43 protein-coding genes (1 of these 43 running past the window's edge) are annotated in these 48,742 nt (G+C 59.9%); 26 read left to right on the top strand and 17 right to left on the bottom strand.

Annotated elements, in window-relative coordinates; genetic code table 11:
• The first annotated feature begins 170 nt into the window (after positions 1 to 170).
• Positions 171 to 1,136: a GlxA family transcriptional regulator gene (locus tag PMI22_RS16105; RefSeq protein WP_007945584.1), complete on the top strand. Its 966-nt coding sequence runs from the start codon at positions 171 to 173 to the stop codon at positions 1,134 to 1,136.
• A 112-nt stretch (positions 1,137 to 1,248) separates the two neighbouring features.
• Here PMI22_RS16105 and PMI22_RS16110 read toward each other — a convergent pair whose 3' ends face one another.
• On the bottom strand, positions 1,249 to 3,660 hold the full coding sequence (locus PMI22_RS16110; protein WP_007945582.1) for a penicillin acylase family protein: 2,412 nt from the start codon (positions 3,658 to 3,660) through the stop codon (positions 1,249 to 1,251).
• A 103-nt stretch (positions 3,661 to 3,763) separates the two neighbouring features.
• Positions 3,764 to 4,342: a DUF6436 domain-containing protein gene (locus PMI22_RS16115; RefSeq protein ID WP_007945581.1), complete on the bottom strand. Its 579-nt coding sequence runs from the start codon at positions 4,340 to 4,342 to the stop codon at positions 3,764 to 3,766.
• Between the two features lie 97 nt (positions 4,343 to 4,439).
• Here PMI22_RS16115 and PMI22_RS16120 point away from each other — a divergent pair, with 97 nt between their 5' ends.
• Positions 4,440 to 5,387 (top strand): alpha/beta hydrolase, encoded by a 948-nt coding sequence (locus PMI22_RS16120; RefSeq protein WP_007945580.1) that lies wholly within the window; start codon positions 4,440 to 4,442, stop codon positions 5,385 to 5,387.
• 104 nt (positions 5,388 to 5,491) lie between these two features.
• Here the strand turns inward: PMI22_RS16120 and PMI22_RS16125 are convergent, their stop codons facing one another.
• Positions 5,492 to 6,244 carry a DUF2059 domain-containing protein gene (locus tag PMI22_RS16125; protein WP_007945579.1) on the bottom strand — a complete coding sequence of 251 codons (753 nt, stop codon included), beginning with the start codon at positions 6,242 to 6,244 and terminating at the stop codon, positions 5,492 to 5,494.
• 108 nt (positions 6,245 to 6,352) lie between these two features.
• Here PMI22_RS16125 and PMI22_RS16130 point away from each other — a divergent pair, with 108 nt between their 5' ends.
• Positions 6,353 to 6,985 carry a 2OG-Fe(II) oxygenase gene (locus PMI22_RS16130; protein ID WP_007945578.1) on the top strand — a complete coding sequence of 211 codons (633 nt, stop codon included), beginning with the start codon at positions 6,353 to 6,355 and terminating at the stop codon, positions 6,983 to 6,985.
• Positions 6,986 to 6,987: 2 nt separating this feature from the next.
• The gene (locus tag PMI22_RS16135; protein ID WP_007945577.1) at positions 6,988 to 7,473 is read left to right on the top strand and encodes a DUF523 domain-containing protein; all 486 of its coding nucleotides are present in this window, start codon (positions 6,988 to 6,990) and stop codon (positions 7,471 to 7,473) included.
• 123 nt (positions 7,474 to 7,596) lie between these two features.
• On the opposite strand, the gene PMI22_RS16140 is transcribed toward PMI22_RS16135, so the two are convergent.
• Positions 7,597 to 8,181 carry a transporter substrate-binding domain-containing protein gene (locus PMI22_RS16140; RefSeq protein ID WP_007945576.1) on the bottom strand — a complete coding sequence of 195 codons (585 nt, stop codon included), beginning with the start codon at positions 8,179 to 8,181 and terminating at the stop codon, positions 7,597 to 7,599.
• Positions 8,182 to 8,316: 135 nt separating this feature from the next.
• Here PMI22_RS16140 and PMI22_RS16145 point away from each other — a divergent pair, with 135 nt between their 5' ends.
• The gene (locus PMI22_RS16145; protein WP_007945575.1) at positions 8,317 to 8,742 is read left to right on the top strand and encodes a DUF4399 domain-containing protein; all 426 of its coding nucleotides are present in this window, start codon (positions 8,317 to 8,319) and stop codon (positions 8,740 to 8,742) included.
• Positions 8,743 to 8,858: 116 nt separating this feature from the next.
• On the opposite strand, the gene serA is transcribed toward PMI22_RS16145, so the two are convergent.
• Positions 8,859 to 10,088, bottom strand: coding sequence for a phosphoglycerate dehydrogenase (gene serA / locus PMI22_RS16150; RefSeq protein ID WP_007945573.1), 1,230 nt, complete (start codon positions 10,086 to 10,088; stop codon positions 8,859 to 8,861).
• A gap of 204 nt (positions 10,089 to 10,292) precedes the next feature.
• Between serA and PMI22_RS16155 the strand changes: the two genes are divergently transcribed.
• The 4 genes from PMI22_RS16155 to PMI22_RS16170 all read left to right on the top strand — a co-directional run bounded on the left by PMI22_RS16155 (position 10,293) and on the right by PMI22_RS16170 (position 14,594).
• Positions 10,293 to 11,687 carry an FAD-binding oxidoreductase gene (locus PMI22_RS16155; RefSeq protein ID WP_033049202.1) on the top strand — a complete coding sequence of 465 codons (1,395 nt, stop codon included), beginning with the start codon at positions 10,293 to 10,295 and terminating at the stop codon, positions 11,685 to 11,687.
• A 36-nt stretch (positions 11,688 to 11,723) separates the two neighbouring features.
• Positions 11,724 to 12,389 (top strand): fumarylacetoacetate hydrolase family protein, encoded by a 666-nt coding sequence (locus PMI22_RS16160; RefSeq protein ID WP_007945571.1) that lies wholly within the window; start codon positions 11,724 to 11,726, stop codon positions 12,387 to 12,389.
• A 252-nt stretch (positions 12,390 to 12,641) separates the two neighbouring features.
• A complete protein-coding gene (locus PMI22_RS16165) occupies positions 12,642 to 13,571 on the top strand; it encodes an SdiA-regulated domain-containing protein (RefSeq protein ID WP_007945570.1) in 930 nt (309 codons plus the stop codon).
• Positions 13,572 to 13,676: 105 nt separating this feature from the next.
• Complete coding sequence (locus PMI22_RS16170) at positions 13,677 to 14,594, top strand: SdiA-regulated domain-containing protein (RefSeq protein WP_007945569.1); 918 nt, start codon at positions 13,677 to 13,679, stop codon at positions 14,592 to 14,594.
• Between the two features lie 157 nt (positions 14,595 to 14,751).
• On the opposite strand, the gene rpiA is transcribed toward PMI22_RS16170, so the two are convergent.
• Positions 14,752 to 15,426 carry a ribose-5-phosphate isomerase RpiA gene (gene rpiA / locus PMI22_RS16175; protein ID WP_007945567.1) on the bottom strand — a complete coding sequence of 225 codons (675 nt, stop codon included), beginning with the start codon at positions 15,424 to 15,426 and terminating at the stop codon, positions 14,752 to 14,754.
• Positions 15,427 to 15,571: 145 nt separating this feature from the next.
• On the opposite strand from rpiA, the gene ilvA reads away from it, so the two are divergent.
• A complete protein-coding gene (gene ilvA / locus PMI22_RS16180; RefSeq protein WP_007945566.1) occupies positions 15,572 to 17,086 on the top strand; it encodes a threonine ammonia-lyase, biosynthetic in 1,515 nt (504 codons plus the stop codon).
• 39 nt (positions 17,087 to 17,125) lie between these two features.
• On the top strand, positions 17,126 to 17,551 hold the full coding sequence (locus PMI22_RS16185; protein WP_007945564.1) for a DUF2269 family protein: 426 nt from the start codon (positions 17,126 to 17,128) through the stop codon (positions 17,549 to 17,551).
• A gap of 117 nt (positions 17,552 to 17,668) precedes the next feature.
• Here PMI22_RS16185 and PMI22_RS16190 read toward each other — a convergent pair whose 3' ends face one another.
• Complete coding sequence (locus tag PMI22_RS16190; RefSeq protein ID WP_007945563.1) at positions 17,669 to 18,325, bottom strand: HAD family hydrolase; 657 nt, start codon at positions 18,323 to 18,325, stop codon at positions 17,669 to 17,671.
• Between the two features lie 143 nt (positions 18,326 to 18,468).
• On the opposite strand from PMI22_RS16190, the gene PMI22_RS16195 reads away from it, so the two are divergent.
• The gene (locus PMI22_RS16195; RefSeq protein ID WP_007945562.1) at positions 18,469 to 18,948 is read left to right on the top strand and encodes an RNA pyrophosphohydrolase; all 480 of its coding nucleotides are present in this window, start codon (positions 18,469 to 18,471) and stop codon (positions 18,946 to 18,948) included.
• 22 nt (positions 18,949 to 18,970) lie between these two features.
• Complete coding sequence (ptsP, locus tag PMI22_RS16200) at positions 18,971 to 21,250, top strand: phosphoenolpyruvate--protein phosphotransferase (protein WP_007945561.1); 2,280 nt, start codon at positions 18,971 to 18,973, stop codon at positions 21,248 to 21,250.
• A gap of 114 nt (positions 21,251 to 21,364) precedes the next feature.
• On the opposite strand, the gene PMI22_RS16205 is transcribed toward ptsP, so the two are convergent.
• A complete protein-coding gene (locus PMI22_RS16205) occupies positions 21,365 to 22,111 on the bottom strand; it encodes an NRDE family protein (protein ID WP_007945560.1) in 747 nt (248 codons plus the stop codon).
• Positions 22,112 to 22,244: 133 nt separating this feature from the next.
• On the opposite strand from PMI22_RS16205, the gene PMI22_RS16210 reads away from it, so the two are divergent.
• From PMI22_RS16210 to PMI22_RS16220, 3 genes are all read left to right on the top strand, one after another.
• Positions 22,245 to 23,027 (top strand): sulfite exporter TauE/SafE family protein, encoded by a 783-nt coding sequence (locus tag PMI22_RS16210; RefSeq protein WP_007945559.1) that lies wholly within the window; start codon positions 22,245 to 22,247, stop codon positions 23,025 to 23,027.
• A gap of 80 nt (positions 23,028 to 23,107) precedes the next feature.
• Positions 23,108 to 23,914 carry a prolipoprotein diacylglyceryl transferase gene (gene lgt, locus PMI22_RS16215; RefSeq protein WP_007945558.1) on the top strand — a complete coding sequence of 269 codons (807 nt, stop codon included), beginning with the start codon at positions 23,108 to 23,110 and terminating at the stop codon, positions 23,912 to 23,914.
• Positions 23,915 to 23,961: 47 nt separating this feature from the next.
• Positions 23,962 to 24,933, top strand: a complete 972-nt coding sequence (locus tag PMI22_RS16220; protein ID WP_007945556.1) for a thymidylate synthase — start codon at positions 23,962 to 23,964, stop codon at positions 24,931 to 24,933.
• A gap of 126 nt (positions 24,934 to 25,059) precedes the next feature.
• Here the strand turns inward: PMI22_RS16220 and cadR are convergent, their stop codons facing one another.
• Positions 25,060 to 25,509, bottom strand: a complete 450-nt coding sequence (gene cadR / locus PMI22_RS16225) for a Cd(II)/Pb(II)-responsive transcriptional regulator (RefSeq protein WP_007945555.1) — start codon at positions 25,507 to 25,509, stop codon at positions 25,060 to 25,062.
• An 85-nt stretch (positions 25,510 to 25,594) separates the two neighbouring features.
• Between cadR and PMI22_RS16230 the strand changes: the two genes are divergently transcribed.
• The 8 genes from PMI22_RS16230 to PMI22_RS16265 all read left to right on the top strand — a co-directional run bounded on the left by PMI22_RS16230 (position 25,595) and on the right by PMI22_RS16265 (position 35,172).
• Positions 25,595 to 27,856 carry a heavy metal translocating P-type ATPase gene (locus PMI22_RS16230; RefSeq protein ID WP_007945554.1) on the top strand — a complete coding sequence of 754 codons (2,262 nt, stop codon included), beginning with the start codon at positions 25,595 to 25,597 and terminating at the stop codon, positions 27,854 to 27,856.
• 16 nt (positions 27,857 to 27,872) lie between these two features.
• On the top strand, positions 27,873 to 28,736 hold the full coding sequence (locus PMI22_RS16235; RefSeq protein ID WP_007945553.1) for a LysR family transcriptional regulator: 864 nt from the start codon (positions 27,873 to 27,875) through the stop codon (positions 28,734 to 28,736).
• A 221-nt stretch (positions 28,737 to 28,957) separates the two neighbouring features.
• Positions 28,958 to 30,034 carry a putative 2-aminoethylphosphonate ABC transporter ATP-binding protein gene (locus PMI22_RS16240; RefSeq protein ID WP_007945552.1) on the top strand — a complete coding sequence of 359 codons (1,077 nt, stop codon included), beginning with the start codon at positions 28,958 to 28,960 and terminating at the stop codon, positions 30,032 to 30,034.
• Positions 30,034 to 31,758, top strand: coding sequence for a putative 2-aminoethylphosphonate ABC transporter permease subunit (locus tag PMI22_RS16245; RefSeq protein ID WP_007945551.1), 1,725 nt, complete (start codon positions 30,034 to 30,036; stop codon positions 31,756 to 31,758). The genes PMI22_RS16240 and PMI22_RS16245 overlap by 1 nt, the downstream gene beginning before the upstream one ends.
• A 51-nt stretch (positions 31,759 to 31,809) precedes the next feature.
• Positions 31,810 to 32,835 carry a putative 2-aminoethylphosphonate ABC transporter substrate-binding protein gene (locus PMI22_RS16250; RefSeq protein ID WP_007945550.1) on the top strand — a complete coding sequence of 342 codons (1,026 nt, stop codon included), beginning with the start codon at positions 31,810 to 31,812 and terminating at the stop codon, positions 32,833 to 32,835.
• 126 nt (positions 32,836 to 32,961) lie between these two features.
• Positions 32,962 to 34,095 (top strand): TIGR03364 family FAD-dependent oxidoreductase, encoded by a 1,134-nt coding sequence (locus PMI22_RS16255; RefSeq protein ID WP_033049201.1) that lies wholly within the window; start codon positions 32,962 to 32,964, stop codon positions 34,093 to 34,095.
• Positions 34,095 to 34,661, top strand: coding sequence for a phosphonate degradation HD-domain oxygenase (locus PMI22_RS16260; RefSeq protein ID WP_007945548.1), 567 nt, complete (start codon positions 34,095 to 34,097; stop codon positions 34,659 to 34,661). Before PMI22_RS16255 ends, PMI22_RS16260 begins: the two co-directional genes overlap by 1 nt.
• A gap of 85 nt (positions 34,662 to 34,746) precedes the next feature.
• A complete protein-coding gene (locus PMI22_RS16265; protein ID WP_007945547.1) occupies positions 34,747 to 35,172 on the top strand; it encodes a hypothetical protein in 426 nt (141 codons plus the stop codon).
• Between the two features lie 341 nt (positions 35,173 to 35,513).
• Here the strand turns inward: PMI22_RS16265 and PMI22_RS16270 are convergent, their stop codons facing one another.
• The gene (locus PMI22_RS16270) at positions 35,514 to 36,890 is read right to left on the bottom strand and encodes a GTPase/DUF3482 domain-containing protein (protein WP_007945546.1); all 1,377 of its coding nucleotides are present in this window, start codon (positions 36,888 to 36,890) and stop codon (positions 35,514 to 35,516) included.
• On the bottom strand, positions 36,883 to 38,262 hold the full coding sequence (locus PMI22_RS16275; protein ID WP_007945545.1) for a DUF2868 domain-containing protein: 1,380 nt from the start codon (positions 38,260 to 38,262) through the stop codon (positions 36,883 to 36,885). Before PMI22_RS16275 ends, PMI22_RS16270 begins: the two co-directional genes overlap by 8 nt.
• A gap of 85 nt (positions 38,263 to 38,347) precedes the next feature.
• On the opposite strand from PMI22_RS16275, the gene PMI22_RS16280 reads away from it, so the two are divergent.
• Positions 38,348 to 38,860 (top strand): dihydrofolate reductase, encoded by a 513-nt coding sequence (locus PMI22_RS16280; RefSeq protein ID WP_007945544.1) that lies wholly within the window; start codon positions 38,348 to 38,350, stop codon positions 38,858 to 38,860.
• Positions 38,861 to 38,982: 122 nt separating this feature from the next.
• Here PMI22_RS16280 and PMI22_RS16285 read toward each other — a convergent pair whose 3' ends face one another.
• Positions 38,983 to 40,374 carry an L-cystine transporter gene (locus tag PMI22_RS16285; protein ID WP_007945543.1) on the bottom strand — a complete coding sequence of 464 codons (1,392 nt, stop codon included), beginning with the start codon at positions 40,372 to 40,374 and terminating at the stop codon, positions 38,983 to 38,985.
• 257 nt (positions 40,375 to 40,631) lie between these two features.
• Here PMI22_RS16285 and PMI22_RS16290 point away from each other — a divergent pair, with 257 nt between their 5' ends.
• The gene (locus tag PMI22_RS16290; RefSeq protein ID WP_007945542.1) at positions 40,632 to 41,687 is read left to right on the top strand and encodes a hypothetical protein; all 1,056 of its coding nucleotides are present in this window, start codon (positions 40,632 to 40,634) and stop codon (positions 41,685 to 41,687) included.
• A gap of 157 nt (positions 41,688 to 41,844) precedes the next feature.
• Here the strand turns inward: PMI22_RS16290 and ilvD are convergent, their stop codons facing one another.
• The 5 genes from ilvD to PMI22_RS16315 form a co-directional block, all read right to left on the bottom strand.
• Positions 41,845 to 43,686, bottom strand: a complete 1,842-nt coding sequence (gene ilvD, locus PMI22_RS16295) for a dihydroxy-acid dehydratase (RefSeq protein WP_007945541.1) — start codon at positions 43,684 to 43,686, stop codon at positions 41,845 to 41,847.
• Positions 43,687 to 43,944: 258 nt separating this feature from the next.
• Positions 43,945 to 45,156, bottom strand: coding sequence for a multidrug effflux MFS transporter (locus PMI22_RS16300; RefSeq protein ID WP_007945539.1), 1,212 nt, complete (start codon positions 45,154 to 45,156; stop codon positions 43,945 to 43,947).
• Positions 45,149 to 46,126 (bottom strand): diiron oxygenase, encoded by a 978-nt coding sequence (locus PMI22_RS16305; protein ID WP_007945537.1) that lies wholly within the window; start codon positions 46,124 to 46,126, stop codon positions 45,149 to 45,151. The genes PMI22_RS16300 and PMI22_RS16305 overlap by 8 nt, the downstream gene beginning before the upstream one ends.
• On the bottom strand, positions 46,123 to 47,202 hold the full coding sequence (locus tag PMI22_RS16310; RefSeq protein WP_007945536.1) for a SagB family peptide dehydrogenase: 1,080 nt from the start codon (positions 47,200 to 47,202) through the stop codon (positions 46,123 to 46,125). The genes PMI22_RS16305 and PMI22_RS16310 overlap by 4 nt, the downstream gene beginning before the upstream one ends.
• A gap of 424 nt (positions 47,203 to 47,626) precedes the next feature.
• Positions 47,627 to 48,742: the 3' portion of a class I SAM-dependent rRNA methyltransferase gene (locus PMI22_RS16315; RefSeq protein ID WP_007945535.1), read on the bottom strand. 81 nt of this gene lie beyond the right edge of the window; 1,116 of the gene's 1,197 nt are visible here — the last part of the coding sequence; its start codon lies beyond the right edge, outside the window — the gene reads right to left on this strand; it ends in the stop codon at positions 47,627 to 47,629.

The raw sequence follows: 48,742 nt of genomic DNA, 5'->3' as shown, positions 1-48,742 counted from the left end.
GCCTGCGAGGCTGCGTTCGGCTGCGCAGCAGTCGTAAACCCTGAACACGCGGTTTACCTGCAAGACCGAGGCGCCTGATTTCACGACTGCTGCGCAGCCGGACGCAGCCTCGCAGGCTCGGCAGCTGCTACAGGTCGTGTATTGGCTAACAACTGAGGGCGTTTCTCGCAATGAGTAAAACCATCGCCATCGTGATCTTCTCCGGCGTTCAGTCCCTCGACGTCACCGGTCCCATGGATGTGTTTTCTGAAGCCAATCGCTTCCTCGAACCGCAAGACCACTATCGGTTGGAGGTGATCGGCGTCGGGCACGGGGTGATGTCGTGTTCCAACGGTTTGTCGCTCAATGCTCACGCGCATTTCAGTGAAGCGCTGGAGGCGTATGACTTGCTGCTGGTGGCCGGTGGGCCGCAGTTGCCGTTCATGGATTTTGGCGGCGCGTTCGATGCCTGGCTGCGGGGTGCCTGCGCCCGGGCGCAACGCTTCGGCTCAATCTGCAACGGCGCGTTCATACTCGCCCGGGCCGGACTGCTGGATGGACGAACCGTGACGACCCACTGGGGCGACGCTGCCGCGCTGACACACATGTGTCCGTCGACCCGGGTCGAGGCGGATCGCTTGTACGTGCAGGACGGCGAGCTCTATACCTCGGCCGGTGTCACCGCGGGGATCGACTTGTCGTTGTATTTACTGGCCAGGGACCACGGGCCGGACGTTGCGCTAAACGTGGCCAAGCGTCTGGTGGTGTTCACTCAGCGTTCGGGCGGGCAATCTCAGTTCAGCCCGTTTCTCATGCCCCACGCCGAACCCACTTCTGTGGTGGCGATGGTTCAGCTCTATGTGTTGGCCAACCTCACCGGCGACCTGACCCTCGCTGACCTGGCGTATGCGGCCAACATGAGCACGCGCAACTTTTCCCGGGTGTTTGCCAAGGAAGCAAAAATCACCCCGGCGGAGTTCGTCGAGCGGGCGAGGGTGGACGCGGCGCGAGTGCTGCTGGAGAGCACGCATTCGCCGCTCAAGACCGTCGCTTATCAATGTGGGTTTCGTGATGCCCAGCATATGCGCAGTGTTTTCAATCGCAGGCTGGGGGTGACGCCGTGGCAGTTCAGGCGGAATTTTTCCGCAATGGTTTGAAGGCCCGTTCGCGAGCAGGCTCGCTCCCACAGATGACCGAGTTGCTCAGACAGACTCGATCCAATGTGGGAGCGAGCCTGCTCGCGAAAGCGGTCGTCCAGTCGCCGAAGATCTAGGGCGCAGCCCGCGCCGGCAAAAACTTCAACGTGCTGTGGGTATTGGCCGTGACTTCTTCGTCGTTGAAATGCGCCTCAAAGTAAACCCCTTCGACATACGCCTCGGCCTGGTCATCGTAGTGACTGTCGAACGGTACGCCGCTCTGACCGACCGGGTTGATGGTGAGGCTGTGAGCCGGGTCGGCAAAGTCGACCAGACGCCGCGTCGACGGGCCGTAGGTCACTGGCCAGGGCGCCGGACCGATTTTGGCCGAGAGGTTGTTCGGCACTTCATGCGTACCGGGTGCGGCGAACGGCCCGACGTTGAAGACCCGATCCAGCGGTTTTTGCATGCCCAGTGGATGGCCATGGGTCAGGGTATGCGCCTTTCCCCATTGCCACTGCGCCGAATCCGTACCCAGGGTGGTCTTGAGGTGGGCCATGCTTGCCTGCCAGGCCACCTTGACCGTATCGCCCCGGGTTTCCTTGTCGAGGGTGTTGCGATTGTCCCACCACGGTGAATCAGGCGTGGCAGCCAACCGTGGCAGTGCGGCGTCGATCACCCGGGTCGAGAGCAAGGTCTCGAAGAAATCATTCCCCAGCTCATCGTGCATCGTTGCGTCAGCCAGGTTGAACAGGAACTGGTTGAACAGCGTGGCGCTGGTGGAGTCGAGCGGGTAGTCGCCTTTCCATTGCGCCAATTGTTCCACCTGTTTGAGTTCGGCGGGATCGCTCACGACTTCACGCAGCACCGGCAACAATGGCGCCAACAGACGGGGACCGTAGGCAGTGGTGGTGCCCAGTTGCAGCTTCTTGCTGGCGTCGATGTCCCATTTCACATTTTTGTCGCTGAGCTGGTGATTGAGCTGCTGACCGCGATCGGCGAGGTTGTAGTAGCCGGGAATTTCCATGCCGGTCGGCGACAGGGGCTGGAAGTTGGCCGAGACGATGTAGCCGCGTGCCGGGTTTTCTTCCTGCGGGTTGGCGCTGAACGGGTGGAAGCCTTCCTTGTCCGCCTGATTGGTGCTGCCGTCGAGGATGAAACCGGGCTTCGACCCGGGCGCGCGTTTAGGCAGCAGCGCCGAAGCCCACCAGCCGATGTCGCCCTTGGCGTTGGCGTAGACAATGTTCAACCCCGGCGCCTGGACCTTGGCGGCCGCGGTGCGAGCCTTGGCCAGCGTGTCGGCGCGGTTGAGCTGGTAGAAGCCTTCGAGAATCGGGTTCGGTGTTTCAAGGAACGCCCACCACATGGCCACCGGCGTCTTGCCGGCCGCCGTGCCGAGTGCGTCGTTGATGATCGGGCCGTGGGGCGATTGACGCAGCGTCAGCTTGACCGCTTCCTGACCCTTCACGGCGATCTGCTGCTCGGTGTTGACCATGTCCACCCAGTTACCGTGATACCAGACCTGATTGGGGTTGTCCGGGTTGGTCTTCTCGGCGATCAGGTCCAGATCGTCATTCTGGAACATGGTCAGGCTCCAGCCGAAATCCTGGTTGTGGCCCAAAAATGCAAACGGCACCAACGCCTGATGGTGGCCGTAGAGCTCAAAGCCCGGCGCCGAGAGTTGCGCCTCGTACCAGACTGCCGGCGCGGCAAAGCGAATATGCGGATCGCCTGCCAGCAGTGGCTTGGCGCTTTTCGTGCGGTTGCCGGCAATCACCCAGGCGTTGCTGCCCTCGAACTGTGGCAGGCCATTGTCGGCCAGCGCCTGTTCGCTCAGGCGGGCGAGGGCGTTCAGGTCCTTCCAGTCAGCGGCGGACAGCGCCGATGCCGATTTGGAGGGCCCCTTGGCCAGCACGCCTTTGGGCTGCCAGTCGAGCTCGAAGATGTTCAGGTAGTCGGCGCCCAATCGGTCGCGCACAAACGTCAGCAAGGGTTCGGTGCGAAACGCTGCGGCAAAGCTGTACGCCATGTAACCGGCGACGCTGATGCTGTCTTCGGCCGTGAACGGGCGCTTGTGGATGCCCAGCACGTCGAACTCGGCGGGCGCCGCATGCGTGTCCTGATATTGATTGATGCCGTCCAGATAGGCTTCCAGGCCCTTCCATGCCGGCGATTGCCGATCCAGCGCGGCCACGTAGCTCGCGGCACGTTCGCGGATGCGCAGGCTGCGGAACAGTTTGTCGGTGTCGATCAGTTTCGGGCCGAGGATTTCCGCCAGTTCACCACGGGCCAGACGCCGCATGGCCTCCATCTGGAACAGGCGGTCCTGGGCCTGTACATAGCCGAGGGTGCGGTAGAGGTCCGCTTCGTTTTCCGCGCGGATATGCGGTACGCCGCGCTCGTCATAGCGCACCGTCACCGAACCTTGCAGGCGCTGCAACTCCACCTGGCCCTGGCGCGTCGGCTGCTTGCTGTATACGTAGCCGCCGACCCCGATGGCGAGCACGACGACCAGCGAGGCAAGTACGGTCAGGACGCGTTTCATGGTGACTCCTTGTTCTTGTTGGATTGCCGCCCGTGTGGGCTGCAAACATGTAACACAGACCTTCTGTGTCGGGCGTCGCGGTCCTGCAAAAGTCTGGAATGCCTTACTTCACGTCCACCGGCCAAGGGCAGTAACAGCCGATGGCCAGTGTATGGGTTGCGCTCACCGCGCGCCCTTCGCTCAGCGCTTGCAGAATGGGTTCGATGAAGCTGTTGTTCGAATTGCAGGTCAGGCCTTCGCTATACGGACCGAAATAGGCCAGGTTGCCGCTGCGGTCCCAGATTGCCACGGCCGGGCTGGCCGGAATCTGTTCGGCGCCCGGCAGCACATTGATGGTTTTCAGGCGGCTCAGCGTGGCGGGAAGCTGGCCATGACTGCCGGGTTTTTGCACGGCGTAAAACTCGATGCCCTGGGGCACATAGCGCTCAACCAGTTCGCTCAAGTGTTGTTGATTGCCGACGTTGCATGGGCAGGCCGGATCCCAGAAGTGCACCAGGCGGATGGCACCGGGGCCGGCGAGTTCTGCGGGCAGACGCAAAGGGTCGCCGGAAAACACCGCAGTGTGTTCGCTGAACGCGCGCAAGTAACGCCCTTGAAACCAGTCATACGCGGCCCACAAAGCGCTGGCACACACGAGGGCGAGCAGGCTGGCAAGCAGTGGGGTGCGGTAGGCCGGACGCATGGGTTTGAATCCTCGAAGGTCGGCTAGCTTGCCATGCTTGCTGCGACAGATGAATATCGCAGGCCTATAAAGTCTGTTTAACGCTCTGGAATCCTTCATGTCAGCCACTTTTGCCCCCGATCATTTGCGCGCCAGCCTGCGGCCATTGGCCGAACGGCAAGCGCTGTCGACCGAGGCCATGGCGTATCAACGCTTTTACGGCCTGGATTTTCCGGGTCGTACGCTGCGCGCAGGCCTGGGGCGTTTCGAGATCGATGGCTATGAATTGGTCAGTCAGTTCTGGTGGCCGGAGCGGGCGAAGGCGACGTTGTTTATGTTCCACGGGTTCTACGATCACACCGGGCTCTATCGCCATGTGATCGAGTGGGCGCTGGATCAGGGTTTTGCCGTGATTGCCTGTGACCTGCCGGGGCATGGGCTGTCCAGCGGCGAGCGCGCGAGCATCAAGGAGTTCGCCGAGTATCAGGACACGTTGGAAGGCTTGTTCGCCGAGGCGTTGTCCATCGATCTGCCGCAACCGTGGCACCTGTGCGGGCAGAGCACGGGCGGGGCGATCGTGATCGATCATGTACTCAATCAAGGTGCGAACAGCCCCGCGCAAGGCCAGGTCATCCTGCTGTCGCCCTTGGTCAGGCCGCGTGCCTGGGGTTGGTCAAAGCTCAGTTATTACCTGCTCAAACCGTTCGTCAAAGCCATCGCCCGGCGCTTTAGCGAAAACTCCAACGACCCTGATTTCTTGCCGTTCCTGCAAGCTGATCCTTTGCAGCCGCAGCGTCTGCCAACGGCGTGGGTCGGGGCGTTGGCGCGCTGGATCAAGCAAATTGAGGCCGCCCCCAACAGCCCGCGCCGGCCGCTGATCGTGCAGGGACAGGCAGACATGACGGTGGATTGGGAGCATAACCTTGGGGTATTGAAGGCCAAGTTCGATCGGCCTCAGGTGTTGATGTTGCCGCAGGCGCGGCATCATCTGGCGAATGAGACGCTGGTGATGCGCGAGGAGTATTTCGGGTTTTTGACCAAGCGGATCAAAGGCCGGAATGTTTAGTGGCTTTGATGGCCTCATCGCGGGCAGGCTCACTCCCACAGAGGAATGCATTTCAACTGTGGGAGCGAGCCTGCTCGCGAAGGGGTATTCACATGCGCCGAAAATTATTGGCTGAGGTTCGAAGTGCTTTGCCCTACCGCCAACCCCGCCCGAATCGCCGCCAGCGCCGCCTGGTAATAAGCCTGGCCCTCGGTGGATTCGGCAAACGTGGCGAACTCTTCCAGTTCGTCATCCGAGAGGTCGCGATAGACATAGAGCAACGTGTTGTTCAGGTCGCTGCCGATCTGGTCCATCAGGCGCTGACGCTGGCCGTTCAACATCCCTTGCGCCTGACCGCCACCCAGCAGGCCGGGGATCATTGAGCTCAGGCTGTCGGCCGCGACGCCGGCAATTGCCAGGCTGACTTCAGCCCCCGCCTCGCGAGCGGGCAGGGCCTGGGCCAGGTGGCCGATGATCAGTTGACGGCTGTCACTGGCCTGCATCTTCGGCAGGCCCTTGGCGTTTTTCGCCAATTGGTCGCGCCGGGTTGCCAACAGTTCGGCAGCCACGACTTTTTTGCCCAGGGGCGATTGGAAGAAGGTCAGTGCAGGTTTTGGGTCGGCCAGGCTCTTGCGCAATTGTGCTTCGGCGCGCTGATCGACGGACTGGGCAGCGAAACGCTGATTGCTGTTGGTGACCAACGCTTGAAACACCGCAGGTGGCAGGCTGCTCTCGTAGCGTTGTTGTGCGGCCGTGAGCGCGTCGTTGAAATGCGCGCGTTGCTCTGGCCAGCCGGCGACTTTATACAACTGGTCGTGGCCGTCTGCCCAAGCGGGCAAAACGCAGAACATCAACAGTGAAAAAAGCAACCGGCGCATAGGGACTCCTGTCAGCAGCCGACTATTCTCCGTGCGGCATCCGCACTTGTCGAGAATTCGTATCAACCCGCTGCGTGGCTCTGTCGGATTTTCAGGCACAGGAATACTATGCGCGGCATGCAAATACCCTCGGATCACCCGCTGCTGTTACGTATCGTTGACGACCTGGTTGCACGCGGCTGGTCGCATCAGAATATTTTCCTTCCTCAGGATCTGACCCGAGCGCTGGCGGCTGAGTGCCGTAAACGTGCAGCCGAGGGTGAACTGGCCCCAGCCGCCGTGGGTCGAGGCCCTTCGTCGGAGGTTCGCGAGGGGATTCGTGGCGACCATATCCAGTGGATTGATCCCGGTCAGGCCGAAGCATGCGACAGCTACCTGGCATTGATGGACAGCCTGCGCGAAGCGATGAACCGCAGTTTGTTTCTGGGCCTGGAAGATTTCGAAAGCCATTTCGCGCTGTACCCGCCTGGCGCGTTCTACCTCAAGCACGTCGACCGTTTCCGCGATGACGACCGGCGCATGGTGTCGGCGGTGGTGTACCTCAATGACGCCTGGCTGCCCGAGCACGGCGGTCAGTTGCGCATGTATCTGGATGAAGGCGTTCAATACGATGTCGTGCCCACCGGCGGATGCCTGGTGGTGTTTCTGTCGGGCGAAGTGCCCCACGAAGTCCTGCCCGCCACCCGGGATCGCCTGTCCTTGACCGGCTGGTTCCGGCGTCGGGGTAACGAGCCGTTCTGATCATGCAAAAGATTCTGGTAAGCCGATGCTTGCTGGGCCACCGCGTCCGTTACGACGGCGGGGCCAGCGGGCCTTTCGATCAGCTTCAGCAGTGGCTGGATGAAGGCCGGGTCGTGCCGTTGTGCCCTGAGGTGGCCGGCGGCTTGCCGACGCCCAGGGCCGCGGCGGAAATTCCCGGCGGGCAGGGTGGTGAAGTGCTGGATGGTCACGCCCGTGTGATCACCACCGAAGGCGAGGATGTCAGTGCCGAGTTTCTGTCGGGGGCTGGTCAGGCACTGGAGTTGGTGCAAGAGCACGGCATTCGCATCGCCGTGCTCAAGGCCAACAGCCCGTCCTGCGGGAATTTGCTGACGTATGACGGAAGCTTCAGTGGCGTGAAGGTCAGTGGCGAAGGTGTGACGGCGGCGTTGCTCAAGCGCCATGGCGTGCAGGTGTTCAGCGAACAGGAGTTGGCCGAAGCGGCGGCAGCACTGGGTTCTTTCGACTGACACTGAACCCCTGTGGGAGCGAGCCTGCTCGCGATAGCGGACTAACATTCAACCTCTTTGTTGACTGGCCTACCGCTATCGCGAGCAGGCTCGCTCCCACAGGGTTGTTCATTCAGCCTGAAATTATGGCTTCGGCGCCACGCTCGCATCCGCCGCAAACCACTTCTTCTCCAGCGCTGCCATCCGGCCATCGTCCTTGATCCGCTGCAGCGCGTTTTCCAGGCTGGCATGAAACGCCGGGTTACCTTTCTGAAACGGAATCGCCAGGCTCACGGGTGAGGCGGCGTTTGGCTTCTCGGCTGTCAAAGACTGCACCAGAAGCATTGAGCGCGGTTCATCTTTCTGCGCGAGCAATTGCGTATTGGTTTGAATGTAAGGCTCGCTGAAATCGAAACGATCTTTCAGATCCGGGGTCATTGCTATGTGATTGATGGCGACGTCGTACTTGCCGCTTTCTACGCCAGTCAATAGATCGCCCGAATCGGTGACGACGAAGTCGGCCCGGACATCGAGTTCGCTGGCCAGCAGTTGACCCAGCTCGACTTCGAACCCGGTGAGTTTGCCTTCATCCTTGAAATTGAAGGGCGGTGTATTGGCCTCCAGCGCAATACGCAGTTCGCCGCGGTCGTTTATGTCATCAATCAGTTCGGCATGAGCCAAAGGGCTCAGAAGGGGTAGCAAGCAGATCAGCCCAGGCAGAAAACGCATGGTCACTCCTTTGAATTCATTATCGCGATGCTCTGATTCAGGATCGCTTTGCTATGGTTGTCGAGAGCCTTCGACAACGATTGACCATGAAGTTGTCATGGTCACGCGGATTTTACGGAAAAACTGGAGAAGAGAATGAAAACGTTTATGTCTCGTGCTGCTTTGGCTGGCCTGCTAATGGGTGTTTCGGTACTGGCCAGTGCTGCTACGCCGGCCCCAGCCGGTGCTGAAGTATCCATCGTTTCTCCCAAGGACGATGCTACGGTTCCGCAAACCGTCGTCGTCAAGTTCGCCGTCGAGAACATTGCGCTGGCGCCCGCGGGCGACCCCACCAAGAACACCGGCCATCACCACTTGCTGATCGACGTCGATGAACTGCCGGCCGCCGGTTCGCCGATCCCCAGCGATGCCAACCACCTGCACTTTGGCAAAGCGCAGACCCAGGCTGAGGTAAAACTGACCCCTGGCAAACACACCTTGCAGCTGGAGCTGGGCGACAGCAACCACATGCCGTTTGATCCACCGATCGTGTCGGAGAAGATCACCGTCAATGTTAAATAAAAAAGGGAGCCCCTCGGGGCTCCCTTTTTTACAGCTACAAGCTTCAAGCTATAAGCCTCAAGTTAAAGCAAAAGCGAACTCACTTGCCGCTTGAAGCTTGCCGCTTATAGCTGCTTTTAGAACAACACTCGGCAACGAATGGTGCCGTTGATGTGCTGCAGTTTCTCTTGGGCGATTTCCGAGTAGTCGGCGTCGACGTCGATAACGACGTAGCCGACTTTCTCGTTGGTCTGCAGGAACTGACCGGAGATGTTGATACCGTTTTCGGCGAAGACCTTGTTGATCTCGCTCATCACACCCGGAATGTTCTCGTGGATGTGCAGCAGGCGGTGCTTGCCAGGGTGAGCCGGCAGGGCCACTTCCGGGAAGTTCACCGACGATACGGAGGTACCGTTGTCGCTGTACTTGACCAGTTTTTCTGCCACTTCCAGACCGATGTTGGCTTGCGCTTCAGCGGTGGAACCACCGATGTGCGGGGTCAGGATCACATTGTCCAGGCCACGCAGCGGGCTTTCGAACTCTTCTTCGTTGGAGCGAGGCTCCACCGGGAATACGTCGATGGCCGCGCCGATCAGGTGCTTGTCCTTGATCGCATCCGCCAGGGATTGCAGTTCGACCACGGTGCCGCGAGCGGCGTTGATCAGGATGCCGCCCTTCTTGATGGCGCGGATTTCCTTCTCGCCGATCATCCACTGGGTCGCAGCGGTTTCCGGAACGTGCAGGGTGACGATGTCGGACATGCCCAGCAGCTCGTGCAGGTTGCCGACCTGGGTGGCGTTACCCAGTGGCAGCTTGGTCACGGTGTCGTAGAAGTACACCTGCATGCCCAGGCCTTCAGCCAGGACCGACAGTTGAGTACCGATCGAGCCGTAACCGACGATGCCCAGCTTCTTGCCACGGATCTCGAAGGAGTTGGCCGCGCTCTTGATCCAGCCGCCACGGTGGCAGGAAGCGTTCTTCTCAGGGATGCCGCGCAGCAACAGGATCGCTTCGGCCAGTACCAGCTCGGCAACGGAGCGGGTGTTGGAGTACGGGGCGTTGAACACCGCGATGCCGCGTTCGCGAGCAGCGTTCAGGTCAACCTGGTTGGTGCCGATGCAGAAACAGCCGACAGCGACCAGCTTCTTCGCATGATCGAAAATCTCTTCGGTCAGTTGAGTGCGGGAGCGAATGCCGATGAAGTGCGCATCAGCGATCTTTTCCTTCAGCTGGGCTTCCGGCAGAGAACCGGTGAGGTACTCGATGCTGGTGTAGCCCGCCGACTTGAGAACGTCGACAGCCGATTGGTGGACGCCTTCGAGAAGAAGGAACTTGATCTTGCTCTTATCGAGAGAAGTCTTGCTCATCTGCGTAAACCTGTATCCCGGAGAAAAATGGCAGGAAATAGCCAGCAGACGCTGACCCGGACGGCAAAAAGGCCGTCACCGCAGATTGGCCGTTGGGCACTATGCTGCGGGGTCGTTATGCTAGCATATGCACCCCGCTAAACACTCATTCCTGCGACGTGAAGCGTTCTCAGGATGACCATGAATTGTTCGAGAGTTCTGTCGATGACCAATCCCGCCTTGATTGAAGAGCTGAAGACCCTGGTTGAGCCTGGCAAGGTGCTGACCGATGCCGACTCCCTGAATGCTTACGGTAAGGATTGGACCAAGCATTTCGCCCCGGCCCCGACCGCCATCGTGTTCCCGAAGACCACCGAGCAGGTCCAGGCTATTGTCCGTTGGGCCAATGAACACAAGGTGGCGCTGGTGCCATCCGGCGGTCGTACCGGGCTTTCCGCCGCTGCGGTGGCCGCCAATGGCGAAGTGGTCGTGTCGTTTGACTACATGAACCAGATTCTCGACGTGAACCTCACTGACCGCACCGCCGTTTGTCAGCCGGGCGTGGTCACCGAGCATTTGCAAAACGTCGCCGAAGAAAAAGGCCTGTACTACCCGGTGGACTTCGCTTCGGCAGGTTCCAGCCAGATTGGCGGCAATATCGGCACCAATGCCGGCGGGATCAAGGTCATTCGCTACGGTATGACCCGTAACTGGGTCGCTGGCATGAAAGTCGTGACCGGCAAGGGCGACTTGCTGGAACTGAACCGCGACCTGATCAAGAACGCCACCGGCTACGACATGCGCCAGCTGTTCATCGGCGCTGAAGGCACCCTCGGTTTCGTGGTTGAAGCGACCATGCGTCTGGACCGTGCGCCGAAAAACCTCACCGCCATGGTCCTCGGTACCACCGATTTCGACTCGATCATGCCGGTATTGCACGCGTTCCAGAGCAAGCTCGACCTGACTGCCTTCGAATTCTTCTCCGATAAAGCCTTGGCCAAAGTCATGGCGCGCGGAGATGTCCCGGCCCCCTTCGAAACCGATTGCCCGTTCTACGCGCTTCTGGAATTCGAAGCGACCACCGAAGAAGTGGCCAACCACGCCCTGGAAACCTTCGAGCACTGCGTCGAGCAGGGCTGGGTACTGGACGGCGTGATGAGCCAGAGCGAAACCCAGTTGCAGAACCTCTGGAAGCTGCGCGAGTACATCTCCGAAACCATTTCCCACTGGACGCCGTACAAAAACGACATTTCGGTCACCGTGTCGAAAGTCCCGGCATTTCTCAAGGAAATCGACGCGATCGTCGGCGAACATTACCCGGACTTCGAAATCGTCTGGTTCGGCCACATTGGTGACGGCAACCTGCACTTGAACATCCTCAAGCCGGATAACCTGAGCAAGGACGAGTTCTTCGCCAAGTGCGCGACCGTCAACAAGTGGGTGTTCGAAACCGTCGAGAAGTACAACGGTTCGATTTCCGCCGAACACGGCGTGGGCATGACCAAGCGTGATTATTTGACCTACAGCCGTTCCCCGGTTGAGATCGAGTACATGAAAGCAGTCAAAGCGGTGTTCGACCCGAACGGCATCATGAATCCGGGCAAGATCTTTGCTGTTTGATTTTCGAATGTTAAGAGCACGAACCAGGAGTCGGTAATGAGCTATCAGCACCAGTATGTCGACGGTACGCGTATTCATTTCCCGTTGGGGAAAGTGGTGTGCATCGGCCGCAACTACGCCGAACACGCCAAGGAACTGGACAACCCGGTGCCTACCGAACCGCTGCTGTTTATCAAGCCGGGCAGTTGCGTGGTGCCGCTGGAAGGTGGTTTTGCCATTCCAACCGAGCGCGGCTCGGTGCATTACGAAGCGGAAATCGCGGTGTTGATCGGCAAGCCGTTGTCGACCAAGCCAAGCCGCGAAGAAGTGCTGGATGCGATCTCCGGTTTCGCCCCGGCGCTGGACCTGACGCTGCGTGACAAGCAGGCCGAGCTGAAATCCAAAGGCTTGCCATGGGAAATCGCCAAGTCTTTCGACGGCGCGGCGGTGATCGCCCCGTTCGTGTCCGGCAGCACCTTTGCTGACCTGACCGACATCGGCATCCGCCTGACCATCAACGGTGAAGTGCGTCAGGATGGCAACAGCAGCGCGATGCTCAACCCGATCGTGCCGATGATCCAGCACATGGCCGGTTGCTTCTCGCTGCAGGCCGGCGACGTAATCCTGACCGGCACGCCGGTGGGTGTTGGTCCGTTGAATGTCGGTGATGAGCTGGTGATCGAACTGCCAGGCGCAAGCCGCTTCACCAGCAGCGTGCGCTGATTTACCCAGGTGATCGTTCCCACGCTCTGCGTGGGAATGCCGCCATGGACGCTCTGCGTCCATTTTTGGATGTGACGCGGAGCGTCACGGGATGCATTCCCACGCAGAGCGTGGGAACGATCATGGTTCAGGTAGTCCCGCCATTTCCCGTTTTTTTCACATTTTCTCTGGATAATTCCGGCGCTTGCGGCGTCTGAGCCGGTCCCAATTATGCTATTACCCCTAGCCTGAATTTCTGGAACGCATCCCTTAATGGCCACCCCACCGCTGCCTGCTTTCAAAACTGCCCGCCGTTCGCGCTTCGCCTTGCGTTGGTATTCCTGGCTGTTACTGGTTGCTGCCATTGCCTACGGCGTTGCCTTTGCGATGCATTGGGATGACCGCGGCCTGCTCTGGTTACATGAGCGTTTCGAAAGCCAGGCCGAGCGTCAGGCCAGCGTCTGGTTGCCGGATTACCGGGCAGTGATCGATGCCAAGCTGCTGCCGGGCATGGAAAAGGACGAAGCCTCGGACCTGTCTTACGATCCGCAAACCAAAACCCTGTTTTCGGTGATGGGTAAAAATCCGTTCCTGGTCGAGTTGTCGTTGCAGGGCGAGGTGTTGCGCAAGATGCCACTGGTGGGCTGGAGCAACCCCGAAGGCGTGACCGTGCTGGGCAATGGCCTGCTGGCCATTGTTGATGAGCGTGAGCACATCCTGTCCATCGTCAAGGTCGATGCCGACACTCGCGAGCTGAACATCGCCGACTTTCCGAAATACGACCTCGGCCCTTCGAAGGACCAGAACAAGGCCTTCGAAGCGATTGTCTATGACCCGCGCAATCAGCAGATCCTGCTCGGCGAGGAGCGCCCGCCAGCGTTGTTCAGCTGGAAAAGCGACGGTAGCCCGATGTTAAAGGGCGACAAGCAGAAACTGCTCAGTGACAAACTGGACATGCGTAATCTGTCGGCCCTGGCCATCGATCCGCGTACCGGCCACACCCTGGCGCTGTCTGCCGACTCCCACTTGTTGTTGGAGCTGAACGAGAAGGGCGAGCAGGTCAGCTTCATGACCTTGCTCAGCGGCTTTAATGGCCTGAAGAAAACCATTCCACGGGCCGAAGGCGTGACCATGGACGAAGCGGGCAACTTGTACATGGTCAGTGAGCCGAATCTGTTCTATCGCTTCGAAAAGCAGAATTAGGCCGCAACAATCGCGCAGTTGTCGTCGAAAGCCACTGGCCATTAAGCTTGAATTCATACAGGCGTGATATTTCATCCGCCTGTTTTTGTTTTCGAGCTTGCCTGAATGCGCCGACTTGCCCGTCCCAAACCCCTCGTTTTGATTCTGTCGGTGATTGCGCTGATCGTGCTGGTAGCCGTCGCCCAATACATGCGCCTGTTCGAACGGGCCTGGTTCAATCTCTATACCCTTTGGCAACCGCAGAGCAGTGTATCCATCGGCCTGGATCAATATCGGGTGGACATCGAAGCACGGGTGATCGACGGGCTGGACGATAACGTCTCGGCGCTGACGTTCGATCCGGTGCGCAAAAGCCTGTTCACCGTCACCAACAAAAACTCCGAGCTGATCGAGCTGTCCCTGGAGGGCAAGATCTTGCGGCGTGTGGCGTTGATTGGCTTCGGCGACCCGGAGGCGGTGGAATTTATCAGTCCCGACACCTACGTCATCACGGATGAGAGCGAGCAGCGACTGATCAAGATTCATCTGGAGCAGGACACCACCTTCCTCGATGGGGCGGACGCCGAGCAGATGACCCTTGGCGTACACGTGGCCCGTAACAAAGGATTTGAAGGGTTGGCTTACGATTCGGTGGGCAAGCGCTTGTTCGTTGCCAAGGAGCGCGATCCGATGCTGATCTACGAAGTGAAGGGCTTCCCCCATTACAACCCGGAGAAGTCCTACACCGTACACGTGGTGAACAACCCCAGGCGCGACGCCGGGATGTTCGTGCGAGACCTGTCGAGTCTGCAATACGACGAGCGCAGCGGCCATTTGCTGGCGCTGTCTGACGAGTCGCGGTTGATTCTGGAGCTGGATGTGGATGGGCGCCCGTTGAGCACAATGTCACTAAGAAAAGGGCGCCAGGGCCTGCAAAAGACCGTGCCGCAGGCGGAAGGCATCGCCATGGATGACGATGGCACGATGTACCTCGTCAGCGAGCCGAACCTGTTCTACGTCTTCAAAAAACCCACACAACCTTGACCCATGATCGGTGCCATACGCAGATAGTGGGTTCACCGCAAAACCACTGTGGGAGCGAGCCTGCTCGCGATAGCGGTCTGCCATTCAACATCTCTGTCGACTGACACGACCCCATCGCGAGCAGGCTCGCTCCCACAGGTTTTGTGTTGTATATGGTTTATTTGGCGCGCAGGGTTTTTACGCCTTCGCCGGTGCCCAACAACAGTAGATCCGCCGGGCGTGCCGCGAACAGACCGTTGGTGACCACGCCAACAATCGCGTTGATCTGGCTTTCCAGTTCGACCGGGTTGGTGATCTGCATGTTGAACACGTCGAGGATGATGTTGCCGTTGTCGGTCAGCACGCCTTCGCGATAAACCGGGTCGCCGCCCAGCTTCACCAGCTCGCGGGCTACGTGGCTGCGGGCCATCGGGATCACTTCGACCGGCAGCGGAAACTCGCCGAGCACCGGCACCAGTTTGCTGGCATCGGCGATGCAGATGAAAGTCTTGGCCACGGCGGCGACAATCTTCTCGCGGGTCAGGGCTGCGCCGCCGCCCTTGATCAGGTTCAGGTGTTCGTCGCTTTCATCGGCACCGTCGACGTAGAACTCCAGGTCGCTGACGGTGTTCAGCTCATACACCGGAATGCCGTGGCCCTTGAGGCGAGCGGCAGTGGCTTCGGAGCTGGCGACCGCGCCGTCGAACGCGCCTTTGTGCTTGGCCAGGGCGTCAATGAAGCAGTTGGCAGTGGAACCGGTGCCGACCCCGACGATGCTCTTGTCGTCGAGTTTCGGGAGGATGAAGTCGACGGCGGCCTGAGCCACTGCCTGTTTGAGTTGATCCTGGTTCATGCGGGCTCCGAGATGCCGGGGAGGGAACGAAAGGCCGGCATTATAGCCCTAAGCGGGGCTAAAACCGCTGTATTCGTGTGGTCGTACAGCTGAAAGCCGGGTTAGACTCCTTGGCCCTGCCCAACCCGCTCAGTGATGCTTTCCGATGCTCGAACAGTACGTCAAAAAGATCCTCACCTCGCGCGTTTATGACGTTGCCGTAGAAACCCCATTGCAGACTGCCCGCCAGCTCTCCGAGCGGCTGGGCAACAGTATCTGGCTCAAGCGCGAAGACTTGCAGCCCGTGTTCTCGTTCAAGATTCGCGGCGCTTACAACAAGCTGACTCAGTTGAGCGATGAAGAACGCGCTCGCGGCGTTGTAACGGCTTCGGCTGGCAATCATGCGCAAGGCTTGGCCCTGGCGGCGAAAGTATTGGGCGTGAAAGCGACCATCGTCATGCCCAAGACCACCCCGGAAATCAAAGTCGAAGGCGTGCGCTCACGCGGCGGCAAAGTGGTGCTGCACGGGGATTCGTTCCCGGAGGCTTTGGCCTACTCGCTGAAACTGGTCGACGAAAAAGGCTACGTCTACATTCACCCTTACGACGATCCCCACACCATTGCCGGGCAGGGCACGGTGGCGATGGAGATTCTGCGCCAGCACCCGGGGCGTCTGGATGCGATTTTCGTTCCGGTGGGCGGCGGCGGGCTGATCGCCGGCATCGCGGCCTATGTGAAATACCTGCGCCCGGAAATCAAGATCATCGGCGTCGAGCCGGACGATTCCAACTGCCTGCAAGCCGCCATGGCGGCAGGCGAGCGCGTGGTTTTACCGACCGTGGGCCTCTTCGCTGACGGCGTTGCGGTGGCGCAGATCGGCCAGCACACTTTCGACATCTGCAAAGAATATGTGGATGAAGTGATCACTGTCAGCACTGACGAGATCTGTGCGGCAATCAAGGATATCTACGACGATACCCGCTCGATCACTGAACCGGCCGGCGCGCTGGGTGTGGCCGGGATCAAGAAATACGTCGAACAACACGGCGTCACCGGTCACACCTTTGTGGCCATCGACTCCGGCGCCAATGTCAACTTCGACCGATTGCGCCACGTCGCCGAACGCGCCGAGCTGGGTGAGGGGCGCGAGGCAATCATCGCCGTGACCATTCCCGAGAAGCCGGGCAGCTTCAAGGCGTTCTGCGAGGCCATCGGCAAGCGCCAGATCACTGAATTCAACTACCGCTACAACACCGGCAGCGAAGCGCACATCTTCGTGGGCGTGCAGACGCACCCCGAAACCGATCCGCGCAGTGCGCTACTGGCGAGCCTGACCGAACAAGGCTTCCCGGTGCTGGACCTGACCGACAACGAACTGGCCAAACTGCACATCCGCCACATGGTCGGCGGTCGTGCGGCCCACGTGGTCGATGAAGTGATCCTGCGCTTCGAATTCCCGGAGCGTCCGGGTGCGCTGTTCAACTTCCTCAATAAGTTGGGCGGGCGCTGGAACATCTCAATGTTCCACTACCGCAACCATGGCGCTGCGGATGGTCGAGTCGTCGCGGGCCTGCAAGTGCCACATGACGAACGTCATCTGGTGCCGGCAGCGCTGGAAGAAATCGGTTACCCATACTGGGACGAAAGCGACAATCCGGCCTATCAGCTGTTTCTTGGCTGAGTGGCTACGCTGATGGGCAGGTCATAAGGAAATCGGACAATGGAAACGTTAACGGCCCTGAAAGCGGCGCACATGCTTGCAACGGTGGTGTTGCTGATCGGCGCGCTGGGCCTGGGGATCTGGGTCTGGCGCACGCGGCGCAATGGCGACGCGACGGCGACGAGCCGTACCTTGCAGCGACCGCGAGTGTTTATCTGGCTGTTGATGGGCCTGGCGCTGCTGAGCCTGCCGTTCACGGGTTGGTGGATGGTGCATCTGGTGGGCTGGTCTTTGGGGCAGACGTGGTTGCTGGCTTCGAGTGTGCTTTATACGGTGGCGGCGCTGGCGTGGTTCTGGCTGTTGGTGCGCCTGAATAAGCTGCGCAAGGCACCGGCGGGCGTGGGTAAATTTACCTTCGCCTTGGCGTTGTTCAGTTTTGTCTGCTTTATCGCTATTGCTGGGTTGATGGGTGCCAAGCCTGTTTAGCGCGGAATCTGTAGCAGCTGCCGAGGTACGAGGCTGCGATGGGGTGCGAAGCGGCCCCATGGGCGGTTCTGCTGACCGCAACGCAGCCTCGTGCCTCGGCAGCTGCTACAGGCGATATCAGTCGCGCAGACTAATCACCGGCCAGCCACGTTTCTCGGCTTCAGCGCGCAGATTTTGATCAGGATCGACCGCTACCGCATGTGTAACCTGCTCCAACAACGGCAGATCATTCATCGAGTCGCTATAGAAATAGCTGTCCTCCAGCGAGTACCCCGTCTCTTCCAGCCAACGATTCAATCGCGTCACCTTGCCTTCCCGGAAGCACGGAACATCGGTACTGCGCCCGGTATATCGACCATCGACCATTTCGCACTCGGTGGCAATCAAGGTCTCAACACCCAGGCGCTGGGCAATCGGTCCGGTCACAAAGCGGTTGGTCGCGGTGATGATCACCAGTTTGTCGCCGGCTTCGCGGTGTTTGGCCAGTAATTCGATGGCTTGCGGCAACACAATCGGCTCGATGCAATCACGCATGTAATCGAGGTGCCATTGATCCAGCACGGCCATCTCGGTACGGCCGAGGACTTCCAGGCAGAAGTTCAGGTAAGCGTCGTTATCCAGCTTGCCAGCCAGGTAGTCCTGATAAAACTCGTCGTTGCGTGCCTTGTAGGCAACGGCGTCGAGAAAGCCGCGCTCACACAGGTAATCGCCCCAGGCGTGGTCACTGTCGCCGCCCAGAAGAGTGTTGTCCAAGTCGAATAAAGCCAGGCGCATTGCAGTTACTCGCTGAAAAGTCTGTAGAAAGGCGCCCAGAATACGGACTTTTCACAAGAGTGCACATAAGGTCGGTCGGCGCGTTGCTGCTTTCACAACCTTTGTGGAACAATGCGGCGACATGCGTTTGCGAGGTTGTTGCCGTGATCGACCCCGATGGTTTCCGCCCCAATGTCGGGATCATTCTCACGAATGATGCCGGACAGGTGCTATGGGCTCGCCGTATCAATCAAGACGCGTGGCAGTTTCCTCAGGGTGGGATCAACCCCCAGGAGACGCCGGAAGACGCCTTGTACCGCGAGTTGAATGAAGAAGTGGGTCTTGAGCGCGAAGATGTTGAAATTCTCGCCTGCACCCGGGGCTGGTTGCGCTATCGTTTGCCGCAACGTCTGGTCCGTACCCACAGCCAACCGCTGTGCATCGGCCAGAAACAGAAATGGTTTCTCCTGCGCCTGATCTCCAACGAGCAGCGGGTGCGGATGGATTTGACCGGTAAACCGGAATTCGATGGCTGGCGCTGGGTCAGCTATTGGTATCCGTTGGGCCAGGTGGTGACATTCAAGCGCGAGGTGTATCGACGCGCTCTCAAAGAGCTTGCCCCGCGCCTTTTAACGCGCGACTGACGACGGAGTTCGACCCCGAGCCATGCTCAATACGCTGCGCAAGATCGTCCAGGAAGTTAACTCCGCCAAGGATCTCAAGGCGGCGTTGGGGATTATTGTGTTGCGCGTCAAAGAGGCCATGGGCAGCCAGGTCTGCTCGGTCTACCTGCTGGACCCTGAGACCAACCGCTTCGTGCTGATGGCCACCGAGGGCTTGAACAAGCGCTCGATCGGCAAAGTCAGCATGGCACCCAATGAAGGTCTCGTCGGCCTGGTCGGCACGCGTGAAGAACCCCTGAACCTCGAAAACGCCGCGGATCACCCGCGCTACCGTTACTTTGCCGAGACCGGTGAAGAGCGCTACGCCTCCTTCCTCGGGGCGCCAATCATTCACCACCGTCGCGTCGTCGGCGTGTTGGTCATTCAGCAAAAAGAACGCCGCCAGTTCGATGAAGGCGAAGAAGCCTTCCTCGTGACCATGAGCGCGCAGCTCGCCGGCGTAATCGCCCACGCCGAAGCCACCGGTTCGATCCGGGGCCTGGGTCGTCAGGGCAAGGGCATTCAGGAAGCCAAGTTCGTCGGCGTCCCGGGTTCGCCGGGTGCGGCGGTCGGTACGGCAGTGGTCATGCTGCCTCCCGCCGATCTGGACGTGGTGCCGGACAAGACCATCGTCGACATCGAAGCTGAGCTCGGGCTGTTCAAGACCGCCATCGAGGGCGTGCGCGCCGACATGCGCGCGTTGTCGACCAAGCTCGCTACGCAGTTGCGCCCGGAAGAGCGCGCCTTGTTCGACGTCTACCTGATGATGCTCGACGATGCCGCGCTGGGCAACGAAGTCACCACCGTGATCAAGACCGGTCAGTGGGCCCAGGGCGCATTGCGTCAGGTGGTCACCGATCACGTCAACCGTTTCGAATTGATGGACGACGCCTACCTGCGTGAGCGCGCCTCGGACGTCAAAGACCTCGGTCGCCGCTTGCTCGCCTATTTGCAGGAAGAGCGTCAGCAAACCCTGGTATATCCCGACAACACCATTCTGGTCAGCGAAGAACTGACGCCGGCGATGCTCGGCGAGGTTCCCGAAGGCAAGCTGGTTGGCCTGGTATCGGTACTCGGTTCCGGCAACTCCCATGTGGCCATCCTGGCGCGCGCCATGGGTATCCCGACGGTGATGGGCCTGGTCGACTTGCCGTATTCGAAAGTCGACGGCATCCAGATGATCGTCGACGGCTACCACGGCGAGGTCTACACCAACCCGAGCGAAGTGCTGCGCAAGCAGTTCGCCGAAGTGGTCGAGGAAGAAAAACAACTGGCCCTCGGGCTGGATGCACTGCGCGATTTGCCGTGCGTGACCCTTGATGGCCACCGCATGCCGTTGTGGGTCAACACCGGCCTGCTGGCAGACGTGGCGCGGGCGCAGAAGCGCGGCGCTGAAGGGGTGGGTCTGTACCGCACCGAAGTGCCGTTCATGATCAACCAGAGGTTTCCGAGCGAAAAGGAGCAGTTGGCGATCTACCGCGAGCAGCTCGCCGCGTTCCACCCGCAGCCGGTCACCATGCGCAGCCTGGACATCGGCGGCGACAAGGCGTTGTCTTACTTCCCGATCAAGGAAGACAACCCGTTCCTCGGCTGGCGCGGGATTCGCGTCACCCTCGACCACCCGGAAATTTTCCTGGTCCAGACCCGCGCCATGCTCAAGGCCAGCGAAGGCTTGAACAACCTGCGGATTCTGCTGCCGATGATCTCCGGCACCCACGAACTCGAAGAAGCCCTGCACCTGATCCACCGGGCCTGGGGCGAAGTCCGCGACGAAGGCACCGACGTGCCGATGCCGCCGATTGGCGTGATGATCGAGATTCCGGCGGCGGTGTATCAGACCAAGGAGCTGGCGCGGCAAGTGGACTTCCTGTCGGTCGGCTCCAACGACCTGACCCAGTACCTGCTGGCCGTGGACCGTAACAACCCACGGGTGGCCGACCTTTACGACTACCTGCACCCGGCGGTGCTTCAGGCGTTGCAGAACGTGGTGCGTGACGCCCATGCCGAAGGCAAGCCTGTAAGCATCTGCGGTGAAATGGCCGGTGACCCGGCAGCGGCGGTGTTGTTGATGGCGATGGGTTTTGACAGCCTGTCGATGAACGCCACCAACCTGCCAAAAGTGAAGTGGATGCTGCGTCAGATCAACCTGAGCAAGGCCAAGGATTTGCTCGCGGAACTGATGACCATCGACAACCCGCAAGTTATCCACAGCTCGCTGCAACTGGCGCTGAAGAATCTTGGGTTGGCGCGGATGATCAACCCGGCTTCGGTCAAAACCCTCTAAACCAGCACTGGCCTCATCGCGAGCAGGCTCGCTCCCACAGGGGATATGTGTCGATCACAAATCCAATGTGGGAGCGAGCCTGCTCGCGATGGGGCCAGTCCAGACAACACAAAACTAAACCCTGATCTCCACTTCCCCTAAATGCCCGCCATACGGCCCGAAACTCCTTTCGACCATATGCCGCGTCCCGTCCGCCTGAACAATCAACGCCGTACTCGCCCGTGTCCCATAACTCTGGCTGGCGATAAACACACTCGACAACAACGTCTCGGTGGCCAGCCCAACCCCGGTGTCTGGCAGTTCGGCAAACGGCGCCGCCTGAGAGTCCGCCAGTAACGCCAGCAAAGCCTGAGGCTGTGGATCCCCCAGCACTTCTTCCAGCGCCGCCCGCGCCTTGAGCAATTTGGGCCACGGTGTATTCAGCCCTGCATTCGACAGCCCATAAACCCCGGGTGCCAGCATCACTGCCTCGGACTCCCGCGCATTGAAATGCCACAGCTCGTTGGCATTGCCGATCAACAAATTAAACCCGGCATATTCCAGCGAACGTGCGACAACGTCGTTCAAATAGTCATCAATCGGTTGGTCGCCCAACAAATATCCAGCCACCAGCTCCCCCCGCGATTTGCGCGACGGCGGTTGATGCGGGTCACGGATGTTGGTCAATGCGGCGAAGCGCCCGTTGGCACCGATGCCGAGCCAGGTGCCGCCGGCTTCCTGGTCGCGGCCGGCATACACCTGTGGCGCTTCGGGCCATTGCGCCAGCGGCAGGCTCGGGCGGGCATAGAATTCGTCGCGGTTGGCGGCCACGATCAGGGGCTGGGCGTTGCCGGGCCGCCAGGCGAAGACAATCAGGCACATAAGGTGGTCCTTGTGTGTTTTTTGCCCACTCTACGCAGACATCGCGCGGGTATCCATCGCCATCCAGTGGAGCCCGAGGCCATGCATCCGTTACCATGCCGCTCCGGTTTTGGGTGAAGAGTAGGATGCAGGCATGGAATTTCTGCTCTATCTGGCGCTGGGCGCCTGCGCAGGCGTGTTGGCCGGGCTGTTCGGGGTGGGTGGCGGGATCATCATCGTCCCCGTGTTGGTATTCAGTTTCACTTTGCAGGGCTTTGACACGTCGATCCTGACCCACTTGGCGGTCGGCACGTCCCTGGCGACGATTATCTTTACGTCGATCAACGCTGTCCGCGAACACCAACGTCGTGGTGCGGTGCGTTGGCCGATTTTCGTCTGGATGACCGTTGGTATTCTGATCGGCGCCGGTTTCGGCGCGCTGACGGCCGAAGCGATCTCCGGCCCGAACTTGCAAAAGATCATTGGCGTATTCGCCCTGGTCATCGCCGCGCAACTGGCGCTGGATGTCAAACCTAAAGCCAGCCGAACGGTACCGGGCAAACTCGGTCTGACCGTGGCCGGCAGCGTGATTGGCTGGGCCTCGGCGATTTTCGGGATTGGCGGTGGCTCATTGACCGTGCCGTTTCTGACCTGGCGCAGTGTGCCGATGCAGCAAGCGGTGGCCACCTCATCGGCCTGCGGTCTGCCCATCGCATTGGCCAGTGCATTAAGTTTCATGATTCTGGGCTGGCACGATCCATTGTTGCCGGCCCATAGTCTCGGTTTTGTTTATTTGCCGGCGCTGTTGGGCATTGCCCTGACCAGCATGGTCTTCGCCCGCTTCGGTGCGCGACTGGCTCACAGGCTGTCGCCGAAGTTGCTGAAAAGACTGTTTGCCGCTTTGCTGTTCTGCGTTGGCCTGAATTTCTTGTTCTGACGCACAGCGCAATCCTGGCTTAATCCTGAGGTGGCAGCGTCGCCCGGGAATTTTGGTTTCAACTCTAACGAGGAGTCGCAATGCTGCCTTACCCGCAGATCGATCCGGTGGCCCTGGCCATCGGTCCGCTGAAAATCCACTGGTACGGTTTGATGTACCTGATCGGCATTGGCGGCGCCTGGCTGCTGGCGTCCCGCCGGTTGAACCGGTTCGACCCGACCTGGACCAAAGAGAAACTCTCCGACATGGTCTTCTGGATGTCGATGGGCGTCATTGTCGGCGGCCGTCTGGGTTATGTGCTGTTCTACGATCTGCACGCCTACCTGGCGAGCCCGGCGCTGATTTTCGAAGTGTGGAAGGGCGGTATGTCGTTCCACGGCGGCTTCATCGGCGTAATGCTGGCGGCGCTGTGGTTTGGTAAAAAGAACAACAAGTCGTTCTTCCAGCTGATGGACTTCGTCGCGCCCATGGTGCCGATTGGCCTGGGTGCCGGACGCATTGGTAACTTCATCAACGCCGAGTTGTGGGGCAAGGCCACTGACGTGCCATGGGCGATGGTCTTCCCGACCGATCCGGCACAGCTGGCGCGTCATCCGTCGCAGCTGTATCAGTTCGCGCTCGAAGGCGTGGCGCTGTTCGCCATTCTCTGGCTATTTTCGCGCAAGCCGCGGCCAACCATGGCGGTGTCCGGGATGTTTGCGCTGTTCTATGGCATCTTCCGCTTCATCGTCGAATTCGTTCGCGTACCGGATGCGCAACTGGGCTATCTGGCCTGGAACTGGCTGACCATGGGCCAAGTGCTCTGCGTACCGATGATCGTCGGCGGGCTGTTCCTGATCTGGCTGGCGTATCACCGCGCCCCGGCGGCACCCGCGACGGCAGTATAAATTCGATCCCGGGGCTTGGGCCCCGGGTTCAAGGACACAGGTAACTCATGAAGCAATATCTCGAACTGGTCGCCCACGTCATCAAGAACGGCACCAAGCAAGCCAACCGCACTGGCGTGAACACCATCAGCTTTCCCGGCGCGATGCTGCGGTATGACCTGAAGGAAGGGTTCCCGGCGATCACCACCCGCAAGATGGCCTTTAAATCGGCCATCGGAGAGATGTGTGGTTTTCTGCGTGGGGTAAACAACGCCGCCGAATTCCGTGCGCTGGGCTGCAAGGTCTGGGATCAGAACGCCAACGAAAATGCCCAATGGCTGGCCAACCCGTTCCGCCAGGGCGAAGACGACCTCGGCGAGATCTACGGCGTGCAATGGCGCAAGTGGCCGGCGTACAAGCAGATCCCGGTCAGCAACCAGGCCGCCATCGAGCAGACGCTGAGCCAGGGCTACCGCCAGATCGCGGAAGGCGAAGAAGATGGTCAGGCTTATGTGGTGCTGTACAAGGCGATTGACCAGATCCGTCAGTGCGTCGACACCATCATCAAGGACCCGGGCAGCCGCCGCATCCTGTTCCACGGCTGGAACGTCGCCCAGCTCGATGAAATGGCTTTGCCACCGTGCCACCTGCTGTACCAGTTCCACCCGAATGTCGAGACCAAGGAAATTTCCCTGACCCTTTACATCCGCTCCAACGACCTGGGCCTGGGCACGCCGTTCAACCTCACCGAAGGCGCCGCACTGCTGAGCCTGATCGGTCGCCTGACCGGTTATACGCCGCGCTGGTTCACCTATTTCATCGGTGACGCGCACGTCTACGAAAACCACTTGGACATGCTCAATGAACAGCTCAAGCGCGAGCCGTTCCCGATGCCGAAACTGGTGATCAGTGATCGTGTTCCTGAGTTTGCCAAGACGGGTGTGTATCAGCCGGAGTGGCTGGAGTTGATCGAGCCGGGCGACTTCTCGCTTGAGGGTTATCAGCACCATGCGCCAATGACCGCGCCGATGGCGGTCTAAAAAAACACCGCAAACCTAATGTGGGAGCGAGCCTGCTCGCGAAAGCGGTGGGTCAGTCGACATCAACGTTGATTGACTGACCGCATTCGCGAGCAGGCTCGCTCCCACAGTGGTTATGGGGTGTGCTCAGTGGCCGTGACTGCGGCCGACATGCGAATGCTCAACCTCCGTCGCCACAACCCCGCCACTCACTTCCAGCCGCTGCAAAATCCCGCACTGATCAATCTCCGGCCCTTCGCCACAGCGTTGGCGCAGGTCGAGCAGTTGTGTCTGCAATGCCAGTAACCCATCGATCCGCGCCTTGACATGGTGGATGTGTTCGTCGATCAGCGCATTCACGCTTTCGCACTGATCCTGCGGACTGTCGCGCAAGGCCAACAGGCTGCGGATTTCTTCCAGCGTCATGTCGAGGGTGCGGCAGTTGCGGATGAAGGTCAGGCGTTCGGCGTGGGCCTGGGTGTAGACGCGGTAGTTGCCGTCGCTGCGGGCCGGTTCTGGCAGCAGGTTTTCGCGCTCGTAATAACGGATGGTTTCCACGGCGCAGTCGGTGAGTCGGGCCAGTTCTCCGATCTTCATGACGACAATCTCCCAATAGGTGCTTGACCCTATAGTGGCTACAGGGTCTTTACTTGGCAACAGGCACCTTTATGGACGCGACCTGATGAGCGACTCCCAACACACCCACATCCCTAAGGCTGAGCACGATCACAGCCACAAGCTGCAGCCTGTGCAGAAGCATGAGCATGGCGGCCACGGTGATTCCTGCTGTTCTGCCAAAGTGGCGGCACCGTCGCTGATCAAGTTGAGTGAAACGCCAACGGCCGGTGCACGGCTGAGCAGTTTCCGCATCGACGCGATGGACTGCCCGACCGAGCAGACGCTGATCCAGAACAAACTCGGCAAGCTCGCGGGTGTGCAGCAGCTGGAATTCAACCTGATCAACCGAGTGCTGGGCGTTACCCATGACCTGCCGAGTACTGCGCCGATCATCGAGGCGATCAAGTCGCTGGGCATGGTTGCCGAGCCGCTGGAGCAAGGCGTTGAAGCGCCCGCTCCAGCGCCGGAGAAAAAACCGTGGTGGCCACTGGCGCTGTCCGGCGTGGGGGCGCTGGCTGCCGAAGTGATCCACTTCACTAATGCCGCGCCCAATTGGGTGGTGGCGATCATTGCGCTGGTTTCGATTCTCAGCGGCGGGCTGAGCACGTACAAAAAGGGCTGGATTGCCCTTAAAAACCTCAGCCTGAACATCAACGCGCTGATGAGCATCGCGGTGACCGGCGCGATCCTGATCGGGCAGTGGCCGGAAGCGGCGATGGTGATGTTCCTGTTCACTGTGGCCGAGTTGATCGAGGCCAAATCCCTGGACCGTGCGCGCAATGCTATCAGCGGCTTGATGCAGATGACCCCGGAACAGGCCACGGTGCAGCAAGCCGATGGCCGCTGGGTCGAGCAGGACGTCAACACCATCGAGCTCGGTGCACGGGTGCGGGTACGTCCCGGTGAGCGGATTGGTCTGGACGGTGAAGTCGTGTCCGGTAGCTCAACCATCGATCAGGCGCCGATCACTGGCGAAAGCCTGCCGGTGGAAAAAACGCTCGGAGACAAAGTGTTCGCCGGAACCATCAATCAGGCTGGGTCTCTGGAATTTGCCGTGACCGCCGCGGCCAACAACTCGACGCTGGCGCGGATCATCCATGCCGTCGAACAGGCGCAAGGCGCGCGGGCGCCAACTCAGCGTTTCGTCGACAGCTTCTCGAAAATCTACACGCCAGCAGTGTTCATCCTGGCCCTAGCCGTGGCTGTGATTCCGCCGTTGTTCATGGGCGCCGCCTGGTTCGACTGGATCTACCGTGCGTTGGTGTTACTGGTGGTCGCTTGCCCGTGTGCGCTGGTGATTTCCATTCCGGTAACCATCGTCAGCGGTCTCGCGGCGGCAGCGCGTAAAGGGATTCTGGTGAAGGGCGGCGTCTATCTGGAGGGCGGTTACAAGCTCGATTACCTGGCCCTGGACAAGACCGGGACGATCACTCACGGCAAACCGGTGCAGACCGATTACCTGTCGCTTGATCCAACGGCTGACGAATTGGCCCCGGCGATTGCGGCGGCGCTGGCCGGTCGTTCGGATCACCCGGTGTCGCTCGCCATCGCCAATGCTGCTGTGGATAAACAATCCGCGCCACTCGTTGTGGATAACTTCGAAGCGCTGGCCGGTCGCGGGGTGCGTGGCGACATTAATGGCCAGACTTACCACTTGGGCAATCATCGGCTGGTTGAAGAACTAAGACTCTGCTCGCCGGCACTGGAAGAGAAGCTGTTCGCGCTGGAAAAACAGGGCAAATCTGTGGTGTTGTTGCTCGACAAATCAGGCCCGTTGGCGTTGTTCGCCGTGGCGGACACGGTCAAGGACTCCAGCCGCGAGGCGATCCAGCAATTGCACGAACTGGGCATCAAGACCCTGATGCTTACCGGCGACAACGTCCACACCGCGCAGGCGATTGCCGCGCAAGTCGGCATCGACGAGGCCAAGGGCGACCTGCTGCCAACCGACAAACTGCAAGCCATCGAGGCCCTTTATGCACAGGGCCATCACGTGGGCATGGTGGGCGATGGCATCAACGACGCACCGGCACTGGCCCGGGCCGAAATCGGTTTTGCCATGGCCGCCGCCGGCACCGATACCGCCATCGAAACCGCCGATGTCGCGCTGATGGACGACGATTTGCGCAAGATTCCGGCGTTCATCCGCTTGTCGCGGCAGACCTCCAGCATCCTGAAACAGAACATCGCCCTCGCTTTGGTCATCAAGGCGATCTTTCTTGGGGTAACCTTTGCCGGGATCGCCACCATGTGGATGGCGGTGTTTGCCGACATGGGCGTGAGCCTGTTGGTGGTGTTCAACGGTTTGCGCCTGTTGCGTAAATAAGCGATGAGGAACGGGTGTGCTGAGTGCCGAGTTGAAGGCGTTTTACATGGTGGCCCGCCTGGGCAGCATTACCCTGGCGGCGAAAAAGCTCGGCCTGAGCCAGCCCACGGTGACGACGCAAATCCGCAACCTGGAAAGCCAGTACTCGGTTGAACTGTTCTACCGGGGCGGCCGCCGCCTCAGCCTCAGCGATGAAGGCGCGCGGCTGCTGCCGATGGTCAAGGCGTTGTTACAACAGGAATCCGACATAGAGTTTTTCCTGCGCAACAGTGGTCAGGTCCAGGGCACGTTGCGCATCGCGGCCACGGCGCCGTATTACATCCTTGATCTGGTGAAGACCTTCCGCGAGCGCTTGCCGCAAGTGGAAGTGTCGGTAGAAATCGGCAACTCCCAGCAAGTGCTCGAAGCGCTGGAGGATTATCGGGTCGATGTCGCGGCATCGTCGCAATTGCTCGACGATGCGCGACTGATTCGCCGGGTGCTCGGCAGCGATCCGCTGGTGCTGGCCGTGCATCGCAATCATCCGTTGGCGGTTCATGACCATGTGCCGCTCAGTGCGCTGGCCGGGCATACGTTGTTGATGCGGGAGTCGGGTTCGACCACTCGCCGATTGACCGAAGAGTTGTTGGATAGCGCCGGGGTGAGTTTCGGGCCGTTACTGGAGATTGGCAGCCGTGAATCGATCCGGGAGGCGGTGCTGCGCAACATCGGCATCAGCATCATTGCCCGGCAGGAAGTACCGCACGATCCGCAACTGCGGGTGCTGACCATCGAAAATGCGCCGCAGATTCCTGAGTACCTGTATTGCCTCAAGGAGCGCAAAGGGGCGCGGCTGCCGGCGGCGTTTCTCGGGTTGGCGCAGGAAATGGCCCCGGCCTGATGATCGTTCCCACGCTTTGCGTGGGAATGCAGCCCGGGACGCTCTGCGTCCCAAGAGCCGAACGCGGAGAGTCAGAAGAGGCATTCCCACGCAGAGCGTGGGAACGATCAGCGGTGAACCAAAATCCTCGAATACCACTATCAGCCATTTTTGCCTCACTGCCACATGACGGACTCATTACATCCCTAGGATGGCCTTCATCTGCTTGATGAGGCCTGTCCATGAACCATTCGATCGCAACTGCCCTGACCAACCCCGGTGCCCCGATGAAGGTGCGCGGCGTGCAGAAACGCTTTGGCGCCTTTACCGCGCTGGATAACGTTTCCCTCGACGTGGCGGCGGGGGAGCTGGTGTGCCTGCTGGGCCCGTCGGGTTGTGGCAAAACCACCTTGCTGCGCTGCATTGCCGGTCTGGAAAAGCAGGACAGCGGTGAGTTGTACCTGGGGGATCGTGACGTTTCCCATCTGGCCCCTCAGGCGCGGGACTACGGCATTCTCTTCCAGTCCTACGCGCTGTTCCCCAATCTCACCGTCGAAGCGAACATTGCCTACGGCCTCGCGGGCAGCGGTCGTGACGAAGTGCGCAAGCGTGTCGGTCAGATGCTGGAACTGGTCGGCCTGCTCGGCAGTGAGAAAAAGTACCCCGGCCAACTGTCTGGTGGCCAACAGCAACGCGTCGCCCTGGCGCGGGCCCTGGCACCAGCGCCTTCGTTACTGCTGCTGGACGAACCGATGTCGGCGCTCGACGCCCGGGTTCGCGAGCATCTGTGCACCGAGTTGCGCCAATTGCAGCGCAACCTCGGCATCACCACCCTGATGGTCACGCACAATCAGGACGAGGCCATGCTGATGGCCGACCGCATCGCCGTGATGAACAACGGCAAGGTCGAGCAGTACGCCACACCGCAGGAAATCTACGACCGCCCGGCAACCCCCTTTGTGGCGGAGTTCGTCGGCCAGGGCAACTGGCTGCCGTTCCAGCGCAGCAGCGACAGCCACGCCCAGGTCGGCGGGCTGAACATGCGTCTGGCCGATGGCAGCGCGAAAACTGCGTCGGGCCGTTTGTTCTGCCGCCCGGAAGCGATCAACGTCAACCCGCTGGTGCATGAAGAAAACCTGTTTGCGGCCAAGGTTCGCGAAATCACTTTCCTCGGCAACCGTTGCCGCATGAGTTTCGAACTCGACCAATTGCCGGGTCACCCGTTGTTGGCTGAACTGGCGCCGGAAGCCATGCCGCGCCTCGGCGCCCAGCAGATCATGGTCGCCTTGCCGCCGCGCAGCCTGCAGGTGTTTGCCTGATGAGCGCGAACCTCGCGCTGCCGATACTGCACAAGCAGGTCCGGCAGACCTCCCGCGCTGAAATCGGCGACCGGGTGTTCGTGGTCGGCGGCAAAGTCCTGTTGCTGGTGTTGCTCGGCGTCGCCGTCTTGATGCCATTGCTGGCGATCTTCTGGCGAGGGTTCAGTTCGGAGGCCGGGCAGGGTGGTGGTCTGGTGGCCGCGCGGGAGTTGGTGACCAGCGAGAATTTCCACTGGTTGCTGGGTAACAGCCTCAAGGTTTCCCTCAGTGTCGCGGCGATTGTCGTACCGCTGGCCTATCTGTTTGCCTACGCCCTGCAACGCACATTGATTCCCGGCAAGGGCATCTGGCGCGGGATTTCGCTGCTGCCATTGATGGCGCCGTCGATGCTGCCGGGTATTGCGCTGGTTTACCTGTTCGGCAATCAGGGCCTATTGCGCGGTCTGCTCTCGGACAACATTTACGGCTTCTGGGGCATTGTGCTCGGTGAGGTGATCTACACCTTCCCACATGCCTTGATGATTGTTCTGTCGGCGCTGTCCCTGGCGGATGCGCGACTGTTCGATGCCGCCTCCAGCATGGGCGCCAGCCCTGCCAAAGCCTTCCGCAGCATCACCTGGCCGGCGACCCGTCAAGCTGTGTTCGCCGCGTTCTGCCTGGTGTTCACCCTGACCATCACCGACTTCGGTGTGCCCGTGGTGGTCGGTGGTGACTATCAAGTGCTGGCGCTGGAAGCCTACAAGGCCGTAGTCGGTCAGCAGCAGTTCGGTCGCGGCGCGTTGATCGGCATGGTCCTGTTGTTGCCGGCGCTGTTCAGCTTCGGCGTCGATGCGTGGTTGCGCCGACGTCATGGCGACTCCATGAGCGGCCGTGCCCAAGTGTTCAAACCAGCGGCCTCGAAACTGCGCGACGGCTGCTACCTGGCTATCGTGTTGCTGATCTGCGCGGCGTTGCTGCTGGTGTTTGGCATGGCGGTGTTCTCTTCGCTGGTCAAATTCTGGCCCTACAACCTTTCGTTGTCGCTCAACCATTACCAGTTCAACGACACGGCGGGTGGCGGCTGGCTGGCCTACGGCAACAGCGTGAAGATGGCCCTGTGCACAGCGTTGATCGGCAGCGTGCTGATCTTCACCGGCGCTTACCTGATGGAAAAAACCAAAGCTCAGCGCGGACTGAATCTGAGCTTGCGCATGCTCAGTTTCGTACCGATGGCGGTGCCGGGTCTGGTGCTGGGCCTGGGTTATGTCTTCTTTTTCAACCTCAGCGGCAACCCGTTGCATGTGCTCTACGGGACCATGACCCTGCTGGTGGTCTGCACCATTGCTCACTATTTGACCACCGCGCAGATGACCGCGACCACCGCGTTGCGTCAGCTCGACGCTGAGTTCGAAGCCGCCGCGCTGTCGCTCAAGGCGCCGCTGTATCGGCACTACCTGCGGGTCACCGTGCCGATCTGCCTGCCGGCGTTGCTGGACATCGTGCGCTACCTGTTCGTCTCGGCCATGACCACCGTCTCGGCAGCGATCTTCCTCTACAGCCCCGACACCATCCTCGCGGCGGTGGCGGTGCTGAACATGGATGACGCCGGCAATGTCGGCGGTGCGGCAGCGATGTCGACCCTGATTCTGATCACCTCGGCGGGCGTCTCCCTGCTGCTGGCCTGGGCTTCGCGCGGTTTGTTGCGTCGCTCCCAGGCCTGGCGGCAAACGGCGCCCGGCAATTGATTCGCTGCTCCTAAAACCGAAAGCCCTTCAACTCAAAAACAGGAAAAGATCATGTTCAAGCCTATGGCCCTGGCCGCTGCTGTCCTCACTGCTTTCAGCCTGAACGCCTTTGCGGCGCCAACCGAGTTGACGGTGTACACCGCCCTCGAAGCCGAACAACTGAAGACCTACAAAGAAGCCTTCGAAAAGGCCAACCCGGACGTCGAGATCAAGTGGGTGCGCGATTCCACCGGCATCATCACCGCCAAACTGCTGGCCGAAAAAGCCCGCCCGCAAGCCGACGCCGTCTGGGGCCTGGCCGCTTCGAGCCTGGCGATTCTCGACCAGCAAGGCATGCTGCAAAGTTACGCGCCGAAGGACCTCGGTAAAATCGGTGGCAACTACCGCGACCCCGCCAATCCGCCAGCCTGGGTCGGCATGGACGTCTGGGCCGCGACCATTTGCTTCAACACCGTCGAAGCTGAGAAGCAGGGCCTGACTAAACCGGTCAGCTGGCAGGACCTGACCAAGCCTGAGTACAAAGGCAAGATCGTCATGCCCAACCCGGCTTCGTCCGGCACCGGTTTCCTCGATGTCAGCGCCTGGCTGCAAACCTTCGGCGAGCAGCAGGGCTGGGCGTACATGGACGGTCTGCACCAGAACATCGGCCAGTACGTTCACTCCGGCTCCAAGCCTTGCAAACTGGCGGCTGCTGGCGAATTCCCGATCGGTATTTCCTTTGAATACCCGGCCGTTCAGTTGAAGCGCCAGGGCGCGCCGCTGGACATCATCCTGCCGAAAGAAGGCCTGGGCTGGGAGATCGAAGCGACTGCCGTGATCAAGGGCACGCCGCATGAAGACGCGGCGAAGAAACTCGCTGACTTCTCGGCAAGCCCGGCGGCGATGGAGTTGTACAAAGAGAACTTCGCTGTGCTGGCTCAGCCAGGTATCGCCAAACCGCAGACCGAATTGCCGGCTGACTATGAGCAGCGCTTGATCAAGAACGACTTCGCCTGGGCCTCGAAAAACCGCGACGAGATCCTGACCGAATGGCGCAAGCGCTATGACGGCAAGTCCGAGAAAGTGGCTGCCAAGTAACTGACACCGATCGTTCCCACGCTCCGCGTGGGAATGCAGCCATGGACGCTCTGCGTCCACTGTGACGCAGAGCGTCACGGGAATCATGCCCACGCGGAGCGTGGGAACGATCATTGGGGTAACTTCATGACACAACACAACGACATGCTGATCGTCGGCGCCGGCATCCTCGGCCTGTCCCACGCTTACGCCGCCGCCCGACGCGGTCTCAACGTCACGGTTTTCGAACGCAGCGAAACGCCCCTGGGCGCCTCGGTGCGCAACTTCGGTCAGGCGCTCGTTACTGGTCAGCCGCCGGGCCCGATGCTCGAACTGGCCAAGGCTAGCCGTGAGATCTGGGGCCAATGGGCGCAACTCGCCGGCCTGCAACTCAAGCGCAACGGTTCGTACCTGTTCGCTCGCACCGAAGCGGAAGAACATCTGCTTGAGGCGTTTTGCGCCGGCCGCGCTGTGGAACACGGTTACCGCGTCGAGCTGCTGCGCGGTGCTGCATTGCGTGATCTGTACGGCGGCCAGTTCAGCCATCACCGCGCTGCATTGCACGGGATGGACGATCAGCAACTGTATTCCCGCGAGGCGATTGCGGCGTTGATCGACTACCTGCGCCGCGAACTCGGCGTCACTTTTCACTTTTCGACGCTGGTCCGCGACGTCGAGCCGGGCCGCTTGCACAGCACTGCCGGCACCTTCAGCGCCGAGCAGATCATCGTGTGCTCCGGCCACGATTATCAGACGTTGCTGGCCGAGCCGATTGCCGCGCTCAACCCGCAAATCTGCCGCCTGCAAATGCTCCGCGCCCGCCCCCAGATCAACCTCAATCTGCAACATGCGTTGCTCACCGGTTTGAGTTGCGTGCACTACGGCGCCTTTGCCGATCTGCCGGAAGCGGCGGCGGTGCAGGCGCAGATTCTGCGAGACGAGCCGCATCTGCATGACAACGGTATTCACTTGCTGATCAGCCCGACACCCTATGGCGAATTGATCATCGGCGACTCTCACCACTACGGCAGCGATCCCTCGCCGTTCAACGCCGAGCAAGTGGACGACTGGATGATTGAATTGGCCGAGCAGACGTTGGGCTGCAAGGTGCAAGTGGTTGAGCGCTGGCAGGGTGTTTATGGATCACGGGGGCCGGGGCCATTCTCCTTACTGCGACCGATGCCGGGTGTGAGCGTTGTACTGATGCACACTGGCGTCGGCATGAGCGTCGGACCGGCGATGGCTGAACGCAATGTGGCGACTTTGTTGGGAGAGCGTTGATGGGCAACCCCGCACAGGTGATCGCCGAGGTGTTCGGTCTGTATGAACGCTTTGGCGACAGCGACTACATCGGCGAGCCGGTGTCACAGGTCGAACATATGTCCCAAGCCGCGCAACGGGCGATGGCCGAAGGCTTCGACGATGAAGTGGTGCTGGCCGCGTTCTTCCATGACATCGGGCACATCTGCGAAGAAAGCGCCGAGAATATGGGCGGCTTCGGCGTGGTCAGCCACGAACGGCTGGGCGCCGACTACTTGCGCCGCGCTGGGTTCAGCGAGCGCATGGCTCGACTGGTGGAATACCACGTGCAGGCCAAGCGTTATCTGACGTTGAAGGAACCCGGGTACTACGCACGATTGAGCGAAGCCAGCCGGCGCACGCTGGAATATCAGGGCGGCGTTATGAATGCTGCCGAGGCTGAAGCCTTCGAGCAGGATCCTCTGTGTGAGGTCAGTTTGCGCATGCGTCAGTGGGATGAGTTGGCCAAGGAAACGCACGTGCCGCTCACTGATCTCGACATCTTGAAGCGCAAGGCTGCGGGTCTGTTGTCCCGCGAAGTGTGTTGACTTGCCCCACGTGCGATAGCGAATTGGGGGTATGGACCGTAGAGTCGATCAGGTCCAGGCTGAACTTTTCGACAGGAGCGCATGGATGCGTTATCTCAAAGTCATCGCACAGGATCAAAGCGGTCAAGGCCAGCCGGATACCTTGCACGTCCACTTTTATGAAGATGAACAGCTACAGCGCGAAGCCACGCAAGCGGACCTGCACAGGTTGAAGCGATTGGGCACAACCTATTTGAAATGTGCCTGGTACAACGCTGGCGAAAGCGAGGTGCGGCATTTGCGCATCTTCTCGCAAAACCCCAGCGCCGATGGCACCCCCGAAACGGTGAGGCTGCACTTCCATGAAGGGGCGCAAATTGCCTATAAAGCGGCTGTTCACGACCTTGATAACGACGGGGTGTACTCGGTGGTGTTGAGTACAGACGTGGACAACGATGGCCGGGCGAATCGCACGGATCGAAGCCGGGTCAGTGCATTGGTGCGCGAGTTTTTGAAAGTTGGCTGGTGGTGATCGGGCTTTAGACCGAATGAAGGCCATCGCGGGCAAGCCCTAATGCCGATCAGTTAAGCCATAACACTGTACGTAGCAGCTGGCGAAGCCTGCGTTCGGCTCGGGCCGCGTTCGGACGCAGCAGTCGTGAAATCAGGCGATGCGGTGTTTCAGGAAGACCGCAAACTCAGGTTTTACGACTGCTACGCAGCCGAACGCAGGCTTCGCCAGCTGCTACAAAGTGCGGTTTGGCTTAACTGACTGGCATTAGGGCAAGCCCGCTCCCACAAGTTCACCGTTGCCCTTGTGGGAGCGGGCTTGCCCGCGAAGGGATCAGCAGGATCACCGCAAAGCCTCAAGCTCTACAACTGCTGCGCCAACACCTCAATCTGCTCCTGCCTTTCCCCCTGATTCAGCTTTGACTGCGGGTTGAGCGAGGACCACTGCGGATGCGCCCGAGCCTTGTTCAGGGCTTCGGGCAACTTGCCTTCGCGCCAGGTCTTGTCCTGCGGCGTGGCGACCTGAATGCTGTCCATTGCCGCGTGCCCGCGCGCGTTCAGCGCCTGGAGCAGTTGGCGCTGACGCAATGCCAACAGTCTCAGCACGCTGTCATCGATGGTCAGCTCTCGTTGGCCTTTGATCTTGCCCATTAACCGACTGCCATAGCTGCGCGCGGTTTGCAGTGCGCCGCCGGCAATCGCGCCGGCCAATGCTGCCGCACCGAGGGTCAGACCGCCCACCAGCAAGTCGACTCCGGCCCCGGCTGCTGCGCCGGCGGCGATCCCGCTGCCGACCCGCACACCGAGCTGCTTCAGGGTTTCCGGGTTGAACAGATCATCGCCCCAACGACCATCGAGCAGCGGCAGATCACTGGCCGCTGCATCTTGCGGGCGAAACGCGTAAAGCTTGAGCAGCGCCTCAACACAACGCTGTTCGCGCTGGCGCACGGCTTTGTGCAGTTCGCTGATGGCGTGCTGTTCCTGCTCCGCATCGCTGGCCACGCTGCGCCGGCAGGCGGCGCAATCAATCAGCAACTCGGCAATCAGCCGCCCCGCGCTTTGCTGACGGCCCAGGCGCTGAGCCTGTTGATCGGCGATCAATCGCTCAAGCTGTTCACGGGAGTTTTCCAGCAACAGGGCCAGGCTTTCATAGAGGCGACGTTCGCCATCTTCCGGCGGGGCGACGCTGTCGAAACGCACGAGGGCATGCAAGCCCAGACGCGCCAACGCTTCGCGCCAATCCGGTTCGCGGTGGTTGGCGCTGCTGACGAAATTCAGCACCGGCAGCAGCGGCTTGCCGCAACTGGCCAGCACTTCCAGTTCGTCGCGGTACTTGGCCAGCACCGGTTCGCGGGCATCGATCACGTAGAGGCCGGCGTCGCAGGTGAGCAGTTGCCGCAACACTTTGGCTTCCTGCTCAAAGCGCTGCCGGGCTTCACTGCCCTCAAGGAATCTGGCCAGGCGTGCCGGGCCGTCGAGGCGCTCGCCCGGACGCTCCAGGCGTTCGAGGTAGTCGAGCAGGGCGATGGCGTCTTCCAGGCCGGGCGTGTCATAGAGGTCGAGCAACGGCTCGCCATCCACCGACAAGCGCGCGCCTTCGACGTGGCGCGTGGTGCTGGGGCGATGGGACACTTCGCCGAAACCGACATCACGGGTCAACGTGCGCAGCAATGAAGTTTTGCCGACGTTGGTGTGGCCGACCACGGCCAGCTTCAACGGTGCCTTCCAGGCATTAGTCATGACCGCTCTCCAGCCAGTTCAGCGGTGCGCAATCGGCGAACGGCAGCTCCAGGTTTTGCAGCGCTATATGCCAGTCGCCCAGCCGTTCGGCATCCAGCGCTTCGCCAGGTGGTGCTTGCAACAGCCAGACGCGGGTGGCCGCTGCATTGCGCGCCAGTTCGGCGATCAGCGCCAGGCTGCCACGGTCCGGCGAGCGACGTGGGTCGCAAGCGATGGCCAGGCGCGCGGGTGGAAAGCGGCTCAATTGTTCGAGGAGTCGATTGCGCGATTCACGGCTGTCGAGAACGCCGGCGTTGCCCACGGTTTTCGGCAGTTGCGGCGGCCATGGGCGTTGGTCATCCAGCTCGATGGCGACCAGCAGGGCACCGTCGCTTTGCTGATCAGTGACACCGCGTTCCACACGATGGAGTTTCTCCGGTGCTGCATCGTTGATACCCAGGCGTTCGCTAGTGGGCATCAATCGTTCGCGCAGTTGCGCATAGCCGGGCAAGTTCAGGTCCAGATGCAATTTCGCTTGGCCGATTTTCCAGCGCCACCGGCAAAACAGCATCAGCAGCAGACGCGGCAGCACTCCGTAGATCAGCAGGACACCCACCAGCCAGGCAGCCCAGGCCTGACGGGCACTTTCGATGTTCAGCGCAGCGTCGCCGCTGGCGCGGATCATCTCCACGGTGGGTACGCTGAAGCCGATCAGGGCCGGCAGCGCGCCGAGGGCCTGAGTCATGGCGACGAAGGTGTCAGCGCTCAAAATAGTGGTTTCCCAGACGAAGCCGTAGCGCCGGGTGGCCATCAACGTCAGCAGAATCGCCAGGGCGCTGAGCATTGCCAGCAGCCACAGGCCGTTGACCAACGTGCCGATGGCCCAGCGATTGAGTTTCTGTCGTTGTAGCAACAACAGCAGGGCCGGGGCGAGTTGTGCGGCTTTGGCATCGCGGGCGAGTTTTTCGCTGAGCCACAACCATAAGCGCCCGAGGGTGGCGCCCTGTTCGCCGGCGAAGAGCAGGCCCAGCGCCCAGCTCAGCAACAGAATCAGGTTCAGCCCGAGCAGGCTGCCCAAGGCCCAGAACACGTTCACCGGGAACTGTCCGTCGCCCATCGCGGCAAAGGCCAGACCGGCGCCGCTGACCACCGCCAGCACTGCCAGCACGATCAGCGCCAACCGCGCGCCTTGCAGCCAGTGCTGGAGGGCGCTGGCCAAACCATCGCGTTCGGCCAGCCAAATGGCCCGACGTTGAATCCGTGTCGGCAGGTCACCGCCGGCGCTGCGGGCCAGTCGGTTGGCTTCCAGATCTTCCAGGGGGCCGGCGTGTTCTTCACGCAGGCGTACGGTTTCGGTCAGCCAGAGGTTTTGCAATCCAGTCAGTTCAGTCACGCGCCATCCCGTCGCTCCATTGAGCTGTGAGCATAACCGCTGTGGCGCTTATCGGGGTACGGATGGCTCTGGTATCCTCGTCGGCATGACTAAATCACTCCCCCTCAGCCTGATCGCAGCCCTCGGTGAAAACCGCGTGATCGGCGTCGACAACAGCATGCCCTGGCACTTGCCGGGGGACTTCAAATACTTCAAGGCCACCACCCTCGGCAAGCCGATCATCATGGGTCGCAACACCTGGGATTCCCTCGGACGACCGCTGCCGGGGCGGTTGAACATCGTGGTCAGCCGTCAGCTCGATCTGGTGCTGGAAGGCGCGGAAGTCTATCCGTCGCTGGAGGCCGCCGTGGTTCGCGCCGAAGCCTGGGCAAAAGAGCAGGGCGTCGATGAACTGATGCTGATTGGCGGCGCGCAGTTGTATGCGCAGGGGATGGCTCAGGCGGACCGGTTGTACCTGACGCGCGTGGCGCTGAGCCCGGAGGGGGATGCGTGGTTTCCGGAGTTTGATTTGAACCAGTGGAAACTGGTGTCGAATGTGGCGAATCCGGCTGAAGGCGATAAGCCGGCGTACAATTTCGAAGTCTGGGAAAAAGCCTAAAAGCATCGCCAGCAGGCTGGCTCCCACAGTGAGTTTGAGGTGAAACACAGATTGTGTAATCCCCCAAATCCCCTGTGGGAGCCAGCCTGCTGGCGATGAGGCCAGATCAGACGCTAAAGAATTTAAGCGTGAACCAACTCCGAATGCTCATCCGCACCCAGAAGTTCTTTATCCGTCTGCTGCATGATCTGGCTGGTAATCGCCCCGGCCGTCATCGAACCACTGACGTTCAGCGCCGTACGCCCCATATCAATCAGCGGCTCAACCGAAATCAGCAACGCCACCAGTGAAACCGGTAAGCCCATGGCCGGTAGCACGATCAACGCGGCAAACGTCGCGCCACCGCCCACGCCTGCTACACCGGCCGAGCTCAGCGTCACAATCGCCACCAGCGTTGCAATCCACAGCGGGTCCATCGGGTTGATACCCACGGTCGGCGCCACCATCACCGCCAACATCGCCGGGTACAGGCCCGCACAGCCATTCTGGCCAATGGTTGCGCCGAACGATGCGGCGAAACTGGCGATGGACTGAGGGATGCCCAAACGGCTGGTCTGCGCTTCGATGCTCAGCGGAATCGTCGCGGCGCTGGAGCGGCTGGTGAAGGCAAACGTCAGCACCGGCCAGACCTTGCGGAAGAACCGCAGCGGGTTGATCCCGGCCGCCGACACCAACACGCCGTGAACCACAAACATCAGGCCCAGACCGAGGTAGGACACCACCACAAAACTGCCGAGCTTGATGATGTCCTGGAGGTTGGAGCCGGCGACCACTTTGGTCATCAGCGCCAGTACACCGTACGGGGTGAGTTTCATCACCAGGCGCACCAGACGCATCACCCAGGCTTGCAGGGTGTCGATGGCGTTGATCACTTTCTGACCTTTCTCGACGTCATCCTTCAGCAATTGCAGCGCAGCGACTCCGAGGAACGCTGCAAAAATAACCACGCTGATGATTGAGGTCGGCTTGGCGCGAGCCAGATCGGCAAACGGGTTTTGCGGAATGAATGAGAGCAGCAGTTGCGGCACGTTGAGGTCGGCGACCTTGCCGGCATAGTCGGACTGGATGGTTTGCAGGCGCGCCAGTTCCTGAGTGCCGGCCACCAGGCCTTCAGCGGTCAAGCCAAACAGGTTGGTCAAACCGATGCCGATCAACGCCGCCAGGGTGGTGGTGAACAGCAGTGTGCCGATGGTCAGGAAGCTGATCTTGCCCAGGGACGACGCGTTGTGCAGGCGGGCCACGGCGCTGAGGATCGAGGCGAACACCAGTGGAATCACGATCATTTGCAGCAACTGCACGTAACCGTTGCCCACCAGATCGAACCAGCTGATCGAGGCTTTCAATACCGGATTGCCGGTGCCGTAAACGGTGTGGAGCGCCACACCAAACACCACGCCCAGCACCAGCGCGAGCAGGACTTTTTTCGCCAGGCTCCAGGTGGAGTGACGGGTTTGTGCCAGGCCAAACAGCAGGGCAAGGAACACCAGCAGATTGAGGATCAGCGGCAGATTCATAAACACTCCGATCAGACATGTGCCAGCTACCTTCCGGGGCAGCCGCGAGCCGGCAAGCCTAACAGCTTGATATCTAATGAATTAATATCAAAAACAGAGGGTGTCTGTCGTTTTTGGAATAAGCCGGTGTCGCTGTCAGGGATGCAGTTGGCGTGATGGGTACGGTAGCGGTCGCTGGCAGACGAGGAGTGTCACACTTATTTGTTAGCGTGGATGTCTTCCAAATTCAGGGACGTTTAATAAGGAGAAGCATGTCGATGAAATTAGTACCGAAATTACTGGCTGCCGCACTTTGCCTGGGCCTTGCCGGCCAGGTATTCGCCACCGACTTGAAACACTGGCCGGCCGATCAGGCCAAGGCGCTGGACGCAATGATTGCCGCCAACGCCAACAAAGGTAACTACGCGGTGTTCGACATGGACAACACCAGTTACCGCTACGACCTGGAAGAGTCGTTGCTGCCGTTCATGGAAAACAAGGGCCTGATCACCCGCGACAAACTCGACCCCTCTCTGAAACTGATTCCGTTCAAAGACACCGCCGACCACAAGGAAAGTCTGTTCAGCTACTACTACCGCCTCTGCGAACTCGACGACATGGTGTGCTACCCCTGGGTCGCCCAAGTGTTCTCCGGCTTCACGCTCAAGGAACTCAAAGGTTATGTCGAAGAATTGATGGCGTCCGGCAAGCCAGTGCCCACCACTTATTACGAAGGCGACGTCGTCAAAAAACTCGACGTTAACCCGCCGAAAGTCTTCACCGGCCAGACCGAGTTGTACAACAAACTGATGGAGAACGGCATCGAGGTCTACGTGATGACCGCCGCCTCTGAAGAGTTGGTGCGTATGGTCGCCTCCGATCCCAAGTACGGCTACAACGTCAAACCACAGAACGTCATCGGCGTAAGCCTGTTGCTCAAGGACCAGAAGTCCGGCGAACTGACCACCGCGCGCAAGCAGATCACTGCGGGCAAGTATGACGAGAAGGCTAACCTTGGCCTCGAATTGACCCCGTACCTGTGGACCCCGGCGACCTGGATGGCTGGTAAACAAGCGGCAATCCTGACCTACATCGATCAGTGGAAAAAACCGGTGCTGGTCGGTGGCGACACCCCGAGCAGCGACGGCTACATGCTGTTCCACAGCGTTGACGTGAAGAAGGGCGGCATCCACTTGTGGGTCAACCGCAAAGACAAATACATGACTCAGATTAACGGCATGATGGCCAAGAACGCTGCGGCCCAGGCCCAGGAAGGGCTGGAAGTCACGGCGGACAAGAACTGGGTGATCGTCAAGCCGGAAGAGATTCAGTAAGCACTGAAGCTGATCGTTCCCTCGCTCTGCGTGGGAATGCAGCCCGCGACGCTCCGCGTCACTGGACGCGAAGCGTCCCTTGAAGCATTCCCACGCGGGAGCGTGGGAACGATCAGCCCCGCACTTGGCGGGGCATTTTTATTTCTGCGATTGACGCTTACAGCCCGTCGAGCATCGCCTTGTTACGCACCGCACCCTTGTCGGCGCTGGTCGCCAGCAGGGCGTAGGCTTTCAGTGCGGTGGTCACCTTGCGTGGACGTTTTTCCACGGGCTTCCAGCCTTTCTGATCCTGCTCGGCACGGCGCCCAGCCATTTCTTCGTCGCTGATCAACAGGTTGATCGAGCGGTTCGGAATGTCGATCAGCACTTTGTCGCCGTCCTGCACCAGACCAATTGCGCCGCCAGCCGCTGCTTCTGGCGAAGCGTGGCCGATGGACAAGCCCGAGGTGCCGCCGGAGAAACGGCCGTCGGTGAGCAGGGCGCAGGCTTTGCCCAGGCCTTTGGATTTCAGGTAGGACGTCGGGTACAGCATTTCCTGCATGCCCGGGCCGCCTTTCGGGCCTTCGTAACGAATGATCACGATGTCGCCGGCCTTCACTTCGTCAGCAAGGATGCCGCGCACGGCGCTGTCCTGACTTTCGAAGATCTTCGCGTTGCCTTCGAAGACGTGGATCGATTCGTCGACGCCCGCGGTTTTCACCACACAGCCATCCAGCGCGATGTTGCCGTAGAGAACGGCCAGGCCGCCTTCTTTCGAGTAAGCGTGCTCGACACTGCGGATGCAGCCGTTTTCACGGTCGTCGTCCAGGGTTTCCCAACGGGTCGACTGGCTGAACGCGGTTTGCGTCGGAATGCCTGCCGGGCCGGCCTTGAAGAAGTGATGCACGGCTTCGTCGTCGGTCTGGGTGATGTCCCACTTGGCGATGCCCTCGGCCAGCGTCTTGCTGTGCACAGTCGGCAGGTCGGTGTGCAGCAGGCCGCCACGGGCCAGCGAGCCGAGGATGCTGAAGATCCCGCCGGCACGGTGCACGTCTTCCATGTGGTACTTCTGGATGTTCGGCGCGACTTTGCACAGTTGCGGTACGTGACGGGACAGACGGTCGATGTCGCGCAGGTCGAAATCGATCTCGGCTTCCTGGGCCGCGGCCAGCAAGTGCAGGATGGTGTTGGTGGAGCCGCCCATGGCAATGTCCAGCGTCATGGCGTTTTCGAACGCCTTGAAGTTGGCAATGTTGCGCGGCAGTACCGACTCGTCGTTTTCGCCGTAGTAACGCTTGCACAGCTCGACAATGGTGCGCCCGGCTTGCAGGAACAATTGCTCGCGGTCGCTGTGGGTGGCCAGGGTCGAACCGTTGCCCGGCAATGCCAGGCCCAGGGCCTCGACCAGGCAGTTCATCGAGTTGGCGGTGAACATGCCGGAGCACGAACCGCACGTCGGGCACGCGCTGCGCTCGTACTCAGCAACTTTCTCGTCAGAAGCGCTGGAGTCGGCGGCGATCACCATGGCGTCGACGAGGTCGAGACCGTGGCTGGCCAGTTTGGTCTTGCCGGCTTCCATCGGGCCGCCGGAGACGAAGATCACCGGGATGTTCAGGCGCAGGGACGCCATCAACATGCCAGGGGTGATCTTGTCGCAGTTGGAGATACAGACAATGGCGTCGGCGCAGTGGGCGTTGACCATGTACTCGACGGAGTCGGCGATGATTTCGCGACTCGGCAGCGAATACAGCATGCCGTCGTGGCCCATGGCAATGCCGTCATCCACTGCGATGGTGTTGAATTCTTTGGCAACACCACCGGCGCGTTCGATTTCGCGGGCGACCAGTTGGCCCAGGTCCTTGAGGTGGACGTGGCCCGGTACGAACTGGGTGAACGAGTTGGCAATGGCGATGATCGGCTTTTTGAAGTCGTCATCTTTCATCCCCGTGGCGCGCCACAGTGCGCGGGCACCGGCCATGTTGCGGCCGTGGGTGGATGTTTTCGAGCGGTAATCAGGCATGAAGCACTCCGGGCGGCTAATCAGGTATCAAAAGGGAAGTGAGCTTCTATTGACGTCTGGAACACTCAGAAATGGCCGTGTGTCCGGAAGTTGCCGATAACTTTGCGGGATCGCCGCGCGCTTCAGCTTGAGCTCATAAACCCGCCGGGGGATGACTGGCGATGAATGTCGCGATTCTACACGGCTGGCGTCAGGAGGGAATGCCGGGAAGCGTTGATCCAGTGCAGACGGAGCGTGCGGAATGACGACTGGCACGTTTCACCCGGTACTGAGTGCCTGTTGAGTCTTGTGATTGATCACTGCGTTCACTCCAAGCCCGGCAATGCTCAGTGTCAGAAAGCCCAGAGCCAGAGTCGTGGTCAGGTTTTCGGGCATCAGATTGATTACCGAGCTGGTTACACCGCCGAACATGAAAATCAGCATGCCCCCGACCGAGGTGGAGGCCCCGGCATTTTCCGGGTAGAAACTCATGGCTTTGGAGTTGGCGATTGGCCTGGCAATGGTGGTGCCGATGGTGCAAATCAGCATGGAGATCAACACCGTCGCCGCAGAAAGACCGAACTGGCGATTCAGCCATAGCATCACCCCGCCTGAAACCGCAATCAGGCCCAGGCCGATAATGATCTGGGTGTTGGCTTGCAGGTATCGATGTAGCACGCTGGCTAATACTCCGCCGAATACATAGGCCACGCCATACAGCAACAATGTCCAGGCGAACTCATACGGCGAAAGCGCCAGACGTTCCATGAAAATGATGGGCGAAGTAACGATGAACGAAAAATGACAGGCGAAGCCCAGGGCCGAAATCAACCAGTAGCCCATGAAGCGTACATCCGAACACAGGCGCCAATAAGCACTGAAAAATCCCTTGTGTAGCGCTCTGTGGGCAGACGGGATTTCCTTGATTAGCCGGTAGGCGCCTAGCCAGGCAATAACCGCCAGTGCAATGAATACATAAAAACTGCCTTGCCAGCCAAAGCACGATTGCAGCCAGGTTCCCAGAAGTGGCGAAACTGAAATGAACACTCCGCCAGCCGTCACCATCCAGATCCTGATGCGCTCGCGTTCTCGACCGGCAAAAAGGTCTTGTATCAGCGCCTGTGACAATGAAAATGATCCGCAGCCAATCGCCTGAATCACGCGGAAGAACAAAAACCAGCGGTAGTCGCTGGCGACCATGCAACCAGTCGCTCCAATTGTCGCGATAGCAATGCCTCCCAGCAGCAGCTTCTTGCGGCCCCATCTATCCGACAATGGCCCGACCAGCACCACAGCCAATGCCAGACCGATGACGAACACGCTGACAGACAGGGCAATTGCGGATGGCGAGGTCTGAAAGTAGTCAGCCAGATCGGGAAAGGACGGCAGCACCACATCGAGGGGGAAAACTCCAAGCAGCGTCATGGTCATCAACAGAATGAACATGGCCCGATGTTTTTCACCATGGGCTGTATCGTTTCCTTCATTCATCGAATAGCCCTGCCTTGGTGAAGAGTTGCCGGTTGAAAGGCAGATCGAAGAACCCGGATTTGTTCAGGGCGCTCAGAGTGGCGCTGGCGCCCGAACGGGCGCGTTGCAAGCAGGCTTGTGCGTCCGATAGCCCTTCGATGATGTCCGCGCAGGCTGACTCCCTGAGGCCGACGCTGCGAAAGCTTGCCCGCAGCCAACGCTCATCAACCTCAAAGAACACCCGAATGATCTCTGGCAACAGTCCGGCGCAGAACAGGCGTTGTGCGCTGTTCAGGTGTAGCCATAGATGGTGGAAGACTTCGGAAAAATAGCGACTGTGCCGTGCCTCGTCGGCGAGGTGGTCCCTGAGCATTTCCTGAACGCCGCACACCAACGCGTCACGACAGATGTCGAGCAGATCCTTGGCGATGATCGTCTCGGAAACGAAACCGGTGAGAAACCAGGCCAGTGGCTTGTACCTGTCGGGTGTGCGGTCGAGCAGGGTGTTCAGTCGGGTGATTCGCTGCGGCATGACCGGTCGATCGACCAAGCCGTAGTGAGCTACAACCTGTTCGGCGAGGTTATTGGAAAACAAGGCGTGATACCCCTCGTCGGTGTACAGCTGCAGCGCGGCCTTTTTCATGCGTTGGGGTACGCACACGCCGAGTTCGCCATGGACGATGGTTTCGACAGATCGGTTGACGATGCGGTGTTCGAGCAAGGTGGTGTAGTCGAGGAAATACACCAGATGATTGGCCGACAGGCGATGCGAGATTGCCCGACCGGCTTCTTTGACTGCCGGGTGATTCAGATACGGCAGGAAGGCTGGTGGAAACCAGTGTCGGGTTTCCAGCTGCTGTTCAACATCCTGCGGTAATACATAGGTGTGCCTGCTGGTTCGCACGGCGGCCCGGTTATCCCAGTCGCCGAGGGTGAAACGCTCGGCCCAGCTGGCGGGAAGCGATGACTGGTCAATCAGTGGACCGGTCATGGTTGCGAGTCCTGAGGGCTCAGCAGCGCTTTGAGCTCCTTGCACATCACGTCGCCGTTGCTCTTGCCGCAACCGACAAAAAACAAAGGCTGTTCTGCGCTGTCATTGAGACCCAGCAGCGTTTCGACCTGATCGTCCGTCAGCGCACCGGTCAGCCAGGTGTTCAATCCGAGTGAGGTGGCCACCAACTGGAAGGTCTGGGAAATATGCCCGGCTTCAACGTAGGCCATTCGATAGGCGCGCGAGTGTTCATACTTCCACCACAGCTTGTCGAATCGACTAGTGATGAACAGCCCGACTGGCAAGTTATTGATGAAGTGTTGCCCGCACAGCAGTTGCCCCAACGGCCTGCTTGGCAGTGGGTTGACGAAGCTCAACGCATGTTCGGTGGGATGGTAGGCATAGAACCCGGGTTTCAGGCCGCTGACATTTTGTACAAGAAGGAACCCCTCACAGGCGTTCAACCCACCCCCGGATGGACTGGTACGCCGGGCGCCAAGTCCTTCGGCAACGCTTTCATCGACGTCATCTTCCCGTTCTCGCAAGTAGCCCAGGGACAAGTAGAGCAGTGTGCTGACCCCTTCAAGTGAGAGGGAATCCCCGGTGAAGGTTCGGCAGGTTTTCCGGTTGATCAGGGTATTTGCCAGAGAGCCTTGCGGCAGGCATGCAGGTTTCGGCAGCGTAATCAGTTCGCCTGCCAGGCTTTCCGCCAGTCGCGTGTCCGGGGTCGTTGTGGCCAGGACTTCGCTGCAATGGTTCAGATACTCTCTGGACCATTCATGAATATCTTGCGGGGTATGTTGGCAGGGGATGTTCTTGGTGCCGATATGGAATATTTTCGACAGGTCATCCCAGCCCCACTCAATTATAGGAGGTGTATATGTGGTGAGTATTCCTGCTTCAAGAAGTTGTATATCTATGCTGTTTCTATTATTGAATCTGTTCGGTTTGTTGATGAGTTCTGCAAGCCGGGTTGAATGCTCAAGGTCCAGTTCATACTGTTTATGATTTTTGTAATCCCAAACTATTAGACCAGGCGTGCGAGGAAGCATGAAGAGATAAGGGTTTATCTGCATGGTAGGCGGTTCACTCTGGAGTTTTCCATAGAGAACGCTGGGTAGCCGGCACTCCCCAGCGCTTCATTTACTTAGCGGGCTTTGGGTGCAACCAGAAAAGCCAGGTTGGCGATGTTGTTAGCTTCCAGAGTAATTGCTTTCATGTTTGGAACTCCTTTTCGTTGATAGTGAGCGTCACTCCTGTGTGACAACTCAATCATAGTTGCTAATGAGTCCTTATCAAGGAGAGATTGAGTAGGAAAGTTCTAGTAATTTTGTCGGATCAATCGAGGGGCTGAATAAACTTTGTAAGGCATATTCTCTAAAATAAAAAATACAGAGAAATGTCCTGCAAGTCTCAAGGACTGCAAGTGTAGGAAGTTTTGACATTGAATGTCGGATGATAGAACTGGGAGCCGATCGGCTCCCCGTCAAGCCGGCGTGATCAGCTGTTTGGCAGCAGGCGGCAGGTGATGCTTTTGATGTAGCGAGTCTCGGCGATGGCAGGGTGAACCGGGTGGTCCGGGCCTTGAGCGCCACGCTCCAGCAACTGGATATTGCGGTCCAGGTGGCGGGCGCTGGTCAACAGGATATTTTGCAGGTCGTCTTCGGGCAGGTGCATCGAGCACGAAGCGCTCACCAGGATGCCGTCCTTGCTGAGCAGGCGCATGGCTTGCTCATTCAGGCGACGGTAGGCGCCTTCACCGTTCTTCATGTCTTTCTTGCGTTTGATGAATGCCGGAGGGTCGGCCACGATCACGTCGAAACGTTCTTCGCTGGCTTTCAGCTCTTTCAGGGCTTCGAACACGTCGCCTTCGATGCAGGTCATTTTGTCGGCGAAACCGTTCAGCGCGGCGTTACGCTCGACGCCGTCGAGGGCGAACGCGGAAGCGTCGACGCAGAACACTTCACTGGCGCCAAACGCGGCGGCTTGCACACCCCAGCCACCGATATAGCTGTAGAGGTCCAATACGCGTTTGCCTTTGGCATACGGGGCCAGGCGTGCGCGGTTCATGCGGTGGTCGTAGAACCAGCCGGTTTTCTGGCCTTGCATGACGGGTGCTTCGAATTTGACGCCGTTTTCTTCCAGCGCCACCCACTCCGGCACCAGGCCGAACACGGTTTCGACGTAACGGTTGAGGCCTTCGGCATCACGGGCGGCGGAGTCATTCTTGAACAGAATGCCGCTTGGCTTGAGCACTTGGGTCAACGCGGCGATCACGTCTTCTTTATGGGCTTCCATGGTCGCCGAAGCGATCTGCACCACAAGGATGTCACCGAAACGGTCGACCACCAGGCCTGGCAGCAGGTCGGAGTCACCGTAGACGAGGCGATAGAACGGCTTGTCGAACAGGCGATCGCGCAGCGACAGGGCGACGTTGATGCGGTGAACGAGCAACGACTTGTCCAGCGGCAACTTGATGTCGCGCGACAACAGGCGGGCGCAGATCAGGTTGTTCGGGCTCATGGCAACGATGCCCAGCGGCTTGCCACCAGCCGCTTCGAGGATCGCCTGGTCACCGGCCTTGAAACCGTGCAAAGGCGTGGCGGCTACATCGAT

The organism is Pseudomonas sp. GM21 (assembly GCF_000282215.1).
Lineage (GTDB): Bacteria > Pseudomonadota > Gammaproteobacteria > Pseudomonadales > Pseudomonadaceae > Aquipseudomonas.
Note: the sequence above shows the minus strand (reverse complement) of the source record. Positions and strands in the feature narration are given on the sequence as shown.

Bases quoted from the DNA above. Each gene is read 5' to 3' on its own strand.
- PMI22_RS16105 (WP_007945584.1), top strand. From the start codon at position 171: ATGAGTAAAACCATCGCCATCGTGATCTTCTCCGGCGTTCAGTCCCTC.
- PMI22_RS16110 (WP_007945582.1), bottom strand. From the start codon at position 3,660: ATGAAACGCGTCCTGACCGTACTTGCCTCGCTGGTCGTCGTGCTCGCC.
- PMI22_RS16115 (WP_007945581.1), bottom strand. From the start codon at position 4,342: ATGCGTCCGGCCTACCGCACCCCACTGCTTGCCAGCCTGCTCGCCCTC.
- PMI22_RS16120 (WP_007945580.1), top strand. From the start codon at position 4,440: ATGTCAGCCACTTTTGCCCCCGATCATTTGCGCGCCAGCCTGCGGCCA.
- PMI22_RS16125 (WP_007945579.1), bottom strand. From the start codon at position 6,244: ATGCGCCGGTTGCTTTTTTCACTGTTGATGTTCTGCGTTTTGCCCGCT.
- PMI22_RS16130 (WP_007945578.1), top strand. From the start codon at position 6,353: ATGCGCGGCATGCAAATACCCTCGGATCACCCGCTGCTGTTACGTATC.
- PMI22_RS16135 (WP_007945577.1), top strand. From the start codon at position 6,988: ATGCAAAAGATTCTGGTAAGCCGATGCTTGCTGGGCCACCGCGTCCGT.
- PMI22_RS16140 (WP_007945576.1), bottom strand. From the start codon at position 8,181: ATGCGTTTTCTGCCTGGGCTGATCTGCTTGCTACCCCTTCTGAGCCCT.
- PMI22_RS16145 (WP_007945575.1), top strand. From the start codon at position 8,317: ATGAAAACGTTTATGTCTCGTGCTGCTTTGGCTGGCCTGCTAATGGGT.
- serA (WP_007945573.1), bottom strand. From the start codon at position 10,088: ATGAGCAAGACTTCTCTCGATAAGAGCAAGATCAAGTTCCTTCTTCTC.
- PMI22_RS16155 (WP_033049202.1), top strand. From the start codon at position 10,293: ATGACCAATCCCGCCTTGATTGAAGAGCTGAAGACCCTGGTTGAGCCT.
- PMI22_RS16160 (WP_007945571.1), top strand. From the start codon at position 11,724: ATGAGCTATCAGCACCAGTATGTCGACGGTACGCGTATTCATTTCCCG.
- PMI22_RS16165 (WP_007945570.1), top strand. From the start codon at position 12,642: ATGGCCACCCCACCGCTGCCTGCTTTCAAAACTGCCCGCCGTTCGCGC.
- PMI22_RS16170 (WP_007945569.1), top strand. From the start codon at position 13,677: ATGCGCCGACTTGCCCGTCCCAAACCCCTCGTTTTGATTCTGTCGGTG.
- rpiA (WP_007945567.1), bottom strand. From the start codon at position 15,426: ATGAACCAGGATCAACTCAAACAGGCAGTGGCTCAGGCCGCCGTCGAC.
- ilvA (WP_007945566.1), top strand. From the start codon at position 15,572: ATGCTCGAACAGTACGTCAAAAAGATCCTCACCTCGCGCGTTTATGAC.
- PMI22_RS16185 (WP_007945564.1), top strand. From the start codon at position 17,126: ATGGAAACGTTAACGGCCCTGAAAGCGGCGCACATGCTTGCAACGGTG.
- PMI22_RS16190 (WP_007945563.1), bottom strand. From the start codon at position 18,325: ATGCGCCTGGCTTTATTCGACTTGGACAACACTCTTCTGGGCGGCGAC.
- ptsP (WP_007945561.1), top strand. From the start codon at position 18,971: ATGCTCAATACGCTGCGCAAGATCGTCCAGGAAGTTAACTCCGCCAAG.
- PMI22_RS16205 (WP_007945560.1), bottom strand. From the start codon at position 22,111: ATGTGCCTGATTGTCTTCGCCTGGCGGCCCGGCAACGCCCAGCCCCTG.
- PMI22_RS16210 (WP_007945559.1), top strand. From the start codon at position 22,245: ATGGAATTTCTGCTCTATCTGGCGCTGGGCGCCTGCGCAGGCGTGTTG.
- lgt (WP_007945558.1), top strand. From the start codon at position 23,108: ATGCTGCCTTACCCGCAGATCGATCCGGTGGCCCTGGCCATCGGTCCG.
- PMI22_RS16220 (WP_007945556.1), top strand. From the start codon at position 23,962: ATGAAGCAATATCTCGAACTGGTCGCCCACGTCATCAAGAACGGCACC.
- cadR (WP_007945555.1), bottom strand. From the start codon at position 25,509: ATGAAGATCGGAGAACTGGCCCGACTCACCGACTGCGCCGTGGAAACC.
- PMI22_RS16230 (WP_007945554.1), top strand. From the start codon at position 25,595: ATGAGCGACTCCCAACACACCCACATCCCTAAGGCTGAGCACGATCAC.
- PMI22_RS16240 (WP_007945552.1), top strand. From the start codon at position 28,958: ATGAACCATTCGATCGCAACTGCCCTGACCAACCCCGGTGCCCCGATG.
- PMI22_RS16245 (WP_007945551.1), top strand. From the start codon at position 30,034: ATGAGCGCGAACCTCGCGCTGCCGATACTGCACAAGCAGGTCCGGCAG.
- PMI22_RS16250 (WP_007945550.1), top strand. From the start codon at position 31,810: ATGTTCAAGCCTATGGCCCTGGCCGCTGCTGTCCTCACTGCTTTCAGC.
- PMI22_RS16255 (WP_033049201.1), top strand. From the start codon at position 32,962: ATGACACAACACAACGACATGCTGATCGTCGGCGCCGGCATCCTCGGC.
- PMI22_RS16260 (WP_007945548.1), top strand. From the start codon at position 34,095: ATGGGCAACCCCGCACAGGTGATCGCCGAGGTGTTCGGTCTGTATGAA.
- PMI22_RS16265 (WP_007945547.1), top strand. From the start codon at position 34,747: ATGCGTTATCTCAAAGTCATCGCACAGGATCAAAGCGGTCAAGGCCAG.
- PMI22_RS16270 (WP_007945546.1), bottom strand. From the start codon at position 36,890: ATGACTAATGCCTGGAAGGCACCGTTGAAGCTGGCCGTGGTCGGCCAC.
- PMI22_RS16280 (WP_007945544.1), top strand. From the start codon at position 38,348: ATGACTAAATCACTCCCCCTCAGCCTGATCGCAGCCCTCGGTGAAAAC.
- PMI22_RS16285 (WP_007945543.1), bottom strand. From the start codon at position 40,374: ATGAATCTGCCGCTGATCCTCAATCTGCTGGTGTTCCTTGCCCTGCTG.
- PMI22_RS16290 (WP_007945542.1), top strand. From the start codon at position 40,632: ATGAAATTAGTACCGAAATTACTGGCTGCCGCACTTTGCCTGGGCCTT.
- ilvD (WP_007945541.1), bottom strand. From the start codon at position 43,686: ATGCCTGATTACCGCTCGAAAACATCCACCCACGGCCGCAACATGGCC.
- PMI22_RS16300 (WP_007945539.1), bottom strand. From the start codon at position 45,156: ATGAATGAAGGAAACGATACAGCCCATGGTGAAAAACATCGGGCCATG.
- PMI22_RS16305 (WP_007945537.1), bottom strand. From the start codon at position 46,126: ATGACCGGTCCACTGATTGACCAGTCATCGCTTCCCGCCAGCTGGGCC.
- PMI22_RS16310 (WP_007945536.1), bottom strand. From the start codon at position 47,202: ATGCAGATAAACCCTTATCTCTTCATGCTTCCTCGCACGCCTGGTCTA.